The sequence below is a fragment of the Rheinheimera marina genome (genome assembly GCF_042654345.1).
GTDB classification, from domain to species: Bacteria; Pseudomonadota; Gammaproteobacteria; order Enterobacterales; family Alteromonadaceae; genus Pararheinheimera; species Pararheinheimera marina.
In genome coordinates, this window is the sequence record NZ_JBHSGB010000001.1 from 285,705 (window position 1) to 341,763 (window position 56,059).

A 56,059-nucleotide genomic window follows, 5' to 3' on the forward strand; every position below is an offset into this window, starting at 1 on the left:
TGTTTGTCCACGACAGGGCCATTTAAGCCTGACCAGTTCAGCACGGCACCTGAGTCACGCATGGCGCGGGTTAACGCTACCGTCTCTTCGGTCTGCATGCCATTTAAATAAATCGCCATCGCCAGCGAGGCAATCTGGCCTTCGCTGAAACTCTGATCGGTTAAGCCAGCAACAAACTGGCGGATGGCGTCGTCGCTGAGTACGCCGCCATTGCGTTTTTGTTTAATGATTTCCTGAGGTAAGTACACAGAGAACTCCGGTTAAATTTTGCTGCTGTTGGCCAGATAGGTTGGCGTAAAGGCGGATGGCAACAGTTCATCCAGGCGCCATTCCTGCTGCTGTTCCAAATGATTGCAGCTGCGGACCGGACTGTCCGGCGCATAAAATTCAGCAATCACCTGACGACAGATGCCACAGGGTGGGGTCAGCTGGGTTTGCGGAGTGTACACCATCAGGGCCAAAAACTGGCGCTCTCCGGCGACCACTGCCGCGGCAATGGCATTGCGCTCGGCACAGGTCGTGCCACCGTACGAGGCGTTTTCTACGTTGCATCCGGTGTAGATCCGGCCGGAGCTGGCCAGTACGGCAACTCCAACCGGAAACTTACTATAAGGGGCATAGGCTTGCTCTGCAGCCTGGCGGGCCTGCCGGGCCAATTCGGCCCAGGAAATGTCATGACTCATGGTCCAAAGTCTCAGTCAGTAGACGGACTGAGTTTATCGCGCTAAATGCACGGCAAATCAAGAGCAAAACGGCGATCCAGCCGTTAAATGCAGCAAAAAAGTTAATGCGCCGCCCGCTCTGCCTGCTTTTTATGCAACAAATAACTGAAATAGGCCAAAGTGCAGAACAGCCACAGTGCCAGCATCGGAATTAACCAATAGGCCAGTGCAATACCAACCTGTTCCGCCACCAGGCCAGTGCCTAATGCTGCCGCCTGATAGCCAATGGAGCCGCCCATATTCGCCAAACCAGACAACACAGGGCCATTGTCGCTGTCCAAATCCATCGCCGCGGTCAGCATCAGCGGGAAGATAGCCCCTAAACCCAAGCCTAAGGCAAAGTTACCCAGTTTCAGCAGTAGCGGTAAATCGGCCAGCTTCACCAGCAAGGCACCACATAAGGCACAGGTGCCCAGTATCACCAGCAACTGAGCACTGCTGAACCAACGCAAAAACAGGTAAAACCCTAACCGGCTGAGCACCATACCGCCGGTAAAAAAGGCGATGGTCAAGCGGGCGTCTTCGGTGCTATAACCCAACCCAGCGCTGGCATAAGTTACAAACCAGTTGCCATGGCCCCATTCGACAGCCCCATAGCCAAACATCATCAGCGCCAGCGCAAAAAATACCGGCTGCTTCAGTACCTGACGGTAAGACAAGCTGCCTTTGCTGTGCGCCATATGCGGTGGGCTTTCGTGGGTGCGCCCCAGGTACCAGGCAAAGCAGGCAGTGAAAAACAGACAAAGTGCCAGAATACGCAGCGGCCAGCGCCAGTCTTCTTGCATCCAGTACAGCACCACCACGTAGAGCGGTGCCAGCAAGGTGCCCAGGCTGAACATAAAATCCATTAAGCCCATCATTTTGGCGCGTTTGGTGACATAAAGCCGGGCTATCAGGGTATGGCCTATGGTGAACAGGCCGGAACAGGCCAACGCCAGAAAATAGACAAAACCCAACAACACCGGCCAGTAGGTCTGCACTGAGGCCAGTCCCAGCAACAGCACCAGCACCATCATCAACACGGCAAACAAGGGCACAAAATCAAACTTCTGAATGTACTTGCCACCCAAAAAGGCACCGCTAATAGAGCCCAGCGACAACACAGCAAAAAACAATCCACTGGCTGCCGCCGACATTTGCAGCTGCTGCATCATGTCCGGTAACAAGATGCCCCATAAAATACCCATTAGCCCCAACAGCATAAAGCTGAGGTACACCAGCACAGTCACCTGGTTCCGGTACTTGTTATCCATCAAAAACCCCATTAAGACTAAATGCATCTGCGTCCAGATATGCCGGAAACTTCTGCTGAAACTGCTGTTGTACGCTCAAATCAAAAGTGGCCTGCAGCACGCCATCCCGGCCGTCCGCCCCATCCGCCTGTAATACACCCAGATGATCCACCAGCAGCGAATCACCGCTGTACTCCAGACCATTGTCGTCAGTGCCAACACGGTTGCAGCCAATCACCACCACCTGATTCTCCAGCGCTCTGGCTTGCAATAAAGTGCGCCAAACCTGACGCCTTGGCGCTGGCCAGTTAGCGACATAAATCAATGCATCGTAGTCCTGGCGGTTACGGGCAAACACCGGGAAACGCAGGTCATAACAAACCTGTAAACAGAAACGCCAACCAAGGTGTTCCACCACCACCCGCTGTGTACCAGCCTGATAATGTTGGTGTTCATTGCCCATGCGGAATAAATGCCGCTTGTCGTAATACTGTAGCTGGCCATCTGGCGTCGCGAACAGCAGTCGGTTCACCACACCTGACTCCAGCCGGATAGCAGCCGAGCCACAAATAGCTGCGCCTCGTGCTTTGCTTTGCGAGCGCAGCCAGTTAACCGTTGGTCCATCCATAGCTTCGGCAATCTGCAGCGCGTTCATACTAAAGCCGCTGTTAAACATTTCCGGCAACACGTAAAGATCAGCCCCGGTGGCACTGTCCATCCGTTCAGCCAGCAGCTGATAATTGGCCGAGGGCTGCTGCCAGATCAGCGGGCTTTGCACCACGGCTATCTTGATACGCGACATAATTTCTCCGCGGCCTGTTGCAGCGTTAGCGGCTGTTTCGCAAAACAAAACCGGATCACTTGCTGTTGCGGCGGCTGGCGGTAAAACACCGACAACGGAATAGCCGCTACTTTGTGCTCGACCGTCAGTTGCCGGCAAAAACTGACATCATCCAGCGCACTGAGCGCACTGTAGTCGGCCAGCTGAAAATAAGTACCCTGACAAGGCAATAGCGCAAATCCGGAGGACTGCAACAAGGAACGGAAAGAATCGCGCTTTTGCTGATAAAAATCGGCCAGGTTGGTCACCAGCTCTGGCTTTTGCTGCATCAATTCCGCAATGGCCTGCTGTGCCGGTGTGAAACTGGAAAAGGTGACGTATTGGTGAATTTTGCGAAATTCTGTGGTCAGCTCGACCGGCGCCACCGCATAACCCAGCTTCCAGCCGGTGACATGGAAGGTTTTGCCAAAAGACGACACCACCACAGTACGCTCGGCCAGCTGAGTTAACTGATTGGCACTGTGGCGCGGCAAGCTGTCAAACACCATGTGCTCATAGACTTCGTCGCTGATACAAAACAAACGGTGTTTCAACACCAGTTGCTCCAGTGCCAGCCAGTCTTCCCGGCTGAACACCATGCCGGTCGGGTTGTGTGGGCTGTTCACCATAATCAGCCGGGTTTTGCTGCTGATTTGTCGCTCCACCGCCTGCCAGTCCACCCGGTACTCAGGCGGCTGCAATGGAATATGCACAGTGCGGCCACCAGCTAACTCGACCGCCGGTAGGTAGCTGTCATACGCCGGGTCAAACACTATGACTTCATCGCCGCTGCGAACCAATGCCTGAATGGCAACAAACAAGGCCTCAGTAGCACCGCTGGTGACGGTGATTTGCCGATCCGGGCAAACAGCGCGGCCATAACAACGCTGAGTTAACGCGGCAATCTGTTCACGCAGCACTAACAGGCCCGGCATCGGCGCGTATTGGTTCAGCCCTTGTTGGCTAGCCTGAAACACCAGTTCAGGCAACAACGGGTCACAGGGGAAATCCGGAAAACCTTGCGACAGGTTGATCGCCTGCTGTTCAGCGGCCAGTTGTGACATTTGGCTGAAAATGGTGGTTCCGACGGAAGGGAGTTTGCTCTGTAACTTCATTTAAATTCAGTGGTTGCGGCAAGTGGCGATATTGTGCGCCGCCTGTAGGGCCAAAGGCAAAGTTTTTGCGGCTGCTGGCGCTGGCCTGAGCTCATTAGCAATGCTATCATTTGGGCATTCTCACGTTTAGACGTCTATACATCAAGAGGCAAAGATGAATAACTTAGCCCAGGTCCACCAGTTAAACCCTTATGCTATTCAGCTATGTGCCACTGGCCGCTGGATAGCGCAGCGCCATTGGGTGCCTGCCACCGGAGGAAATTTCTCCATCCGAAGTTCAGCCCAAAGCTGCCTGGTCACCGCCTCTGGCAAAGACAAAGGCGAACTGAGCCCGGCCGATTTACTGCAGGTTGATTTTGATGAGATCAGCTTCAGCTGCCAGGGCAAACCTTCAGCAGAAACAGCGTTGCACTGCGCTTTGTACCGGCATTACCCGGACGCCAAAGCAGTGTTGCATACCCATTCGGTGCAGGCGACCGTATTTTCCCGTCTGATTAGTCAACCGCAGTACTGTTTTGATGGCTATGAAATGCAAAAAGCCATTCAGGGCATTCAGAGCCACCAACAGGCATTGCTGCTGCCGGTATTGGATAACACGCAGGACATGGCAGCGCTGGCCGCTAAAGTGACCCAGCTTGCTGGCACACAAACCCTGCCTTATGCCTTTTTGGTACGCGGCCATGGTCTCTATGTCTGGGGTGACAGCCTGGAGCAATGCAAACGTCACCTGGAAGCCTGGGAATTTCTGATTGCCTGTGAGCTGGAGCGGATTAAAATCTGCGGTTTAGTCTGACGGAGTTCGCATGCCTATCCATGCCATAGTGACCGATATTGAAGGCACCACCACCGACATTCAGTTTGTCAGCCAGGTCCTGTTTCCTTACGCAGCCGCTGCTTTACCGGACTTTATCCGTCAGCAGCAGCACAGGCCCGATGTCGCTGAACAACTGCAACAAATCCGCAATCTGCTCCAGCAACCGGACGCTGAACTAGAACTGGTGATCAGCAGTTTGCTGCACTGGATCCACACCGATCAGAAAATCACGCCGCTCAAAGAGCTGCAAGGTATGGTCTGGGAGGCTGGCTACCAAAGTGGACAACTCAAAGGCCAGCTCTACGATGACGTAGTACCGGCGTTAACGCAGTGGCAGCAACAAGGCAAAGCATTGTATGTGTACAGTTCCGGCTCTGTTGCCGCGCAGCGTTTGTTGTTTGGCTACAGTGTGGCAGGTGATTTAACCGGGTTATTTCAGGGCTACTTTGATACCCATATCGGCGGTAAAAAAGACAGCGCTTCTTACCAGCGCATCGCCGCTGAAGTAGGCTTACCTGCCGCCGAAATTCTGTTTTTATCTGATCATCCGGATGAAATTCTGGCAGCTCAGGCTGCTGGCTGGCATTGCATTCAACTGCTACGGGATGGGCAGAGCAGCCCGCTGCAGCCGCAAGCAAACAATTTTTCTCAGGTCACTCAACAGCTGGAGGCACTATGAGCCAACTGACCCTGTATTCAGCACAGAATGCCACAGAGCCCCAGTGGCAGTCTGAAGACCCAAGCGCCATTGCGGCCAAACTGGCTGACTTTGGCCTGAGTTTCCGCCAATGGCCGGTGGCCACACTGTCAGAGCAGGCCAGCGCAGAGCAAATACTTACTCACTATCAAAGCGAAATCCGTCAGCTGCAAGCCGAGGCTGGTTACCAGACCGCCGACGTGGTCAGCCTGAATGCCGAGCATCCGGACAAAGCGGCATTACGGCAAAAGTTTCTGGCCGAACATACCCATGCCGAAGACGAAGTGCGGTTTTTTGTCCGTGGTCGCGGCTTGTTTTGTTTTCATCTGCAGAACCAGGTGCTGCAACTGCTGTGCACCCAAGGCGATTTAATCAATGTACCTGCCGGTACCCTGCATTGGTTTGATATGGGTTCAGCCCCTGCATTTACGGCAATCAGGCTCTTTACCGACCCCAGCGGCTGGGTTGCGCAGTTCAGCGGCAGCCCTATTGCAGGGCAATTTCCTTTATTGGACTAAGCCTTGCACCATCAGGGTGCAAGGCTGCCACACTGCGGCTCATATCAACTAAAATTCATAAATATTTCGTAATTAAATCATAATCTTAAATTATGGTTTCTTTTTTGCTAACCTGTATGCAGATTAGTTTCGAGTTTCTGACATGGCCATTCATAGTTCATTACGTGGTTTACGCTGTTTTTGTGTTGCCGCCGACTGTTTAAGTTTTAAAGAAACAGCCCGTCAGTTGTACCTGACACCGTCTGCGGTCAGCCACCAAATTAAGCAACTGGAAACAGAGCTGGGCTTTGAGCTGTTTATCCGCCAGACACGGGCCATTGAGCTGTCCAATCAGGGCAAGGCCTTTTACCAGTCGTTGTTGCCTATCATGCGTGATCTGGAGCAGACCTTACGCCATTTTGCTTCGCAGAAACCACCGACAGAACTCAGTATTTCTATGCCTGAATTTTTTGCCAGTGAGTTTTTTGTGCCCAAGCTGGTTGGCTGGTCCGAGCAACATCCGGACATTAACCTGACAGTTGAAACCATTAAATCGCGGCAGGATTCCCCCAAATACACAGATTTGCAGATCCTGTTGGCCAGCGCCAAGCCGGCCGATCATGTCAGTCATGAGTTATTTCCTATCAGCTATATCCCGGCCTGCAACCCAAGCCTGTACCAACAGCTGCTGCCACTGGGCTTTGACGCCCTGCAAAAAGCGCCATTGCTGGTGCACCAGGCACGGCCCTGGGCCTGGCACCACTGGGCCGATCAGGTGGGTATTGAACAGTTTTCACCTAAGCAGGTGATCCAGCTGGACAGTATGTTCAGCGTGGCCCGTGCCAGCCAGCAGGGTCTCGGTATCGCACTGATCCCCTGGCCTATCAGCCACAGCTGGTTTGCCAGCGGTAGCCTGAAACGGCTGTTCAGTGAAGAGCTGCAAAGCCGGGATAAGTACTACCTGGTGCAGCATGAATCGGAAGCCAACAAACCGGAGATCCAACAGCTGGTGGAGTGGATCCTCAGCAGCTTTCGCTTACACAGCTGAATTTTGCTAATCCATTAACGTGATTTATATCCTTTGTCAGTTCTGAGTCAAAACTCTAAAGTACAAATGCAGCGGGTGCTGCAGAAACTTACAGTGGAGAACTCAGATGAAAGCGACAACCTTCAACTTTGGCAAATTGGTAGCCCTGGGGCTGTTGGCCGGAAGTACCTTCGTCGCCAACGCAGCCACTGGTCCATTCAAAATGGCATTACCTGAAAACGGACCGGCTGCAGATGCGATGAAAGCAGGCCAGTACCAGCAGGCCGTTACCGAACTGAACAGCAGCGCGACTGACCTGTTTAGCAAACAAATCAGCTTGTGCGTAGCGCACACTCAGTTATCTCAGTTTGAGCTGGCTGAAAAAGCATGTAGCCAAGCCATCGTCACTGCACGTCGCCTGGAAGGCGAAACGGCCAGCAGCAAGCGTGAAATGCGTGCTCTGGCGTTAAGTAACCGCGGTGTTACCCGTTTACTGCAGCAAGACCCTGTGGCCGCGCTGGCTGACTTTGAACAAGCTCAGTCGTTAAGCAACACGGATTATGGTCAGTACAACCTGGCTCTGTTGCAACAAAAACTGAAAGCCGCTGTTTCACCGGTGCTGACTGCAGCCCGCTAAAACAGCCTGTCACAATGATGTGACCTGATCGACCGGCCGCGGGGGCGGCCGGACTTTTAAAGGAGCAGACTTATGCATGTTGAACAGAATACTCAAACTGGCAGTGCCTGGCTGAGCTGGTTACTGCAGCACTGGTCCTTTTACCAGCAAATTAACGTCAGCCAATGGGATTTGGATGACGAAGAGTTTTTGGGCTGAAGGCCAAGCCTTACTAGTCCCACAATGCGGGTGCGCCTGTCCCTGTTGGGGTTCACCCGCTTTTTTCTTTCTGTAACCCCACCATTTCCTGTCATAATAAGCCCCATTGTCAGCTGAACGAGATGAATCGAATGCGCGTATGCGGTGTGGAAATTAAAAGCAATGAAGCCATTTTGTGCCTGATGGCCAGCAACCAGGGTCTGTTTGAACTGCCGGATTGCCGCAGCAACAGACTGCAGCTGGTCAATGATCAGGACCCGGAACAAATCCGCAAGTTTCAGTTTTCATTGGCCAAACTGGCTGAAGACTACCGTATCAGCCACTTTGTCATTCGGGAACGGCCACAAAAAGGTAAGTTCGCCGGCAGCGCTATTGGTTTTAAAATCGAAGCCGCACTGCAGCTGATCCCAAGTGTGGAAACTGTGATTCTGTCATCCGCTGACATTAAAGAAAGCCTGAGCCGCACCCCGGTGCCGATCGACTTTAAAGAAACTGGCCTGAAAGGCTTTCAGGAACCAGCCTTTATCAGCGCTTACGCCTTTCTGGCCAAATAAACCGCACTGAAATCACCATAAAAAAGGGCTGCGATGGCAGCCCTTTTTGTTATTTTTTCAGGTTCTGCCAATAGGCCGCCAAATCTGCTTTGACTTCCGGCAACAGTAAATACAACGCCAGAATATTTGGCACTGCCATCAGAAAAATCATTGAGTCGATAAAATCGAACACTGCCAGCATATTCGGCACTGCGCCTATGGCTACCACACAGCAGAACAACACTTTAAAACTGCGTTGGGTCAACGGGCTATAGCCAAATAAATAGGTCCAGGATTTCAGGCCATAGTAGCCCCAGCTGATCACTGTTGAATAGCCAAACAACAGCAGCGCCACCATCAGCACCAGCGGAAACCAGTCAAACACCTGAGCAAAAGCGGCGGACGTCATCTGCACTCCGTCAAGGCCAGGCTGGACGTAAACGCCGCTGACAATAATCACTAACGCTGAAATAGTACAAATCACCACAGTGTCGATAAAAGGCTCCAGCAAACCGACAAAACCTTCCGACACCGGCTGGCTGGTGCGGGCGGCCGAATGCGCGATTGGCGATGAGCCAATACCAGCTTCGTTGGAATAGGCAGCACGGCGGAAGCCCTGAATAATGACCCCTATGGCCCCGCCGTAAGCAGCTTCAGGTGCAAAAGCCCCATGCAGAATAGTCCAGACTGCCGCCGGTATAGCGTCCGCATTCAGCACCAGGATCACCAGCGCGGCGCCAAGATAAATAGCGCACATGGCCGGCACCAGCTTGCTGGTAACCCGGGCTATGCTTTGAATGCCGCCCACCACCACCAAGCCCACCAATGTGGCGTAAATCAAACCAAACAACCAGGCATTGTCAAACCCTGTCACCAGTTTTACCTGCGAAAACCCCTGATTCACGTGAACAAAACCGGCCGAACCAAAGACACAGGCGACGGCGAAAAATGCCGCCAGCACTGTACCCAGCCGCGGCAGACCATATTTATCCAGCGCCGCTTTGATGTAATACATAGGGCCACCACTGGTGCTGCCATCGGCATGATAAACCCGGTATTTCACCGCCAGCGTGCACTCAACAAATTTGGTGGTCATGCCCAAAAAGCCAGCCACAATCATCCAGAAGGTAGCACCAGGGCCACCCAAGGCAATGGCGACCGCAACACCAGCAATATTGCCGGTGCCGACAGTACCGGACAGCGCAGCAGACAAGGCCTGAAAGGGGCTGATATCGCCTTTATCGGTAGGCGTGCTGTGCTTACCGCGCACCACCTGGATCGCATGGCGAAAACCACGAATATTGATAAAACCCAGGTAGCAGGTAAACACCACGGCCCCCGCCACCAACCAAAGTACGGTGACCGGCAGTTGCACACCAGCCAATGGAATGCTGTAAAACACAACGGCAGCCAGGCTTGAACTCAACCATTCAAAGGCCTGCTGAAAACTAAAATCTGTCATGGACCACTCTTGTTGTTTTCTGTTAGCGTCGGAATATAAACATCCAGACGGCTAATGTTATAGATGGCTATATTCCGGGGTTCTGCCCCACAGTGCAAGTGCTTTTATCCATGGCACGGCCGCTGTCACCGAATTGCCATTAAGCACACATTTTTATGTCATCTAAAACCACCATGCTGGGCACCTCTGATGAACCCGGAGTATCCTTATGCGCTATTGGTTTTTGTGTGCGCTGTTGTGTTGCAGCACCATGACACTGGCAGGCAACAAAGTGGTGCTGGTCAGTCTGGATGGGGTGCGCTGGCAGGAGGTGTTCGGCGGCTCCGATCCTCAGCTTATCGTGTCGCCTGCCTATGTAAAACAGCCTCAGCTTATTCATACCTATAGCCCCGGCCACGCAGAACAGCTGATGCCGTTTTTACATCAAACCGTCGCCAAGCACGGGGTGCTGGCCGGTGACAGAAACAAGAATTCCAGCGTCAGTGTGACCAACCCGGCGCAAGTCTCCTACCCTGGCTATCAGGAACTGCTGGCCGGATTTGCCGACCCGAAGCTGCTGTCCAATGCCGATATTCCCAACCCAAATCCGACCGTACTGGAATGGCTGGCCACAGAGCAAGCCAGGCAAGTGGCCGTGTTTGGCTCCTGGCAGCTGCTGCCGCAGATCCTGAATACAGCGCGTAGCGGCTTGCTAGTCAATGCCGGTTTTATGCCACTGCAGCAGTTGCACACCGAAAGGGTGCAGTATTTAAACGAATTGCAGCAGAAAACCCCGGCCAGTTTTGCCACTGTGCGACCAGACATTTTTACTCAGGAATTTGCTTTGGAGTACTTACGGCAGAAACAACCGGATGTGCTTTATATTGCCCTTGGCGAAGCGGATGACTTTGCGCACCAGCAGCAGTACGACCGCTACCTGCAGGCCATCCACCATCACGACGCCTTTCTTGCCGAGTTATGGCGCACCTTGCAAAACTTGCCGGCCTACCGCAATCAAACCACCTTATTGATTTCGACCGACCATGGCCGCGGCCTGGCTGAGCAATGGCATCGCCACGGTCAAACCGCAGCACTGCCAGGCTATCCTGCACCTGAAGGCGTGCCGGGTTCAGAGCAAATCTGGTATGCCGCTCTGGGGCCAGGCGTACCGGCGGCAGGCTTAGTGCAAGGGGAGTTTCAGCAGGGACAGCTGGCAGCCACACTAGCCGCCAGTCTGGGGCTGGATTACCGTGCCGCTCAGCCGAAAGCGGCGGCAGCGCTGGAATTTAACAGTCAGTTTCAGCTGGCGTCTGATACAGCTCCAGCGGCTGACCATCAGGGTCCGTAAAAAAGGTGAACAATCGTTGGGTGTAAGGGTCGGTGCGAACAGGCTCAACCTCCACACCAGCAGCAGTCAGATGCGCCACTGCTGCCGCCATATCGGCCACTTTAAACGCCAGATGGCGCAAACCACAGGCTTCAGGCCGCGATGGCCGTGCCGGTGGCGACGGAAAAGAAAACAGTTCCAACTGGCTGCCATCAGGCAACGCCAGATCCAACTTCCAGGATTGGCGCTCAGCCCGGAAATGTTCGGCCAGCACAGTCAAACCTAACACTTGGGTGTAAAAGTGTTTCGAACCTTGGTAGTCGCTGCAAATCAGCGCTACATGATGAATACCTAGCAGCATCAGAACCCCTGCTGTTTTTCCTGCAGTTTCACCAAATCCCAAAGCGCATCCATTTGTTGCAGGTTGCTCTTCTCCGGGGTTAATTGCTGCTCGGCCAGTTTCTGCTCCACTGCACGAAAACGCCGTTCAAATTTCAGGTTAGCATTGCGCAGCACAGTTTCCGGGTTGAAGCCCTGTTTACGCACTACATTCACCAGCGCAAACATTAAATCACCCAGTTCTTCTTCCAGATGCGCATCGCCGCTGTCCAATTCAACCACTTCCTGCACTTCTTCCTGCACTTTGTCCCAGGCGCCTTGCACATCAGGCCAGTCAAAACCAACCTGAGCACAACGTTTCTGCAGCTTGTAGGCACGGCTCAGCGCAGGCAAGGCCTGCGGCACATTGTCCAGCACACTGGTTTTGCCCTGTTGCTGGCGCTCACCGGCTTTGATCGCTTCCCAGTTTTGCAGCACCACGGCGCTGCTGTCAGCCTGCTCATCGCCAAACACATGCGGATGGCGGCGCACCAGTTTTTCACAGATCGCGTTGACGCAGTCGTCAAAGCCAAAACGCTGCTCTTCTTTGGCAATCTGGGCGTAAAACACCACCTGAAACAGTAAGTCGCCCAGCTCATCTTTCAGCTCAACAAAGTCTTCACGGGCAATGGCGTCGGCCACTTCATAGGCCTCTTCCAGGGTGTAAGGCACTATGCTCTGGTAACTTTGTTCTTTATCCCAGGGGCAACCCAGCTGTGGGTCGCGTAAACGGGCCATAATGGCCAGTAAACGATCAATAGCTGCAGACAATGCAGTGGTCCTTTCGGTTAATGAAAGCGTTTCGCCTCGATCACATCATCAATCAGGCTGACTTTGGTCAGCAACTTGTTCAGGGAATCCAGGTTGTACAATTCCAGCGTCATAATAATGGTGGCGGTTTGCTGCGCTATGTCGGAATTACTGCTCATCCGCAGCACATTGGCTTTTTCATTGGCCAGAATACTGGTGATATCGCGCAATAAGCCATTGCGGTCATGTGCCACAATCCGGATGGTTACTTCATACCCTGAGGCGTACTTATCGCCCCAAGTCGCTTCCACCACCCGTTCCGGATGGCCTTCCTGCAGCAATTTGAACTGGTCACAGTCGTCACGATGCACCGCAATACCGCGGCCCTGAGTGATATAACCGACGATAGCGTCACCAGGCAGCGGCTGACAACAACCGGCCATATGGGTCAGCAGGTTACCAACCCCCAGCACCACCACATGGCTTTTCGGCTGGGTGTTCAGTGGTTTGCTAATCAACCGCGGGTCAATTTCCGGCTGCAGCAATTTACCGGACTGGCTTTGAATGTAATGCACCACCTGGGTGACTTTAATTTCACCGCCGCCTATACCAGCCAGCAGTTCGTCCATGCTGTTGACATTAAAGCGCTGCAGCACTTTGCTCGGATTGTCCATCGCCAGATTCAGCCGGGCCAGTTCGGTGTCCAGCAGCTCTTTGCCCGCCAGCACATTTTTGTCTCTGTCCTGCAAGCGGAACCAGTACTGCACTTTGGAACGCGCCCGGCTGGATTTTAAATAACCCAGGTTCGGATTCAGCCAGTCACGGCTTGGGTTGGGCTCACGACCTGTCAGTATTTCCACCTGGTCACCGGTTTTTAACTGGTAGGTAAAAGGCACAATACGGCCAGAAATTTTGGCGCCGATGCAGCGGTGCCCGACATTGGAATGCACGTAATAAGCAAAATCCAGCGGTGTAGAGCCTTGCGGCAAATCGACAATGTCGCCTTTGGGTGTAAACACATAGACGCGGTCTTCTGTGACCTGATTTTTCAGCTCTTCAGCTAAATCGGAGCCATCGGCCAGCTCTTCCTGCCAGGCCAGCAGTTTACGCAACCAGCCAATTTTTTCATCCAGCTGGCCTTCTTTAGCGCTGGCCCCTTCTTTGTAACGCCAGTGCGCGGCCACACCCAGCTCGGCATCGTCGTGCATCTGACGGGTGCGAATTTGAATTTCCACCGGACGACCAACAGGCCCCAGCACCACCGTATGAATAGACTGGTAGCCATTTTGTTTCGGCGTGGCGATGTAATCATCGAATTCTTTTGGCAAATGCCGCCAGGACGTATGCACTATGCCAAGAGCGGCATAACAATCCTGCACCCGCTCTGTGACCAGCCGTACTGCACGGATATCGTACAGCTGGTCAAAGGCCAGGTGTTTTTTCTGCATCTTTTTCCAGATGCTGTAGATATGTTTAGGCCGGCCATAGACTTCCGCCTGAATACCAGCCTGCGTCATTTTGTCCTGCACGGCGGCGACAAAATCCTGCATGTAATGTTCGCGGTCCAGCCGTTTTTCTTCCAACAGGCTGGCAATCTGTTTGTAGGTTTGCGGGTGCAGGTAACGGAAAGCTAAATCTTCCAGCTCCCATTTGATTTGACCAATCCCCAGCCGGTTCGCCAGTGGCCCAAAGATGGCATTGGTTTCTTTGGCAGCCAGTACCCGGGTTTCTTCGTCGGCATTTTTAACCTGACGTAAATAGCAGATTTGCGCTGCCAGTTTAATCACCACGGCACGCACGTCTTCGACCATCGCCAACAGCATTTTCCGCAGGTTGTCGGCCTGCTGCGGGTTGGCACTTTGGTTAGGTCCTACCGGAATAGAACGGATGGCTTCCATTTGCTGCACCGCCGCCAGCATAGCTGCGACCGCAGGGCAAAATTGCTGCTGAATTTGTTCCAGGCTAATCAGCCCGGCTTCCAGCAGCGGAAACAATAAAGAAGCCAACAAAGCATCTTTGTCCATTCGCAGGTCGGCCAGAATTTCCACCATTTCCCAACCGGTCTGAATTTGCTGCAACTGATCGGTACAATCCTGCTGTTGCAACCAGAGTTCAGACTCCAGCAAATACTCAATTTTCGCATCTGGCAACCCCAAAGAGGCCAGCCATGCGGCGGTGCCACCCGGGTGATAGTCAGAGCTGTGAGATTGCCGGACAGTGACCATAACTTACTTTCTCCTTCGAAACAGGGCCATCAGTTCCAGATGGCTGGTCTGAGGAAACATATCCATCGCGGCCAGTTTAACCAACTGGTACCCGGCTGCCAAAAACAGCTTGGCATCCGCCGCAAAACTGACAGGGTTGCAGGACACGTACAATATCCGTGCCGGACCTAAAGCAGCAATCTGCTCAGCGGCGCCAACTGCACCAGCCCGGGCAGGGTCCAGTAGTACTGCGTCGTACACAGGTTGGTTCCAATCCGCCTTAGGCCAGGGCAAATGCAAATCGGCCTGGGCAGCCGTCAGATTACTGATCTTATTCAGCTGCGCATTCTGCTCGATGCGCCGCACCATAGTGGCCACCCCTTCCAGCGCATGCACAGCTTTGGTGCGTTGCGCCAATGCCAGACTAAAGTTTCCGATGCCAGAATACAATTCCAGAATGTTCTGAGTTAGATCCGGCTCCAGCCAATCCAGCGCCTGCTGCACCATCTGCCGGTTCACCTCTGGGTTGACCTGAATAAAGTCGTCAGGTTCAAACTGCAACCGCAGTTTTTGTTCAGCTAACTGGTACTCTGGCGGGCGATAATCAGCTTGCCATGCGGTGAATTCGCCAGGTTGTGCTTCGCCCAGCCAAAAAGCATCAGGCCAGGCCTGAAGTAACAACTGCTGATCGGACTCTGGTAAGGCCCGGATATGGCGCACAATCAGGTAAGCCTGACCATCGGCATCCAGCACTTCGACATGGGTGATGGCACTGCCCTGTTTCAGCTGAGGCAGCACTTGATTCAGCACCGAAAACACCGGCGCCAGCACAGGGCTCAGCACCAGACAATGCGCCACCGCACTGATGGTTTTGTCATTGGCCTGACGGAAGCCAACGGTAAAGCGCTGTTGCTGTTTATCAAACCAGACACCAATCCGGGCACGGCGCCGGTAGCCGGCGCCAGCACTGCGAATAGCCGGTTGCCAGGGTAAATCCTTCAGTCCGGTCTGGTGACAAATCATCTGATCCACTGCCTGCTGCTTCAGCTCCAGCTGCGCTTCAGCAGACAAATACTGCAGCTGACAACCGCCACAATTGGCAAAGTGCGGGCAAGCGGCTTGTTGTCGCAGCGGGGAAGCGTCCAGCACACGGCGTACCTTGCCTTTGGCCACTTTGCTTTTAGTGTCGGTCAGCTGCAGGTCGACGGTTTCGCCCGGCAAGGCGCCACTGGCAAACACAATTTTCCCCTGCCAGTAGCCGATGCCCTGCCCCTGGTGGTCCAGACGGTCAATCTTTAATTGAATGGCTTGATTGGCAGGGCTTTTTTTCGCTTTACCTGCCTGATAAATTTTGACCATCTGGTCCTCGTGGTAGGCTTTCAGCCTGCCTTATGTCATGATACTGAAGACTATTCTATCAAGCCCTGCAACAGATGACGAAACTTGCTTTGCGACATTGGGTGCTGCTGACCACCCTGGTGCCGACTCTGGTAGTCAGTTTGGGACTGGCCAGCTATTTCAGCCTGGTCCGCCATCAGGATCTGGCCGCCGATTTATCGCAGCAAGCTGAAAATATTGCCGCCCCACTGGCCATCGCCAGTGAACATGCACTGTTGCAAAACAGCCGTCAGGATTTAAAACGGCTGCTTGATGCCAGCCACAGAAAAAACCCGGCTCTGGTTAAAAGTATTGCTATTTTTAATGCCGACCACGAACTGCTGGTCACCACCAATTACCACAAAGATTTTAACCTGCTGAAGTTTCCGCATTTCGCTGCCATTCCGGCTCAGCCTCAACTGGAACTGACCGACGATTATCTGGTGATGCGCTATCCAATTATTCCTGAATCCGTCGCTGCAGTGGCCGAACCTTTGCCACTGGGTTATGTGGCAGTGCAATTGTCGCGGGATAAAAACCGGTTGCGTCAGCAAAGCGCCTTGCTCGGCACCTTATTGCTGGTGGTGCTGGCCTTAGGTTTTGCTGTGTATGCCAGTCTGAAGCTGGTCAAACGGATCAGCACCCCTGTGCGGCAAATGAATGACGTGATCCGCCAACTGAGCCAGGGCCATTACCGCCAGCAACTGCCCGACAATTATCTTGGTGAGCTGGAGCTGCTACGTCGTAACATTAACAGCCTTGCTTCAGCACTGAAGCAACACGACGATGAAGTACAGCAAAGCATTGAGCAGGCCACCTCTGATTTGCAGCAAAGCCTGGAACAGCTGGAAATGCAAAACATTGAGCTGGACCTAGCCCGCAAACGGGCGTTGGAAGACAACCGCAGCAAGTCTGACTTCCTCGCCAAAATGAGCCACGAGCTGCGCACACCTCTTAACGCGGTGATTGGTTTCACCCGACAATTGTTGAAGACCAATCTGACCTCCAATCAACAAGACTACCTGGCTACTATTCAAAAGTCCGCCAACAGCCTGCTGTCGCTGGTCAATGACGTACTGGATTACGCCAAGCTGGAAGAAGGCCGGATGCCGATCAACCCCGAGCCGTTTTCATTACGTGATTTACTGAATGACGCCACCGAGCTGCTGGCCGCTAATGCCTTTGATAAACAACTGGAACTAGTACTGTTCGTTGAAAATAACTGCCCGGACGATTTAGTGGCCGACCCGGTGCGGATTAACCAGATCCTGACCAATCTGGCTGGTAACGCCATTAAGTTCACCGAACAGGGCAGTGTGCTGATCCGGGTCAGTGGCCGGGCGCTGGCGGATGATCAATGGCAGCTGAAGTTTGCTATTCATGACACCGGCATCGGCATCAGCGAAGAGCAGCAGAAGCAGCTGTTTGACGGCTTTAGCCAGGGTGACCAGCACATTGGCAAACGTTATGGCGGCACCGGGCTTGGCTTGGTAATTTCCCAACGCCTGGTGCAGGCGATGGGTGGCCGGATTGGCTTTGACAGCCGGCCAGGAGAAGGTTCAGTGTTCTGGTTTACCCTGCAATGCAAACGTCATCCGCTGTCTATTGCGGAACCCTTGCCGCTGACCGAGCTGAAACAAAAGAATCTGCTGTATTTTGAACCACAGCAAAACTCACGTGAAGCTATGCTGGCCCAGCTGGAACACTGGGGTTTGCAGGTCACCAGCTGCAGCAATATGACCCAGCTCAGCCAGACTCTATCTTTGCAGCCACATTTTGATCTGATCCTGCTTGGCCGCGCCATTTCATTAACACAGGTAAATCAGGTCATTGAGTTGCTACAGCAGTTACGCCAGCACAGTGAGCATATCTATATGCTGGTCAATACCCTGTCACCCAACCTGCGCGAAGTGCTGCAGGCGTCCGGCGCCAGTGCCGTGTTAGCCAAACCTTCCCATTACCGTAAGCTGGCGTCCACTCTGGCCCAGCCTTATTTACAGCAGAATGAACACAGCCCGGCGTCGGAGAAACCCAAAGCACGGCTGCGGGTGCTGTCGGTGGACGACAATGAAGCCAACCTGAAACTGATCAATGCGCTGCTCAGTGAAATGGTCGAGCAGGTGGACTCAGCCACCAATGGAGCGGAAGCCTGGCAAAAGGCCTCTCAAATGCATTACGACGTGATTTTCATGGACATCAATATGCCGGTGATGGACGGCATACAGGCATGCCAGCGTATTCAGCAAAGTTCGTTAAATGAAGCCACCCCTATTATTGCGGTTACAGCCCATGCCCTGGACGGTGAACGCGAACGTCTGCTGGACCTGGGTTTCTGTGAGTTCCTGACCAAACCACTGGATGAAAAACTGCTGCTGTATACACTGCGCGAATGCTGTCCGGAATTCCAGAGCAGTCAAGTTGTGGAATCCGAGCATCAACTGCCCAACAGCAAACAACTGGATTGGACGCTGGCGCTGCAGCGGGCTGGCGGCAAACTGGATTTGGCCAAAGAAATGCTGTGGATGCTGGTGAAGTCCTTGCCTGACGCGCAAAAATCCATCGGTCAGGCGATGGAAGCCAATAACAACCAGGCCTTGTTGCAGCATATTCACAAGCTGCATGGTGCCAGTTGCTATACCGGCTTACCTGTGATGAAACAACTGACTGAATTGCTGGAAACCCAGCTGAAAAAAGGCGCCAGTATTGCGGAGCTGGAACCTGAACTCTTTGAGTTGCAGGACCGCATCAGTGCCTTATTGCAGGATGCCGCTCAGTGGCCTGAGCTGGTTTGAAGATCCGGGCTGAACAGCGCCAGTTGTTGCCCGGAGTTGCGTGCATGTTGCATCGCCTGCTCAGCGTCTTCCACCAGACAGGTCAGATGATAACCAGACCAGCGCGACAGACTGACACCAGCACTAATCAGTGCCTGTTGCCCGGGCAACAGCGGGCTCAGAATAGGCACCACGGCATCCCGGCAAATCTCGGCCAGCATCATGGCTTTATCCGGATCTGTGCCCGGCAGCATCAAGGCAAATTCGAACTGACCGACCCGACCGACTAAATCCTGATTCCGCAGAAAATTTCGGCAGGCCTGCACGGCCTGCGCCAGCAGCTGATCGGCAGCCCCTTCACCTTGCTGTTGGTTAATCTGCTGTAAGGCGGTCAGCTCCAGCCGGATCAGCGCCAGTTCCTGCTGTTTCTCCTCCGCTTTTTGCAGCATGGCGCGGGCTTGTTGTGAAAAATGACGCTTATTGCTGACGCCAGTGGCGAGGTCACGTTCGGCATGTTGTTTTAATACCGAGCGGATCTGGTACAAGCGGTATAACCAAAAGCTTAAACCCAACACAAAAAATGACAGCAGAATGATCAAAATCTGGTCATACGCTGCCTGACTCTGCATCGACGACTGCTCAGCTTTGAGCAGCTGATTGTCTTTATCCAGCATGGCTATCTGGCGTAACTTGGCTCCAACATTCAGGTGTGCGTTGTAATAGGCCTGTTGCTGTATTTGCTTGTGCTGCGTCAGGCTTTCAAAGGCCTGCAGATAAGCTTCATGGTACTGCAGTGCCTGCTGATATTGGCCTTGCTGGCGTGCCAGACGGTACAATACCAGCCAGGCCGACGCTTTGCTTTGGTCGGTGTCCGCCAGCCGGCTGATTTGCAAAACCCGCTGCGCTGCCTGCCCAGCCAGCTCAGGCTGGTCCAGGCCAAAATAAGCCTCCGCCAGCGCCAGGTCAAAGTCAGCCAGCAAACGTGGGTACGCCAGCTCCCTGACTTTGGACTGATAATTCAGCAGCAGGCTCAATGCCTGCTGATAGCTGCCTTGCTCCAGGAAATAATTAGCCTGACTGTTTTTCAGCAACCCGGTGAACAACCACTCCTGATGTTTCTGGCAAAACTTAACAGCCGCCTCCACATAACTGCGCTGCGCCGCAAACTGGCCAGTCTGTAGATAGGCTTCCGCTTTTTGCTGTTTGGCTTTACACAAACTGGTCGCAGACACAGGTTCAGCTTCCAGCTGACTGGCGAATTCTATGGTTAACTCAGGCTGGCCGGCACTCAGATACGCCAAGGCAATCATCAGCAAGCCCTGCTCCCGGGCAGCGGTCTGAGTCACCATAGGTAATTGCTGCAACAAGAGTTCCAGCTCAGTAAAGGCGTCCAGGTACTGTTGCGACATCAGATAGCTGTTGACCATCAGCGCTCTGGCACGAAATGCCAGGGCAGACTCCGGCTGCTGACGACTGAGCGGTACCAGGCGCTGCAAGGCAGCGTCCGGGTCGCCCAGATAGAGTTCGGCATAAGCGAGCAGAAAGTTCAGATAGGCCAGATCAGCCTGAGACATATTGGCTTTGCGCTGCTCAAAACTATGCAGGCGTTGCTGAAACTCAGCGAAATCCACAGATTTGATCCGATCAGTACTTTGTAACTGTTCCTGCCAACTGCCGGATTCAGACCAGGCCAGCCAAGGGCAGAACAACAACAGACACAACCACAGACGACCTGACACCTGCACAACTCCTTTTGTGTTTCGTTTCATGCATTCACGATTCAGGGTAAAGGGTGGAGATAAAAACAACAAGGGGCCAGCAGCCTGTTAACCTTCCAATATAAAAATTTACTTTTCCAGAATCACTGTGGCGCAGGCATAAGCTTGTTCATCACTGATCGACAACCAGACGGAAGTGACCGCCAGACGGTCAGCCAGTTCACGTGCCGGCCCAGTCAGTGTGAGCTCAGGCCGGCCCAGACTGTCATTACTGACGATAAAATGCTGAAACGAAATACCACGTCCTATGCCGGTGCCTAGCGCTTTTGCCGCTGCTTCTTTGGCGGCAAAACGTTTGGCAAAATAACGGGCAGGCTGGCCATGACCAGCCATAATCTGCTGCTCCGTTTCGGTCAGCACCCGCTGCACCAGACGTGGAGAGCGGGCCAGGCTTTGTTCAATCCGACTGATTTCGACAATATCAGTGCCCAGCCCCACAATAGCCATTAACGGCGCGCCTCCACCATCAGGCGCTTCATTTCAGCAACGGCAGCACCCAAACCAGAGAAAATGGCGCGTGCCACAATGGCGTGACCAATATTCAGCTCATGCATCTGAGGAATGGCTGCGATGGGCTGCACATTGTGGTAATGCAGGCCATGACCGGCGTTGACAATTAGCCCTTGGCTTTGTGCAAAAGCCGCTGCCTGACGGATACGTTCCAGCTCTGCTTGCTGCACTTTCGGGTCTTCTGCTTCTGCATACTGGCCGGTGTGAATTTCAATATAAGGCGCACCAGTGCGGGCCGCCGCTTCAATCTGGCGCTCGTCGGCATCAATAAACAACGACACTAAAATGTCTTTTTGTTGCAAGCGCTGCACTGCGTCCTGAATTTTGCTGAACTGGCCAGCCACTTCCAGCCCGCCTTCAGTGGTCAGCTCCTGACGTTTTTCCGGCACCAGACAGCAGAAATGCGGATCCAACTGTTCTGCAATACCTAACATTTCTTCGGTGACCGCCATTTCGAAATTCAGCCGGGTGCTCATGGTCTGGCGCAATACGAATAAATCGCGGTCCTGGATATGACGGCGATCTTCACGTAAATGCACGGTAATACCGTCGGCGCCAAATTGTTCAGCCAGCAAAGCGGCATGCACAGGTTCTGGATAATGAGTGCCGCGGGCCTGCCGTAACGTGGCCACGTGATCAATGTTGACGCCAAGATAGATAGGGTTCATCCGTTGTCCTTCAGCTGTTGGAATAATGTGCGGCTGGTTAAAGGTTTAGTGCCCAGCAAAGGCGCCAGCAACGCTCTGCTTAAGCTTTTGGCAGCTTTTAAGCTTTGTGGTTGCCAATCAGCCTGGCCTATCGCCAGCAAATCAGCACCCAGCCAACCTGAACTGGCCTGTTGCCAGCCAAGCTCAGGCCACCATTGATAATAGAAGCCAGGCTTCAGCTCTGCCCCTGCCGCGTCCTGCACCCAGTCCAGCGGCGCATCCAGTTCAGCCAGTAAGGCAAACTCAAATTGGCGCAGGCAAGGCTCGAGCGGCTGTTCAGGCAACAATTGTAAGGTGTGATGATAAAGCTGAAACAGCTGGTCTGAATGGGTCTGGCTGGGCCATAAGCGGCAAATCAGCTCATTCAGATAGAGCCCGGCAAACAACAATTCGCCCTGCAGCGCCTGTGCAGGTGCCGCTTCTTCAGCAAAACTCACTGTTTTCAGCTCACTGCGGCCTGTCAGTTGCAGTTGCAGCAGCTGGAAAGGCTGCCAGCTCAGCCGGCTTTTGCTTTTACCGCTGCTTTTACGCACCACGGCACTGACCCGGCCCAGTTCAGGCAACAGCAACTGTAACAACAATTGCTGCTCCTTGTACGCATGGCTGTGTAACACATACCCAGGCCAGACGTCGCCTTGCATTTAGTCTTCGCCGTAACCTAAGCTGCGCAGCGCCCGTTCGTCATCTGCCCAGCCGGATTTCACTTTCACCCAAATTTGCAGAAACACTTGTTGCTCAAACAAGGCTTCCATATCTTTACGGGCTTCAGAGCCAATGGTTTTCAGGCGCTCGCCTTTATTGCCAATCACCATACGTTTTTGACTGTCACGTTCCACCAGCACCAAAGCGGCAATGTGGTAGTGTTTTTCTTCCCACTTAAAGCGTTCTATCTCAACGGTGACCGAATAAGGCAGCTCGTCACCCAAAAAGCGCATCAGCTTTTCACGGACAATTTCAGAGGCCATAAAACGGCTGGAACGGTCGGTGATGTAATCTTCCGGAAAGAAAAACTCACAAGGTGGCAGGCTGCGTTGTACCAAAGCACGCAGGCGGTCCACATTGGTGCCTTTTTGCGCCGACACCGGAATAATTTCTTTAAAAGACAACTGAGTACCCAGCCACTGCAAATGCGGCAACAGCTCTTCTTTGTCTTTGAACTGATCGACTTTATTGACCGCCAGGATCACCGGTTTTTGCGCCGCAATTAAGCGGTTCAGCACCATCTGGTCGTCATCCGTCCATTTGCTGCCATCGACTACAAAAATCACCAGTTCCACATCCAGAATAGAGCTGGCGGCTGCTTTGTTCATCAGCCGGTTAATTGCGCGCTTTTCTTCACTGTGCAGACCAGGGGTGTCCACGTACACAGTCTGATAATTTTCTTTGGTATCAATACCAATAATGCGGTGTCTGGTGGTTTGTGGCTTTTTCGAGGTAATACTTACTTTTTGCCCGACCAGCTGATTCAGCAGGGTCGACTTACCAACATTAGGACGGCCAACAATGGCCACCAAACCCGCGTAAGTTTCAGCGCTCATGGTTAATTTGTTCCAGTAAAATATGGGCACAGTCCTGCTCAGCTTTACGCCGCGAACTGCCGGTCGCAATCACAGGTTCCCGGCCAGCCACTGTGCAGCGCACTGTGAAGGTCTGGTCATGGGCATCGCCTTTAGTTTCAATCACTTCATACAGCGGCAATGCCAGACGCCGGCCTTGCAGGTATTCCTGCAGCTGTGTCTTGCTGTCTTTTTGTACTCCTGGCTGGATCACCGTCAGACGGCTGCCATACCAGGTCAGAATTCGCTCTCTGCACACCTCAATGCCGGCATCCAGATAAATAGCGCCTAAAATGGCTTCCACTGCGTCGGCCTGAATGGATTCACGGCGCAGACCGCCGCTTTTCATCTCACCAGGCCCTAAACGCAAATACTCGGCAATGCCTAATTCTTTGGCAATTTCCGCCAACGTCACCCCTTTGACCAAGGACGAACGCATCCGGGTCAAGTCGCCTTCACGGGCTTTGGGAAAATGCTGAAACAGTGCTTCGGCAATCACCAGACTTAAGATGGCGTCACCTAAAAATTCAAGGCGCTCATTATGGGCGCCTTTGCAACTACGATGGGTCAGGGCTTGTTCCAGCAGGCTGGCCTGCTGAAACTGGTACCCCAGCTTTTTCATCAGGCCAGTGACAGGTAAAGTAATCACTGAATTTTTCCTAAGCGCTCAAAGCGCACGCCCACCGGAACCCAGGACGGCAGACTGCTGTCCGGATCATTGCTGAATTCAAAACTCATCCAGATAAATACCGCTCTACCTACTAAGTTGTCTTCCGGCACAAAACCCCAGAAACGGCTGTCACGGCTGTTGTCGCGGTTATCACCCATCACAAAATAATGGCCTTCAGGCACCACAAATTCTTCAATACCAGTGCCAGGCTGTTTGTAGTAGTGCATCAGCTGCTCAGGTTTGAACGGGTGCTGCAGAATGTCGTGTTTATGTTCACCCAGCTGCTCTGTAAAACGTTTGGTTGGCAGTTCGCCATCCATAAACTCACCTTCGGCCTGCAGCGTCAGCGCCACAGGTTCTAAACCTGGGCATTGGCTTTGATCGGCATTGTCACAAGCTTTTTGGATAAACAACTGTTTGTTTTTATAAACAATACGATCGCCTGGTAAACCAATAGCCCGTTTAATGAAATCCACTGTCGGCTGTTCCGGGTATTTGAACACCACCACATCGCCACGCTCTGGTTTGCCATTGCTGTACAGGGTTTTGCGCCATACCGGGTCTTTCACGTCGTAAGAGAATTTCTCCACCAGAATAAAGTCACCGACCAGCAAGGTTGGCATCATGGAACCGGACGGAATTTGAAACGGCTCGTAGACAAAAGAGCGGATCAAGGTAATAGCCAGGATCAGCGGGAAAATTTCTACTGCAGTTTCAGCAATATAAGAGCGGGATTGAATAAGCCCTGCCGCTTCTGGCGGTAAAGTGCCACCGGCAGCAGCTTCAGCCTGCCCCAGTTTCAGTTTACGTTTCGGTGCCAGCACCATAGCGTCATACAACCAGATCAAACCACTGGCGACTGTCAGTACCACTAAAAAGATTGCGAAATAACCCGCCATACAGATCCTTTGGTTTTATTTACCGACTTTCAGAATAGCAAGGAAGGCTTCTTGTGGAACTTCCACATTACCAACCTGCTTCATACGTTTTTTACCTTCTTTCTGTTTCTGCAACAGCTTTTTCTTCCGGCTGACGTCACCGCCATAACACTTAGCCAGTACGTTCTTACGCAACTGTTTCACTGTGGTACGGGCAATCACGTGCGCACCAATAGCGGCCTGAATAGCAATATCGAACATCTGGCGTGGGATCAGCTCTTTCAGCGCTTCAGCCAGCTCACGGCCACGGCTTTGCGCAAAATCACGGTGGCTGATAATCGCCAGTGCATCCACGCGTTCACCGTTGATCAGAATATCAACCCGTGACATATCCGACACCTGGAAGCGTTTGAAGCTGTAATCCAGTGAAGCATAACCACGGCTGGTGGATTTCAGACGGTCGAAGAAGTCCATCACCACTTCGGCCATTGGCAGTTCATACACTACAGCCACCTGACGGCCGTGGTAGGTCATATTCATCTGCACGCCACGTTTTTCAATACAGAGATTGATCACGTTACCCAGATATTCTTGGGGTACCAGAATATGGGCTTCGACAATTGGCTCGCGAATTTCATCGATGTTGCCAACTGGCGGTAAATCGGACGGGTTATCAACCATCACAATTTCACCGTTTTTCTGCAGCACTTCGTACACTACGGTCGGTGCAGTGGTAATCAGATCCAGGTCGTATTCACGCTCCAGACGCTCCTGAATAATTTCCATATGCAGCATACCGAGGAAGCCGATACGGAAACCAAAACCCAGCGCTGTGGAGTTTTCTGGTTCATAGAACAAGGACGAGTCATTCAGGCTCAACTTTTCCAGCGCATCGCGGAAATCTTCATAGTCGTCCGTCGACACCGGGAATACGCCTGCGTAGACCTGCGGTTTAATGCGTTTAAAGCCTGGTAAAGCTTCTGTCGCTGAGTTACGTGCCAGCGTCAGGGTATCGCCAACCGGAGCCCCTTTAATTTCTTTAATGCCGGCGATGACAAAACCTACTTCACCTGCGCTCAGAATGCCGGTGTTGTTGGCTTTCGGAGTGAAGATACCCACCTTATCGACTTCATAGGTCTGGCCGGTCGACATCACTTTGATTTTGTCTTTGGCACGAATGGCACCATGCTTCACACGCACCAGAGACACAACGCCCTGGTAAGGGTCGAACCAGGAGTCGATAATCAGCGCCTGAGTAGGAGCATCGATATCGCCTTCCGGGCATGGAATACCGGCAACAATGTTTTCCAGTACATCTTCAATACCTATACCTGTTTTGGCTGAACACTGCACAGCGCCAATGGCTTCAATACCGATAATGTCTTCAATTTCCTGCGACACCCGATCAGGGTCGGCCTGAGGCAAGTCAATTTTGTTCAGAATTGGCAGTACTTCCAGGTTCAGCTCCAAGGCCGTGTAGCAGTTAGCTACCGTCTGAGCTTCCACACCCTGGCCAGCGTCCACCACCAGCAGCGCACCTTCACAGGCCGCCAGTGAACGCGACACTTCATAGGTGAAGTCAACGTGACCTGGCGTATCAATAAAGTTCAGCTGGTAAGTTTCACCATCTTTGGCTTTGTAATGCAGAGTGACCGACTGCGCTTTAATGGTGATGCCACGCTCACGCTCCAGGTCCATCGAATCCAGAACCTGTTGTTGCATTTCACGGTCGCTCAAGCCGCCACAGTGTTGGATCAACCGGTCTGACAGGGTCGATTTACCATGGTCGATGTGGGCAATGATCGAGAAGTTACGAATATGAGTTAATTTTGGCATTTTTTCCGCTAAAGCTACTAAGGCGGTCCGGCGTAACGCCTGAAACCCAGCCTGATGGTTAATTCAGAACAATTTGGCGCGGATTGTACTCGATCTCAGCTTTGGTTGCTACGTATGCAGTTGTAACAAGAATGATGGTTTCAGCGATGCTGCAAACTGATCTGCGGCAGTACCTTTAAGATCTGGACTGGCTCAGGTCCGGACTGCTGCCGGCGCAGGCGGATCAGGGCAAACGCCAGTCCCATGGCGGTTAATGCGCCTAAGGTGACAGTGCTGTCCGGTAACTGCAGATGCTGTAATAACAACGCAGACAGGATCAGACAGGCCAGAGGCCAAAGGTACACCAAAGCGGCAGCACTGAGCAGCTGCTGTTCAGTGACAGCTATTTGCACAGTTTGCCCGGCCAGTAAGTTGGTATGGCCGGCGACGAAAAACACATTCTCCCGCGGGGTCAGGGCTTTGGCCACCACACCTGTGCCACAGTTGTCGTTAGCCTGACAGGCATTGCAGCTGGTTTTCGCCTGAGTTTTCAGCCAGACACCTTCGGCATCTGTTTTCACCACTACGGCAATTTCTTCCAGCATTTACTGCACCGACTCGGCAATTTGCCGCGCAATTTCAATGGATACAGGGCCAATCACCGTGACATCAAACTGACTTTTGGGCAGCACAAATATGGTGGTGGCGCCGTCTCTGTATGCCTGAGCAGGCAACTGAGCAGTAGGCTGCACAAACACCGATACCTGATGCAGACCATCGGAAAGTAACCACTGCTCCATCACCTGATTTGGCTGAGCAACTGACGCCACCGGCAAAGCGCTGTAGCCCGCTGGCAGCCATTGCAGTTCCAATGGACTTTGCGGCACTTCTTTATCAGGCAGCGGCGGAATATTTTGCGGCAATTGTGCTGTCAGCGCCGGCTGTAATGAGGCAGGAAATTGATCCATAGGTTGAATATGGGTGACTACCCAACGTTCCAGCGGGTCCTTTTCCTGGCCCAACGTATCAATTTTCAGCGGAAAACCAGTATCGACATCCAGCCATAACCAATAGCCCGGCCTGTCGTTGTCAAACGCAGTTAACCGCAGCAACTGAGCATTACGTCCGGACAATTGCGTCACGCCACCGGCCACAGCATCATACAACTGCTGAATGCGGGCTAAATCCTGATACAACAGCGCCGGCAGCTCTTTAATGCTGTGATTATTGGTTGCCATGGCGGAGCGTTCAGGTGCGAAATAATACACCTTGTCGTTACGACGGAGAATTTCCAGTCCGGCCTGCTCCAATGGCATCAGTTGTTCCAGTTCATCGTCCCCCTGTACGCCATGCAGCCAGCGATAGCTGTCGACCTGGTTGGGTTTGATCACCACAAAAGAAGCTTCGAAATTGTATTGCCGGACGGCCTGCTGACAACGCTGAAACCAATTCCAGCCTGAATCATCTGCCTGACTCAGACCGGAAAAGGTCAGAAGAATGAAGGCACAACAAACGCCTTGCCAATTCATGATTAGTTCTCTTGTTTTTCAGCCTCAACCGGCGCTTTTGGCGCCTGATGCTGCGCGGTTTCCATCACGCGGATTTGCTGGTGGTGCGCCTGTAACAGTTGTTGCAAACGCTTTTGCTGTTCCAGCATGGCCTGGCGTTGTTCCTGCTCAAAGCGTGAATCAACTGAGGTCTGACTTAAGCTGACCGGCGTGGCAAAACCAGCCACCGGCTGAGTCTGCAATACAGGCAGCGGTGTATTTAAATCTGCATCCGAACCTGCCGCCTGGAATTGCTGCACTCCGACCACAGCCATCAGCGCAACAGCTGCAGCCACCGCACCTTGCATGCCCATCCGGGCCCAGCTGTTATTAGCCGCGTCAGCCAGTTTTTGCCACAGGCTGGTGTTGACCACTGTAGGCGCCACAGGCGTGAACTGGTAGGTGGGTTCCTGCTCCAGTACAGCCGCAAATCGGTCAGCGAAGTCCAAATCGATCTGAGCCGGTAACTCATTACGAATGGCTGCACCAATCAGGTGGTAACGCGCAAAGCTCTGTTGCAACTCAGTGTCTTGCAGCAATGAATCCAATTGCTCCGGACCAATCGCCTGATTATCACTCGCCGCCGAGAGCCAATCTGATTTTTCTAACGACATACTGATTCCTGTTCACTTGTTGATCAGCTAATGAGCGGTTTCAATTGTGCATCAATAGCTTCACGCGCACGGAAGATTCGACTTCTGACGGTGCCGATAGGGCAGCCCATCACTTCCGCAATTTCTTCATAGCTCAGACCATCCAGTTCACGCAAGGTAATTGCGGTGCGCAGTTCGTCCGGCAATTTTTCAATGGTCGTAAACACAACTTCACGGATCTCTTCGGACAACAACAGCTTTTCCGGCGAGTCCTGTTCTTTTAATGCGTCAGAGCCTTCAAAGAATTCGGCATCTTCGGCATCCACATCTGTTGACGGCGGTTTACGGCCAGTCGCCACCAGGTAATTCTTAGCGCTGTTCACAGCGATACGATACAACCAGGTATAAAATGCGCTTTCACCACGAAAGCCGGGGATCGCACGATAGGCTTTAATAAAAGCTTCCTGAGCCACATCGGCTACGTCGCCATGGTTCGACACATAACGTGACACCAGGTTGGCGATGCGATGCTGATATTTGCGCACCAGCAGATTAAAGGCTGCTTTATCCCCTTGTTGTACCCGCTGGACAATTTGCCAGTCCAATTCCTGCTCGCTCATCCGAGCTTTTCCCCTAAAGCTAACTACTACTTCTTTTTGCACTGGCACTCATCAGGCGTACCCTTGAGACGCGCCTTCCGGTAAATAGTTCTGTAACTCTGCAAAAAAAAGTTACAATTGCGACAATTCACCCGGCGTGCCGGCGTTGAGAAGTGTATAAAGACCCAAGTTTCTGACAGTTCACTGCGTTTTCCGGAGTTAGTGTATCTGATGCCTGAACAAAAAAAACATCTTTGTGACGTGTTAATCATTGGCAGTGGTGCCGCTGGTTTGTCACTGGCATTGCAGCTGGCTGATTCAGCTCAGGTAATAGTCCTCAGTAAAGGCGCATTGCGTGAAGGGTCAACCTTGTACGCCCAAGGCGGAATCGCCGCTGTTTTTGATGAAAACGACAGCATTGCTTCTCATGTCGACGACACTCTGGTAGCCGGTGCAGGACTTTGCGAAAAAGCCGCGGTGCAGTTCACTGCAGAAAATGCCAAAACAGCGATGCAATGGCTGATTGATCAAGGCGTGCCCTTTGACCAGTACCGCGATGAAGATGGGGTGCTGAAGTACCACCTGACCCGTGAAGGCGGCCATAGCCACCGCCGCATTTTGCACGCCGCCGACGCCACTGGCCGCGCTGTGCAGATCACCTTGGTCGATCAGGTGAAAAACCACCCGAATATCCGGCTGCTGGAAAACTACAACGCGGTCGACCTGATCACCGCCCGTAAGCTGGGTGGTCACACCGAAAAATGCCACGGAGCTTATGTCTGGAACCTGCAATCTGAACAGGTGGAAGTGATAGGCGCTAAATTTATTGCACTGGCCACTGGCGGCGCCAGCAAAGTGTACCTGTACACCTCCAATCCGGATGTGGCCAGTGGCGATGGTATTGCCATGGCCTGGCGTGCCGGTTGCCGGGTGGCCAATATGGAATTTAATCAGTTCCACCCCACCAGCCTGTACCACCCGGATGCACAAAACTTTCTGATCACCGAAGCCATGCGCGGTGAAGGCGCTTATTTAAAACGGCCGGATGGCAGCCGCTTTATGCCGGATTTTGATGAACGCGCTGAGCTGGCTCCCCGGGATATCGTAGCCCGAGCCATCGACTTTGAAATGAAAAAGCTGGGAGCTCATTGTGTCTACCTGGATATCAGCCACAAGCCGAAAGACTTTATTATTGAGCATTTCCCGACCATTTACGCCAAATGCCTGAGTGTTGGCATCGATATCACCAAGCAACCTATTCCTGTGGTGCCTGCCGCCCATTACACCTGCGGTGGTGTGATGACCAATCTTAAAGGCCAGACCGATATTCCTAACCTGTTTGCGATTGGTGAAGTGGCATATACCGGCTTGCACGGCGCTAACCGGATGGCCAGTAATTCGCTGCTCGAATGCGTGGTATTTGCGCAGGCCGCTGCCCGGGAAATTAAAGCTGAATTGGCCGGTGCCAGCGAGCCACCCGAGTTACCGGTGTGGGATGACAGCCGGGTGACTGATTCAGATGAAGAAATAGTAATCACCCATAACTGGCATGAACTGCGGATGTTTATGTGGGACTACGTTGGCATAGTGCGCACCGACAAAAGGCTGGAGCGAGCTTTGCACCGGGTGGAACTGCTGCAACAGGAAATTCAGGATTACTACCGCAATTTCCGTGTCAGCCACAACTTGCTGGAACTGCGTAATCTGACGATGGTCGCGGAGCTGATTATCCGCAGTGCTATGGCCCGCAAAGAAAGTCGTGGCCTGCATTACAACCTGGACCATCCAGCATTGCTGGACGCGCCAGAACCCACAGTACTAAAGCCTTGGCTCTGAACCCCGCTGTTGCCACTGCACCGTCTGGCAAACACGGCACAAGGCTCGAAAGTCAGCGTCACTGAAATTATCTGCATAAAACCAAAGCAGGTGCGTCTGTTGCTGCTGGTTTTGCCAACGCAGCAAGACGCCAAACTGGCTGATTAAACTGCTTGGCAGAATTTGCCCGGCAGGCAGCACGTCATCGGCAAAACGCAGTTCGCCCGCTGCGCTAAGCCAGCATTGGTCAGCCACCACCGGCTGGCGCCAATGCTGTAGCAGCTGATAAAAACTGAAAAACAACGCAGGCCACAGCAGTAACCACCACCAGCCATACACAGGGTGTACGGCAAACAGCAGTAACACCAGCGCCAACTGACCGCAGCACAGCCAGCGCCGGTAGCCCGAAGGCTTGATGGCTAAGTTATACTCGAACTCGCTGTACAATCAGGTCCACCAGCGCCTGCAATTCAGGCCGGTTGGATTTGGCGTGTCCCATAAACCAGGCAAACAGGTCAGGGTCATCACAGGCCAGTAGCTGCTCAAACTCCGCCTTTTGCTGCTCTGACAAACCGTCATAGCCCTGTTCAACAAAAGGGGCCAACAGCACGTCCAGCTCCAGCATGCCGCGACGACAAGCCCAGCGTAATCGGGCCTTACTCATTAACTCTGCCATTTCATCATCCGATTCACCTGAAAACTGGCGGATTCTAACAAAAAACCCCTTCAGGGGTTGAGCTTTTGCCGATTTCGCCCAATGATCGCCAAAGAATCATTGAACTGAAGTGACCCCAATGCAAGCAAGCTGGATCAGCGCCGAACAACTGGCGGCCTTGTCGACCCAAAATTCAGGAGCCAGCCTGAGCCCTTTACCTGCCTTTGAAACACTGCGGATCAGTGGCCCTGACCAGCAAAAGTTTCTGCAAGGGCAAACCACCTGTGATCTGAATCAGTTGACCGCCGACAACTTTCTGCGCGGCGCCCATTGCGACGCCAAAGGCAAAATGTGGGCTGTGTTTCATCTAAGCCAACAGGGCGAAGAGCTGTGGTACACCGCCTTTCGGGATGAACTGCAGGCCTCGATGCTGCAGCTGAAAAAGTTTGGTGTGTTTTCCAAAATCAGTTTTGAGCTGGCGCATGACAGCCTGGCGACCCTTGGGGTCAGCGGTGCTGGTGCAGCTGAATTATTAAACCAGCTGGGCGCACCAACGCCCACCCTGGGCCAAAGCACAAGCTGGCAAGGCGGTAAAGTTCTGGCGCTGGCAGCGGAGCATTATTTAATAGTGTTACCGGTGGCGGCAGCTCAGGCACTGGCGACGCGCAACGATGTCACCTGGACAGCACCGACGGTCTGGCTGGCCCGGCATATTCAGGCGGGTTTGCCTTACCTGGAGCAGGCGGTGATCAGCGAATACGTACCACAAATGCTGAATTTACAAAGCCTGGATGCGATCAGCTTTACCAAAGGCTGCTACATAGGCCAGGAAACTGTGGCCCGGATGAAGTATCTGGGCAAAAACAAAAGAGCAGCTTTTATCCTGTCGGGCCCGAGTTCAGAAACTCCGGCCAGCGGCACCGATATTGAAGTACAATGGTCTGACAACTGGCGGCGGGTAGGCCAGGTAATTAATGCGGTGAATATTCAGGGGCAACTTTGGGTGTTGGCGGTGTTACCAAACGATCTCGACCCTGCTGATCCGCTGCGATTAGCGACTCCGGATGCATCGGCACTGCAGACAGTGCCTTTGCCCTATTCACTGACTTAACGAGGTTTTTATGAGCATTGCAGCGCACAAAGTAGTTGCTATTCATTACACAGTGGCCGACAAAAATGGCACTGAGCTGGACAGTTCAGCCGGCGGCGAACCACTGGTATTTATTCACGGCACAGGTTCTCTGATTCAAGGCCTGGAAAACGCCTTATTGGGCAAACAGGTTGGCGACAAATTCCATGTTGAAGTGCCAGCCGCTGAAGCCTACGGCGAACGCCACGACGAGCTGACTCAAGCCGTGCCTCGTGAAATGTTTAACGGCATGGATGTACAGGTTGGTATGCGTTTTCGTGCAGCAGGCCCGGACGGTCGTGAGCAATCTGTGATTGTGCTGGATGTGACTGACGACGAAGTGGTGGTTGACGGCAATCACCCATTGTCAGGCATGGATTTAACCTTCGCGGTTGAAATTGTGTTGGTTCGTGATGCCACACCAGATGAATTGGCCCATGGCCATGCCCATGGTATGGACGGCCACTCTGGCCACTAAGACAAAAAACGGAGCCGCTGGCTCCGTTTTGCTTTTTAAGGAGGAAAACATGGGACGAGTGATTGCAGTAGCTACCTTGGCACTGCTGGCGAGCGCCTGCTCCAGGCAGGAAGTGGGTGACGTCAGCCTCGGGCTTTTTACCACCAAGGATATTAAGGTCCAGAGTTTTACTGACCCTAAAATCAGTGGCGTCACCTGCCATATCAGCCATGTGGAAGCCAACCTGGACCTGGCAGACCCGTCTGATATGTCGATCGCCTGCCGTCAGACCGGGCCTATCACGGCGCCAATGATCAGTGGCATTGACCGCTCCAAAAACGGCGAGGTGATTTTCAGCACATCCAAAAGCATTCTGTTTAAGCACCTGAAAATTCGACGTATTTTTGATGCCAACAACCAGACCCTGATGTATCTGTCGTACAGCACCAAAGAAAGTACCGGCAGTTACAAACACGCGCTCAGTACAGTGCCGCTCTGGGGCACCGACGCCTGGCAGGCGCCAGTGAAAGCCCCCTAGGTTTTCACCTGAAACTCTTGTGCGCTCAGCACCCTGACTTTGTCGCCTGAGGTCAGGGTGTCACCACCCCGAATCACCACCTGCTCACCAGCTTTGATGGCTGCATCCACCGCAATCAATTTGCCAACGCCCTGACCCAGTTGCACCTGTTCTTGCCGTGCCGTTTGATCGGCGCCTACCACAAATACAAACTGGCCTTCACTTTTCACCACCAGCGCATCACGGGGCACCAGCAGCTGCTGCCGCGCCAATGCTGTGGGCACAGCAACAGACACCAGTTGCCCGACCTGAAAATGATCCAGCAACTCCGCTGGTACTTTCAACCGGGCTTCGAAGGTCTGAGAACGGCTGTCGGACACCGGGATCACAGTACGGACTTCCAGCTGCGCCTGGCCAGCACTATGAAACACCTGCAGCTGCTGCTGGCTTTGCATAAAGCCGGCATATTTCAGTGGCGCAAACACCACCACTTCGAGGTCACGCACATTGACCAGCCGCACCAGGGCGTCCGTCCGGCTGATGTCTTCGCCATATTGATGAAAACGCTGCGCCACCACACCGGCAAAAGGCGCTTTCACTGTACTGCGGTCAATTTGGTCCTGTAACTGCGCCATCTGCGCCTGCAATAACCTGAGCTCGGCCGCAGCACTGTCGCGTTCGGCGGCCACCTGGTCCAGCTGCGTCAGCGCCACACTGTTGTTTTTACTCAGCGCCAGTAATCGCTGTGCGTCTTTTTGCAACCGTTGCCACTGAATTTCCGCGCGGCTGATGCGGGCCTGCATTTCATCACCACGCAATTGCAAAGGCGTGCTGTCCAGCCGGGCTATCACTTCATCCTGTTTTACCACAGTGCCGGGTTCGGCCAGCCACAACAAGCGTCCCTCAACGCCGCTGGTGACATCGGCCTGGTAGCGGCTTTGCACCTGTGCTGACACCGTGGTCTGCGGCACCACCACCTGCTGCTCCACCAATGCCACACTGACCACTTTTTCCGGCCCTTGCTGCGCCCAAAGCGTTGGGCTGCCTAGAGTCGCCCCCCACAATCCCAGCACTACCGCTAACTTAACCCGCATGAGAAACCTCCTGTTTTGCAGCCGACCACCCTGTCAGCTGCAGGCCACTGGTGAGCCTGAGCAGTGCCGGGATCAGCACCAGACTAAAACACATACTAAACACCATGCCACCGACAATCACAGCTGCCAGTCCACGATAAATTTCAGACCCTACCCCAGGCACCAGCACTAAAGGCAGCATGCCGAAAATACTGGTCAGGGTGCTCATAAAAATAGGCCGGGCCCGGGTCAATACCGCCTGATACAAAGCCTCATCAATGCTGGCACCGCCCTGCTCTGATTGACGGCATTGGTCGACCAGCAAGATGGCATTGTTCACCACCAGCCCCAATAAAATCACAAAACCAATCATGGTCAGTAAATCCAGCGACTGGAAGCTGACCAGGTTCAGCAGGCGCAGCGCCAGCACACCACCAGCCACCGCCATCGGCATCGTCAGCACCACCAAGGCGCTGTCTTTGGCGCTACGGAACAGTGCTGCCATTAATAAGAACAGAATAAAAATCGCTACGATAAAGTTGGTGCCCATCTCCTGCATAGCACCAGCTAACCGGTCGGAGTTACCGCGAAACTGAACGGACACTCCAGCCGGTAATTCTGCCCGCAGCGGGTTTAATAGTTCTTGCTGTAGCAACTGCATGGCCTCATCCAATGGCATGGTAGCCGGGGGGGTAATTTGCAGGCTGATTGACCGCAAGCCATTGATACGCTGCAAGGACGTTGGACCTGTGGTGTAACTCAACTGACTGAGCTGACTTAAAGTCTGGCTGCCGGCAGCAGGCGTGTACAAAGGCGTCGCCGACAGTTGCTCTGGCGTATCCCAGCCTTGGCCTTTGAGGATAATGTCCATCCGCTCATTGCCGTCAAAATATTCGCCAATGTAGATACCGTCCGTCACAGCCCGCACCATATTGGCGACGGTAAACCGGTCAATGCCACTTTGCGCTATACGGTCTTCATCAGGTGATAACCTCAGCTCTGGCTGCGCCAGCGCCAGGTCCGGTACAGGTCGCACTGTGGCGCCTTGCAGCAAGGCTTCCACTTTCGGCATCACTGCGGCCGCCTGCTCCATCAGCACTGGCACATCCGGCCCCTGGAAATCCAGGTTCAGTTCACGGCCACTGCCAAAACCAAAGTTAAATAACGACCCCTGCACACTGAAGGCTCTGGTATCCGGCAAACCAACCAGAATTTCTTCCCGCAGCAGTTTGATCATGTCGTCAATGCTGTCCGGGTCGTCTACATAGACAAAGAGCACATTAAAACCGCGGTTAATCGACAGGTTATAGCCTTTAATCGACGGGTATTTTTTGTCCTGATAATAAGGCCGTAACCGCTCCACCAGCAGGTCGCCCACTTCTTGCTCCAGCACCTGCATATTGGCGCCGGGCGGCAACGAGAAACCGGAAAACACAGTATCAATAGACGCTTGTGGTAAAAAGTCAGCTTTGGGTAACAACAGCGCCACCAGCAAAGCAGCGCCGGGCACCAGCGCCAGACTCCAGGCCAAAGCTTTGCGTCGATTGCCGGTCAGCTGCATCAGCCGTTTTGCTAATACTTGCCAGAACTGAAGCTGCTCAGCTGCCGCCGCTTTTGGCTTTAACCAGTATAAAGACGCCACCGGCAACACAGTTAAAGCAACAAATAACGAGGCCGTCACCGCAACGGCCAAGGTCAACGCCAGGTCGTAAAACAGCTGGCCGGCCACCCCTTGCATAAAGAGCACTGGCAGAAAAATGGCCACTGTGGTGGCCGTCGACGCCCATAACGCGGCACTGACTTCACGACAGCCTTTTTTCACTGCCTGCAACAACGGCAGCCCCTGCTGCGACAAACGAACTATGGTTTCCTGCACAATAATGGCGGCGTCCAGCACCATACCGACCGCAAACGCCAGACCGGCCAGCGACACCACGTTCAGGGTGCGGCCACACAGTTCAAGAATCACGATGGAGGTCATCAGGGACACAGGAATAGTCAGGCCAATAAGCAGCGTCGCCTGCCAGCCGCGTAAGAACAGGTACAAAATAGCCAACGACATCGCAATACCCAGCAGCAAATTGCCATTGACCAGTTCGATGGCGCGTTTGATATGCACTGAGGCGTCAAAGCTGAGCACAATTTCAATACCCGCCGCCTGCAGTTCATGCTGGTTCAGCGAGGCGATCACTTTGTTCAGTTCATCCAGCACAGCCACCGTATTGGAGTCGGCACTGCGCTGCAGCGTGACATAAAAAGCCGGAAAGCCATTACGTTTGGTAAAGCCGCCCTGTTCGGCGTAATCCACGCTGACTTCGGCCACTTCGTGCAAATAAACAGGCCGGTCGTTTTGGTAAGTCACCACCATTTGCTGGTATTGCGACGGGTCGTACTGGCCGACAAAACGCACTGTGTATTCCCGCCGCCCCACTTCAGCAAAACCACCCGACACATTGCTGGCTCTGCTGATCCGGCTGCTTAGCTGGTCAACCGTCAGACCCAGTGCCGCCAGCCGGTAGGGGTCGAACACAATGTGCAGTTCTTTGGCTCGACGGCTGGCCAGGTCCACCTGCGACACCCCGGAAATGGCTTTGAGCCTGGGGTAAATCACATCATCAATCAGTGGCTGCAGCGCGGTAAAGTCACCATCGGCCTGCTCATCCAGTTTGCGGATCAGCAGGCTGGCGACCGGTCCAGCGCCGCTGTTAATAGTCACCACAGGCTCGGCCGCTTCACGTGGCCGTGGTGGCGCCTGATTCAGCGCGTTAATTACATTCAGCATGGCCTGCTGCATGTCCTGCCCAACGTCAAAGGTCAGAGTAATAAAGCCAAAACCGGCGCCAATAAAGCTGCTGCTTTCAATCACGCCTGGTACGCTGCGCAGTGCCGATTCCTGCGGCTCAATAATGGTGGATTCCATTTCCTCTGGTGCGGCAGCGCGCCAGCCGTTCTGGATAAAAATTTGTGGCTGTTCAATAGAAGGCAACAACTGAATGGGCAGCTTCAGCACGGCAAGCGCGCCAAACACCAACATGATCAGGCTGACCACAACGACTGCAGCCGGGCTTTTCACACTGAGCCGGGTCAAATCCATAAAAAACGCTCCAATTTCAATCTGCAAGTCAGTCTAACGGCTACACTGGTCTGTGCCATTCGGCTGGGATTAGCGGGTGTGAATACAGGGCCAGACCGGCGAAAATTTTTGGTTCAGGTAAGGTACAGCCAGGCCGCTTAGAGTAGAAAAGGACGCCATCAACATAAGGAGATGAGCCATGAAATTTCAGTTAAGCCTTGTGATTGCATTCATGCTGACCCTGACGGCCTGTGACCAGGCAACCAGTTCAGGTCAAACGGCTGGCGCAGCCCCGCCCGCCTTAGCCACAGGCGACAACAGTGAGAATGCGCTGGATTGGGCCGGCAGTTACCTGGGCGTACTGCCCTGTGCCGATTGTGAAGGTATTCGCACCACACTGGAGCTGCACCCCGACCAGACCTATCAACTGAGCCGGGTTTATCTGGGTAAAAGTGACGAACTGTTTCAAAGCACAGGTCAGTTTGAATGGGACCATCAAGGCCACAACATCCGCCTGCTCGCCGAACAGGACGGACCCAGTCAGTATCAGGTACGGGAAAACCAATTGCTGCAATTGGATATGACAGGTAAACCCATCACAGGCGACCTGGCAGGTCACTACCTGCTCAGCAAACAAAGTGCAGAATTGCAGATGCTCGCCAGCAGCTCGGATGATTCAGCTCCCAGTCTGACCGGCGTGCGCTGGCAATTGCAGGAGATGCTGGGTAACCCGCTGGATACTGAGCCGTCAAAGGCACCTTACATCGAATTTGGTACCGACGGCCGCATTAGTGGTTTTGCGGGTTGTAACCAGTTTACCGGTGGTTATGAAACTGAAGGTTTGCACCTGAGCTTCAAACCTATGGCCACCACCGAAAAAGCCTGCCTGACCGCGGAACAAGAAAGCCAGTTCCTGCAGCTGTTACAAGGCGTTGATAATTTTACGGTGAAAGATAACGAACTGGCGTTTTACAAAGCCCGCACTGCGGCATTGCTGAAGTTTACGGCGCTGGATTCATCCACCTGAATCCAGCCTAAGCCCGGCGTTAGCCGGGCTGACGTTGTAAGGCTCCAGCAGCAATCTGCTGCTGATTGAACACACCGGTATCCAGCACCCATCCCGTCACCAGCTTAGCCGGCGTCACATCAAAGGCTGGGTTGTAGACCTCAGCCGCCTCTGGTGCCCAACTGACCTGGCCAAAAGCACCAGATACACCTTTTACCTCTGACGCGTTGCGTTGTTCAATAGGAATGGCCGCACCATCCGGGCAGTTCAAATCCACCGTGGTATAAGGCGCCACCACATAAAAAGGCACCTGATGGTAATGAGCCAGCACCGCCAGACTGTAGGTGCCAATTTTGTTAGCAAAATCGCCATTGGCGGCGATGCGGTCTGAACCAACAAAAATTTTATCCACCAGCCCCTGCGCCATCAGCATGGCCGCCATATTGTCGCAAATCAGCTGGTAGGGGATTTGTTGTTGGCCCAGCTCCCAGGCCGTTAAGCGGCCGCCCTGCAGCAAAGGCCGAGTTTCGTCCACCCAGACCTGAATCGCTTTGCCCTGCCGATGCGCCTGATGAATTACACCAAAGGCAGTGCCCAGACCTACGGTGGCCAGGCCGCCGGTATTGCAATGGGTTAAAATGCGGTCGCCGCTTTGCACCAGCTCAGCGCCCAGTTCCGCCATGCGTTGGCACAAGGCAACGTCTTCGGCAAAAAGTTGGCTTGCGGCGGCAATGCAGGCACTTTGGTAATCCGGCTGTGCCAATGCGGTCAGCATCACGTCAATATTGTTCATCAGATTGACGGCGGTTGGCCGGGCCGCCCGCAGCGTGATGGCCGCCTGCTGCAGTTGCTGCTGTGCAGCGCCTGCTTCAGCCAGCACGGCCAGTAACAGACAAGCTCCAATTCCGATGGCCGGAGCGCCACGTAGCTGCAACTGTTGGATCATGCTGACCATCTGTGGCACCGACTGACAATGAACCCAGATCTCCTGTTGCGGCAGCGCCGTCTGATCCAACACATATAACTGATTTTGAATAACTTTCAGACTGGTCGCCTGCAGATCTAACATAGAACAACTCCTGCTGAGAAAGGCATTGCACTGAAAATGAGGGTTTGCGATTATGCGACCCTCTTTTGCTGAACACAAGAAACGGAGCCCTGATGTCGGACTACAAGCCCTTCAGCCCAAAGCAGGCAGCGCGTTTTGCTGATCTGCACAGTGATTTATTTGGTGATCACAGCCAACTGAAAGCCGAGGAGTTTGGTGACGGCAATCTGAACCTGGTCTTTCGGGTGAAAAACAACCGAAGCTCCAGCCTGATCGTCAAGCAGGCGCTGCCTTATGCCCGTTGTGTCGGCGAGTCCTGGCCATTGACACTGGACCGTGCCCGCATTGAAGCTCAGGTGCTGCAACAGCATGGCAAAATCTGCCCTGATCACGTGGTCGAGGTTTATCATTTTGATCAGGACCTTGCTGCAATTCTGATGGAAGATTTACATCAGTACGAAATTGCCCGCACTGCATTAATTCAGGGTAAAAGTTTTCCATTACTGGCGCAGCATATTGCCCATTACCTGGCGCAAGTGTTGTTTCATACCAGTGATTTTGTGATGACTGGGCCGGTAAAAAAGGCCCGCCAGCAGCAGTTTAGCAATCCCGAGCTTTGTCTGATCACCGAAGACTTGTTCTTCACCGACCCGTACAGCAACCACGAACGCAATAACATAAACCCGACCATTTTGCCTGAAGCACAAAAGCTCTGGCTCGACACCGAATTACAGGCTGAAGTGGCGCAGCTGAAAGCCGACTTTCTTAGCAAACCTCAGGCATTACTGCATGGCGATATGCACAGCGGCAGTATTTTCGTCAACGCCGACAGCACCAAAGTCATCGATGCCGAATTCGGCTTTTTTGGTCCTATAGGCTTTGACTGTGGCAGTTTTATCGGCAACCTGCTGCTCTGCACGCTGGCGCAAACCGGCCTGACTAAAGACCCTGCCACAGCACAAAGTCGCCAGACTTATTTGAAAGATCAAATTCAGCAGTTCTGGCAAGGCTTTGCCGCGGAATTCAGCCAACTGATGCAACAGGAAACTGCCGACACGAGTTTTCAAAACAGCCTGTACCAGCAGCGTTTTTTACAGCAAGTCTGGCAAGACAGCCTGGGTTATGCAGGTTGCGAGCTGATCCGCCGTACTGTTGGCCTGGCCCATGTGGCGGACCTGGAAAAAATTGCCGACCCGGCGCAAAAAGCCAACGCCGAAACTGCGGCGCTAACGCTGGGACGTCAGCTTATTCTGCAGCGCACCAGCCTCGGCCTGGAACAACTGCTCGACCTGATTTAACTCACCCGGACCAGCCAATTTTTGGCTGGTCTTTCTATCTTCAACTCGCCGCAAAACCGTCCAATCCTTCGATAAGTTTCACACCACAAAATCTTTCATTTGTCGGCTGTTCATTCTTTCTTTAAGGTCGGATCCATTGTCACATTCCGGTAAAACAGCGGCGAAAACAGCAATTTGAGCGACAAAATGCTATAGTAGCGCCGTGAAACGACAAAACCTGTGGTCACTCCAGGTTTTGTTTGGGTGGGCCTTTTTCACACAAAAATGCAGGACGCGTCATAACAGCTATTAAAGCCTCAACACTAAGGTATAACTTAATGAAAACATGCAAAAAGTCGGTTCTGGCTCTGGGTATTCAAGCCAGCCTGTTTGCTGCTGCCATGGGTCTTTCTCCCGCGCTGATCGCGCAGGAAAGTGACAAAGACCAGGCACAAGAAGAAGCGAAACTGGAACGTATTATGGTGACGGCGCAACGCCGGGTGCAAAGCACTCAGGAAGTGCCTATTTCTATTGCAACCTTAAGTGGCGAAAAATTCGACGCCTTGTTTTCCGGTGGCGAAGACATTCAGGCGCTGGCGAATAAGATCCCTGGTTTGTATGCCGAATCGTCCAATGGCCGTGCCGCGCCACGTTTTTACATTCGTGGTTTAGGTAATACCGACTTTGATCTGGCCGCTTCTCAGCCGGTTTCCGTCATTATGGATGACGTAGTGATGGAAAACGTGATCCTGAAAAGCTTCCCGTTGTTTGACATCGCTCAGGCTGAAGTGATCCGTGGCCCACAAGGCACACTGTTTGGCCGTAACACTACGGCTGGCATGGTGAAATTCACCACCGCCCGTCCTACTCAGGATTTCGAAGCTTATACCAAACTGGGCGTAGGCAACCTGGGCACGCTGAATTTCGAAGGCGCAGCCAGTGGCGGTTTAACCGACGAAATCTCAGCACGTTTATCTGTGATGAGCCAGAACCGTGACGACTACATCGACAACGGTTTTACCGGCGAAAAAGACTTCACCGGTGGTCATGAAGAAAAAGCCGCCCGTCTGCAACTGCAGTACGAATCTGGTGATTTCAAGGCCTTGTTAAACGTGCATGGCCGCGACCTGAACGGTACTTCATCTATTTTCCGCCGTAACGTGCTGACCAAAGGCAGCAATGAGCTGAATGAAAACTATGACCGCGATACTGTGTATTACGATGGTGGTGAAGGCAACTACCAGAAGTATGAGAACAATGGTGGTTCTTTAACGCTGGAATACGCCTTTAACGGCATGACATTAACCTCAGTAACCGCACAGGAAAATGCGGATGGCGGCGGTATCGGTGATATCGATGGCGGCAATACCGCAGGCCCAGGCCAAAGCGTGGTGGACCCCGCCGTGACAGAAGACCAGTTAAATGACCTGAAACAATTTACTCAGGAAATTCGCTTAGCCAGCGACACCGACGGCCCAATGAACTGGCAGGTCGGGGCGTTTTACTTTGACTCCAGCTTTGGCGTCACCAGTATTGACGGCTTTTTCGGTGCCACTTCTGTGTACCATGAAAACAAAAGCTGGGCTGTGTTTGGCCAAACCACTTATGACCTGAACGATCGCTGGGATGTCACCGCAGGTATCCGTTACACCTACGATGAAAAAGATTTCTGGGTGGGTCAGCAGAACGTTGACGGCTTTGCCTTAGTAATTGGCGCTGCCTCTATCCAGGATTATGATCCAATCAATGTAGATGACGATCAGGTCAGCTGGGAATTAGCGACCAACTACCGTCTGACGGATACAACCAGTGTCTATGCACGTATCGCCGAAGGTTTCCGCGCCCAGTCAATTCAGGGCCGTGACGTGGCCTTTGAAAAACCGGCTTCGGTTGCCGACTCAGAAACCATTACCTCATTTGAAGTGGGTGCCAAGTCCGACTTACTGGACGACTCATTACGTCTGAACGGAGCCTTGTTCTATTACACCATTGACGATATTCAGTTATCTGCCATTGGTGGTGAAACTCAGGGTAATCAGCTGATCAACGCCGACAAAGGCGTGGGTTACGGTTTTGAACTGGACGCGGAATGGCGTGTCACCAAGAACCTGGTGCTTGGTGGTGGCTTCAGCTACAACAAGACTGAACTGAAAGATGCCGACCTGCTGGTAGCACCTTGTGGCTCAGACATGTGTACGCCAACAGATCCAGCCTCTGATGACTTAGTGCTGATTGACGGTAATCCTTTCCCGCAAGCACCAGAAACCATTGCAACAGTGAACGCCCGTTATGATATTCCGGTACCAAGCGGTGAAATCTACGTCTACACCGATGTGGCTTATCAGGGCAAAACCAATCTGTTCCTGTATGAATCCGAAGAGTTCTACACAGATGGTAACTACGAAGCAGGCCTGCGCATTGGTTACCTCAATACCAATTTCGACTACGAAGTGGCACTGTTTGGTCGCAACATTACCAACCAGGACAACCTGAAAGGTGCAATCGACTTCGCGAACCTGACTGGTTTCGTCAATGAACCACGCATTTACGGTATTGAGTTTAAGAAAAGCTTTTATTAATGAGTAACGGCTAAACAAAAGGGGCCTGTCTGTGACAGGCCCCTTTTTTATTCTAAGTTCAGTGGCTAACCTGAATTGCGCATACCGGCCGCAATACCGGCAATAGTCACCATCAGGGCCCGTTTAATACTGTCGTTGACGGTTTCAGGTGCATGCCGCACCCTGTCCAGCAGTTCTACCTGCAAAATATGCAACGGGTCGACATAGGTATTACGCAGCATAATGGATTCACGTATCCAGGCTTCGTTTGCCATCAACGTGTCGCTGTGGATCAACTGTAGCAGCAGGTTTTTGTCGGCTTCCAGCTGCGAGCGCAATTGCAGGCCTAAGGGCAACAAGGCTTCAGGCACCAGTTTCTCATCGTAATAGGCGGCAATTTCCGGGTCCGCTTTTAAATAGACCATTTCCAGCATCGACAAGCGGGTGGCGAAAAACGGCCATTGCGCCCGCATCTGCTGCAGCACCTCGGTTTTCCCGGCGTCGACCACCGCGGCCAGTGCACTGCCAGCACCCAGCCAGGCTGGCAACATCAGACGGTTCTGCGACCAGGCAAAGATCCAGGGAATAGCCCGTAAGCTCTCTACGCCCCCATTCGGGTTACGCTTCGGTGGGCGACTGCCCAGCGGTAACTGGCCTAATTCCAGCTCTGGAGTAGCAGCACGGAAATAAGGCACGAAATCAGGGTGTTGCCGTACAATGGCACGGTAAGCCTGGCAGGAAATATCCGACAGCTGCTGCATCAGCTCGCGCCAGCTTTGCTGCGGTACCGGCGGAGGTAACAATAGCCCTTCCAGCACGGCGCTGGCGTAAAGCGCCAGACTGCGCTGAGCCAGACCGCTTAAACCGAACTTAAAGCGGATCATCTCCCCTTGCTCTGTGACCCGCAGGCCACCCACCAAAGAACCTGGCGGCTGCGACAAAATGGCCGCATGAGCCGGGCCGCCGCCGCGGCCGATCGTACCGCCACGGCCATGGAACAGGGTCAGCTGTACCTGAGCTTCCTGGCAAATCTGTACCAGAGCTTCCTGCGCGCTGTACTGCGCCCAGGCGGCGGCAAAAGCGCCAGCGTCTTTAGCCGAATCGGAATAGCCGATCATCACTTCCTGTTTGCCCTGAATGTAACCACGGTACCAGTCTATGGCCAGCAGCTTACGGATACAGTCCGGTGCGTTGGTCAGGTCAGCCAGAGTTTCAAACAACGGAGCCACCCGCATCGGGAAGCTGATGCCGGCTTCTTTCAGTAGTAGCTGCACTGCCAGCACATCGGACGGCTTACCAGCCATCGAAATCACATAAGTAGACAGTGCTTCTGGGCCATGCCGGGCCACGATATCGCAGGTATCCAGCACCTCTTTAACTTCCGGGCTCGGCTGCCAGTTGCGCGGGAATAACGGGCGTTTGCTGGCCAGCTCATTGAGCAGAAACGCCTGACGGCTGCTTTCATCCCAATCGGCGTAATCGCCAATGCCAAGATAACGGGTAAATTCGCTGAACACCTGGGTATGGCGGCCCGATTCCTGCCGCACATCCAGTTTTAACAAGGTCAGGCCAAAGGCATAAGCGCGACGTATGGTGTCACGCAGCAAGCCATTGGCAATCACCTGCATTTTGCAGTCAAGCAAGGACTGATAACACAGCAGCAGCGGATCCAGCAGTTGCTGGTTGTCCCAGATTAAGTCATCCGGACGCTGCAGCCGGTCGTGTTTCAGCGCTTCGCTGAGCCAGTCGCGGGTATGGATCAGTTGTTGCCGCACATCTTTAAGCAAGCGGCGGTACGGCTCAGAGTCGTCACCTACCTGGGCGCGCAAAGCCGCATTGGCCTGGCTCATCGACAACTCATTGGCGAGGATGTCCAAATCGCGGCTGAATAAATCTGCGGCTTTCCAACGGCTGAGTAATAACACTTGTCGGGTCACTTTCGCCGTGACAAAAGGGTTACCGTCGCGGTCACCGCCCATCCAGGATGAAAAACGCACAGGCGCCGCATCCAGCGGCAAACCATGGCCGAGCACAGGTTGCAGCTCCTGCTCCAGTTCGCGGATAAAAGCCGGTACCGCTTGCCATAACGAGGTTTCGATTACGGCAAAACCGGACTTGGCTTCGTCCACCGGCGTCGGGCGTTGCTCGCGGATTTCGTTGGTATGCCAGGCCTGGGTAATAAGTTCCGACAAACGGGTTTCCACTGCCTGACGTTCAGCAGGCAATAAATCCTGCTCCAGTTGCGCCAGCGCCCCAGCAATTTCGGTCAGTTTATGGATCAGGGTACGACGGGTCACTTCGGTCGGGTGCGCAGTCAGCACCAGCTCAATCGACAGGTCTTTCACTGCCGCTTCGATTTTGGCTTTGTCGACTTGCTGCTGTTGCAACAAGCCAAGCAGTTCCTGAATAGGCTGCGGCTTTTCGATGGTCAACCGGCCAGCTCTGCTGATGGTGTGGTGTTGTTCAGCCAGGTTCGCCAGATTAAGAAACTGAGCAAAAGCCCGGGCCACCGGCAGAATTTCTTCATCGGTCAGATTCGCCAGTATTTGTTTCAGCTGCTGATCCTGCAACTGAGTGCCCTGGCGGGCCTGTTTCGCTAACGCTCTAATTTGCTCGATTCGCTCCAGAACCGAATCACCCAGCTGATTGCGGATGGTGTCACCCAGCTGGGTGCCCAACAAACCGACATTTGCCCTCAAGGCAGCATATTCCGACATATCCCACTCTCCTCGTTCCACTGCCTGTCGTGATTTTTTGTGCTTTTCTGCGTTGTTATCTCAACCCTAACTGGGAAAATAAAAGTACTCAACACTGATAGATTACAAAATCGCCAACAAAATGGAAGTTTAGAAGTCTGGAAATCCGAAAATAATTTTACGGCAGTGCGGTTAGTTGCATGCTGCCCAGCTGCTGATAGTCAATCTGCACTGGGGTTGCCGCCGGAACAGACCAGACACCGGCATAAGAACCGGTGATCACCGCCTGGCCTTGAAACAAGCCAATTCCAAGCTGCGACAACTGATTGACCAGCCAGTACAGCGGGGCTTTGGCATCTGCATTTGGGTGTTTGCCAACAAACTGCTGTGGCGCCTGGCCTTCAACTCTGAGGGTCAACACCACTTCGGCCGGTGAGGCTGTCACTTCCGGGCCTAAATACAGCCCTTGGTTAAACAAGCCTGCGGCCAGGTTATCCAGAAACTCCGCGCCAGCATCACTGGCATAAGGCCGGATAATCAGCTCCAGTGCCAGCTGCACTTTGCCAATAGCGGCATCAATCTCTTGTTCGCTGTAAGGCTCATCCCGCGCTGGCAAATCCTGCCCCAGCACAAAGGCAAATTCAGGTTCAATGCTGTAATCGCTGGCTGGCCATTCAAAGCTGCACTTCGGCCCTTTTTGCAAACGGCCAATAGGTGCCATCACCCAGCCTTTTTCGGACGGTAAACCCGCCTTCCAGCCCCAGACCGGCTGCTTAAGTTGTTGCAGCAACTCCTGTTGAATCAACACAGCGTCCAATGACGTGCCGGGCCGTAAGTCGTCGGTTAGCAGTGGGGCTTGTTGCTGGTTTTTACGGTAATTGGCCAGAACGGCAGCGGCCTGCTGCGTTAAGGTTGGGTGTGGCTGCGACATAGCTAGGTACTCACTCACTGCGGGATGGTCTGAAATTAAACGGTAATTTGTCGGAAAAGTCACTCTCGTTTCGTCGGCAAGCTTGTGGTCACCAAATGACTATCGCCATGATTGACAATATCAGGCCAGCCCATTATTTTGGCTGCCATTGCGGGTGTCGTATAATGGTAATACCCCAGCTTCCCAAGCTGGTGCCGTGGGTTCGATTCCCATCACCCGCTCCAGTTTTGTGTCTCACAGGCGCCAGGCCTGGACCCAGACAGAAAAAAAGCGCCTGAAGGCGCTTTTTTGCATCTTACATCTGCGATTGCAGGTAGTTGGGTAAGCCAATCAGCTTAACCAGTCGCAGTTGCTGCTCCAGCCAATGGGCATGGTCGTTTTCGGTATCGTCCAACAAGGTCATCAGCATATCGCGGGTGACATAATCCTGCTGCTGCTCACACAGGGCTATAGTCTTTTTCAGCAACGCACCTACTGTGTATTCGACGTTTAAATCATTTTGCAGCATGCCAGGTACATCCTGACCAACCTGCAACGGGTCTCGTTTGGTCAGGTCTGGCGTGCCTTCTAAAAACAGAATGCGTTCAATCAAGGCGGACGCATGGGCTTTTTCGTCCGTCACTTCGTGATCAATGCGCTCAAACAGCTTATTCAGGCCCCAGTCGTGGTACATACGGGAATGAATAAAGTACTGGTCCATCGCAGTCAGTTCGTTGGCTAACAGCTCGTTTAACGCAGCGATGATTTGTGGTTGGCCTTTCATCTTAATCTCCTGACCCAATTTGAGTTTGCAGGTAGTTTTCCAGGCCTACCAGTTGAATTTGTTGCTGCTGGGTGTCAATCCAGTCGACGTGTTCTTCTTCATACTCCAGAATTTCCTGCAGCAGTTCACGGCTGACATAATCCTGCTGTTGCTCACACAGCTTGATGGCGTCACGCAGTAAAGGCAACTGGTCGTTCTGAAACGCCAGGTCACACTGCAACATTTCTTCGGTGTCTTCACCAATACGCAACTTGCCAAGCGCCTGCAGGTTGGGTAGGCCTTCCAGGAACAGGATACGTTCGATCAGTTCGTCGGCCTGCTTCATGTCTTTGATCGACTTCTTGTAACAGACGTTGTTTAACTGAGCCAAACCCCAGTTTTTATAGATACGGGCATGCAAAAAGTACTGGTTAATGGACGTCAGTTCACTGGTCAGTACTTCGTTCAGTTTGGCAAGCACCAAAGGTTGGCCTTTCATCACAGGATCCTGAGTTTCAATTAATTGCAGCAATTTTAGCCTGAATCAAAATTAAATCAACCAAAACAAATGAAAAAAATTAATAAAATCAACAACATGCAATTGATAACGCTTCGCTTTAAGACCAGAATTCTTGCTAAGCTTTTGCCGGGCAGCCATCTGCGGCCTTTGTGTGGTTTGGCTGCAGGGCAAAACTGGGTATACTCGGCGGCATCTAACTTGCGGAGCTGTTGTGTATGTCTGCCTCTACCCCGAAGAAATCACCGGGTTTTCTGCTGAATTTAGTCTTTAACATCATCATTCCGACACTGGTCCTGAGCAAACTCAGTGAAGAGCATCTGCTGGGGCCCGTGTGGGCTTTAGTGGCGGCTTTGGCCTTCCCAGTCTGTTTTGGTTTGTATGAGCTGAAGCAAAGCCAGAAAGTGAATCTGTTATCGGTGTTGGGTATTGTCAGTGTGTTGCTGACCGGCGGTATCAGCTTACTGCAGCTGGACCCCGCTTATATCGCCATTAAAGAAGCTGCAGTCCCCGGGTTAATTGCGCTGGCGGTGTTTTTCAGCCAGTTCACTAAGTACCCGCTGGTGAAGAAAATCCTGCTCAATGATGAACTGCTGGACCTGAGCAAATTACAACAGAGCCTGCAGCAGAAAAATGCAGTTGCTTTGTTTGAGCAAAAACTACGGCACTGCGCTTATCTGGTCAGCGCCACTTTTGTGTTGTCGTCCGTGCTGAATTACGGCCTGGCCAAATACCTGCTGGTCAGCCAGCCAGGCACACCAGCCTTTAACGAAGAGCTGGCACAAATGACCGCGCTGAGTTACCCGGTTATTGCTTTGCCTTCAATGCTGATGTTGATGGTGGCGATTTTTTACCTGTTTTACCAAATTGGCAAAGTGACAGGCGAATCGGTAGAAAACTTTTTACGCCAGTAGCAGCGGCTGCATACGCTGATAAGCGGCGGCTAAATCGGCAATTAAATCATCCGGATCTTCCAGGCCAATATGCAGCCGCAGCAGCGGGCCTGCGTAAGGCCAGTGGCTTGCGGTACGCAGTTTTTGAATACTTAGGTTTGGAATAATCAGGCTTTCAAAGCCGCCCCACGAAAAACCCATTTTGAAGTGCGCCATGCCTTCGATAAAGGCCTGCACCGCTTTCGCGTCGCCTTGTTTCAGCACAAAAGAGAACAGACCATTGCTGCCGGTAAAGTCACGCTTGAATATGTCGTGACCTGGGTTGCCCGGCAACGCCGGGTGGCGCACCGTTTCCACCCAATCCTGATGCGCTAACCAGTTGGCCACCTTCAGCGCATTGGCCTGATGTTGCTCCAGCCTGATTTTTAACGTGCGCAGACCACGGCTCGCCAGATAGGCATCGTCGGCCGAAGCACAGTAGCCCATCAGGTAACTCTGCTCACGCAATTGTGGCCAGTACTGAGAATTGGCGGTGGCAATACCCAGCATGGCATCCGAATGGCCCACAATGTATTTGGTCGCGGACTGAATACAGATATCTATCCCGAGGGCATAGGCATCCAGTAACAAAGGCGTGCCCCAGGTGTTGTCCAGCAGCAGGCAAATGCCCTGCGCTTTGGCCACCGCCGCTATGGCCGGAATATCCTGCACTTCCATGGTCAGTGAGCCAGGTGACTCCAGAAAAATTGCTTTGGTGTTGGGCCGGATCAGATCCGCGATGGCGGCGCCCAACAAAGGGTCATAGTAGGTGGTTTCAATGCCAAGGCCAGCCAGCAGCTTGTCGCAAATAGCCCGGGTCGGTTCGTAAGCAGTATCCACCATCAGCAAGTGGTCGCCTTGCTTCAGCACGGTCAGCAGAGCCGCGTTAATAGCTGCAGCTCCGCAAGGGTATAACGCACAGCCTGCCGAGCCTTCCAGCTCACAAATGGCTTCTTGCAGTGCAAAGTGAGTAGCGGTGCCGCGACGACCATAATACGGCACGCGGTCGCCCCGCTTGGCGGTGGCATGTTTCAGCTCGTCCATGGTGTCAAACACAATAGTAGAAGCCCGGACTACCGGGGGGTTGACCGCAGACCCGGTCCATTCTTTGCCACGGCCGGCGTGGATCAGTTGCGTTGCTTTTCTCATGGAAAACCTCAGACATCCAGATGTCTGATTAAGTTACCTGATTTCGTTAATCAGGACCAGACGGCGATTTGATCTTTTTGGATCAATTGTTCCAAGGCGGGCCTGGCAAAGTAGTAGCCCTGGAACCATTGAATACCCTGAGCCCAGAGGTAATCCAACTCCGCTTGGGATTCAATGCCTTCGGCCAGCACCTTGGTATTAAGCTGCTGACACACCGTCAGTATGCCTTTGAGTACCGCCTGCTTAAGCGGGTCCTGATCAATATCACGAATCAGCCCCATATCCAGTTTCAGCACGGCAGGAGTCAATGCAGTCAACCAAGCCAGGCTGGCGTAGCCAGCACCAAAATCGTCAATCGCTGTAATAAAGCCGCGCTTAGCGTAGCTTTCGAATATGCGTTTCAGCTTGGCCTGATCGGTAATTTGCTCACCTTCAGTCACTTCAAACATAATTTGCCGGATATCAAATCCAAACAGATCGGCCGCTTCAATAGTGGCCCGGATACAGGTTTCCGGGTTATACACCGCATTGGGCAGGAAATTAATACTGAGCAGTTTGCGCAGACCCAGCCTGGAAGCCGTTTCAATGGCTTTGACCCGACAGGCCTGATCAAAATAATATTTGTTATGGTCGTTGATGTGATCAAACACCCAGCCGGCCCCCTGGCCCTCAGGTCCTCGCACCAAGGCTTCATACCCAACTATGTCCTGCGCTGCCCAGTCGATGATCGGCTGGAAGGCCATTTTTATGTCAAATCCTAATGACTTGCCGCTGAGGCAATCCATGCAGCTTTGTTGTTTAATTTGCGCGGGGAATTCCATAACGCCTGGCTCAGAAAATTCGACTGAAATTACCTTAAGTTAGGCGCTGCTCCCAGTGCAAGGGCTTTTGCATACTGCTGACACAACAGGCTGACAGCTTCAGTAAAACTACGGCCATAACTGACCACGCCGTCTTCGTGACCCAACATAGTAAACAGCGCTGGCGCATCACCTTGCTGACAAACTAGCTGCTGCACGGCCAATGCCATTTCCACAGTGCCATAAGGAATATCAGCGCTGGTATGTGGCAGTTGCAGTGCAGCCGTCTGTTGCCAAATCGCCGGGCAATGCGCATGCACCACGACCTGCACCCTGGCGTCCGCCTGATAAATGGCGGCATGCGTCATCGACTCGGACGAAGGTGCAGTGTCACCACAAGCCCACAGCTGGTTGCAGCCAATGTCGACCTTCGTCACCAGCGCATAATCCGCGGCCTGCAATTGCAAGGGGCCGCCGGTCTGGGTACCGCTGATCATAAATTCGTTCTGGCCAGAGCGTTGGCTCAGGTTGCCAAAGCCATAATTGTCATAACGCTTTGGGTGCTGGCCCAGCATACCCAACTGATGTAACAGGGTGCGCCAGGCGTTGATTTCGCTGATTTGCCCTGCTGTTAGCACAGCAGCGGGCTGAAAATTCAGCTGAAATTTAATCACCCCTTCCTGTTCATGCATACCTGCGCCTCAGATGTTTTTACTGGCGCCATTATAAAATTCCTCCTTTGCTACACCAGCCGCCTGGAAGCCTGCACTGGTCCGGACTGGACAGGTATGTATAATGGCAGCAATCTTCTGCGGGCCTGGTTTTATGAAATACAACGATCTGCGTGACTTTATCGACCAGCTGGAACAGCGTGGTTTACTCAAACGCATCCGGATGGAAGTCGACCCTTACCTGGAAATGACCGAAATAGCCGACCGTACGCTGCGAGCTGAGGGCCCGGCCTTACTGTTTGAAAACCCTAAAGGTTTTGACATTCCTGTGCTGGTGAATTTATTCGGCACGCCGGAGCGGGTCGCTTTGGGCATGGGCCAGACCGATGTGTCGGCGCTGCGTGAAGTCGGTAAGTTATTGGCCTTTTTAAAAGAGCCGGACCCACCAAAAGGCTTTAAAGACGCCTGGGACAAACTGCCAGTGTTTAAGCAGGTGCTGAACATGCCTGCCAAACAGGTGCGCAAAGCGCCTTGTCAGCACGTGGTACTGACCGGCGACCAGGTGGATTTAACCAAACTGCCGGTGATGACCTGCTGGCCTGGCGACGTGGCGCCTTTGATCACCTGGGGTTTAACGGTAACCCGCGGCCCACATAAAGAACGGCAGAATCTGGGTATTTACCGCCAGCAGGTGCTTGGCAAAAACAAAGTCATCATGCGCTGGTTATCACACCGCGGCGGCGCTTTGGATTTCTTTGAATGGCAAAAAGCCCACCCAGGCGAGCCTTTCCCTGTGTCTGTCGCCTTAGGTGCCGACCCGGCCACTATTCTGGGCGCAGTGACGCCGGTGCCGGATACCCTGTCTGAATACGCTTTTGCCGGATTATTGCGGGGTGACAACACCGAGGTGGTGAAATGCCTCAGCAACGACTTGCAGGTACCAGCCAGCGCCGAGTTTGTGCTGGAAGGGTACATTATGCCAGGTGAAATGGCGCCTGAAGGCCCCTACGGAGACCATACCGGCTATTACAACGAAGTGGACCAGTTCCCGGTCTTTACTGTGACCCATCTGACCCATAGAGAAAAACCAATTTACCACAGCACCTACACGGGCCGGCCACCGGATGAACCCGCCATTTTGGGCGTGGCGTTAAATGAAGTCTTTGTGCCGATACTGCAAAAGCAGTTTCCGGAGATTGTCGATTTCTACCTGCCGCCGGAAGGCTGCTCCTACCGCATGGCGGTAGTCACCATGAAAAAGCAGTACCCAGGCCATGCCAAGCGAGTGATGATGGGTGTCTGGTCTTTCCTGCGCCAGTTTATGTACACCAAATTTGTGATTGTTTGCGACGACGACGTCAACGCCCGTGACTGGAAAGACGTGATGTGGGCTATTACCACCCGGATGGACCCGGCGCGCGACACCACGCTGATTGAAAACACCCCCATCGATTACCTGGATTTCGCCTCGCCAGTGTCCGGTTTGGGCTCCAAAATGGGCATGGACGCAACCAATAAATGGCCAGGTGAGACCAGCCGCGAATGGGGTGAGCCGATAGTGATGACGCCGGAAGTGAAACAAAAAGTCGACGCCATCTGGGCTGAACTGAATATTCTGCCGGAGTAAAAATGAGCCAGCAGGCGGATTTTCAGGTCACCATTGAGCCAAGCGGTCTGACGTTCAGCGTCGGGCCTACGGAAACAGTGCTGCAGGCGGCACTGCGTCAGGGCATTGATTTCCCGCACCGCTGCCAGCAGGGTGTGTGCACCGCCTGCGTCTGCCGCCTGCGCTCCGGCACTGTGACCTACCTGCCGCCTGAGCCACTCAGCGCACAAGACAAATCCATGAACTTTACCTATTGTTGTCTGGCCTTTGCCAGCAGCGATTTGGTGTTACATCATCCTTTTATTCGTGGTTAAGCCACAGGGTTATTCATGAGCAAAATTCGTTGTACCGTTGCACAGTTATCGCCGTTAACCTCTGGGGTCACCCGGGTTGTGCTGACACCAGAAAGCCAGGTGCCTTACCGGCCGGGCCAGTACCTGCAAATCTGGCTGAGTGACGAGGACAAGCGGCCTTTTTCGATTGCGTCCATAGCCGCGCAAGGCCAACTGGAGCTGCATATTGGTGGCGCTGTCACCGACCAGTACGCCAGCCAGGCGTTAGCGCATTTGCAGCAACACAGCGAAATAACCGCAGAAGTCGGCCTGGGTCAGGCCTTCTGGCGTGAACACAGTCAGAACCCTATTATTTTGCTGGCCGGCGGCACCGGCTTTTCCTATGTGTACAGCATTGCGCAGGCAATAGCTGCTGCTGGGGTAAAACGACCGGTGTTTCTGTACTGGGGGGTGCGGGATGAAAGCGCGCTGTACCATCAGACCGAACTGGCTGCCTGGGCCGCAACAGACGAGCATTATCGCTTTATTCCGGTGGTGCAGAACCCAACTGAACAGTGGCAAGGCCGGACAGGCTTGGTGCACGAAGCCATACTGCAGGATTTTGTTTCGCTGGAAGCCTACGACATCTATCTGGCCGGGCCTTTTGCCATGGCCGGTGTGGTGCGGGCGGCGTTTTTAGAGCAAGGCGGCAAACGCGAACAAATGTTTGCCGATGCCTTTGCCTATATCTAGAACCTGTATCGCTTAACCGGGAGCGTTAAAACGCTCCCCTACATAAAACATTAACCCAGCGTCAGCTGAATTTTTGCGATCACGTCCAGCGCCTTTTGCTTAGCGTGATCCGTGCTGTCACCCAAGGCCAGCGCCACGCCCATCCGGCGTTCCCCCTGCACTTCAGGTTTGCCAAAAATCCGCAGGTCGGTGTCCGGCTGCATTAACGCTTGCGCCAGATTGCCATAACCAATTTCCCGTGATTGTCCGGCTACCAGCAACACCGCAGAGGCGGCCGGTCCGTATTGGCGGATCAACGGAATAGGCAACCCCAGAATAGCGCGGGCATGCAAGGCAAACTGGGTGTAGTTTTGCGAAATCAGCGTCACCATACCGGTGTCATGTGGCCGTGGCGACACTTCACTGAACCAGACCTGGTCGCCTTTGACAAACAGCTCGACTCCAAATAAACCCCGACCGCCCAAAGCTTCAGTCACTTTGGCAGCATACTGCTGAGCCAGCTCCAACGCTTTGGGCGACATCGCCTGCGGCTGCCAGGATTCACGATAATCGCCTTTTTCCTGGCGGTGGCCGACAGGTTCACAGAACTGAGTGCCAGACACTGAACGGACAGTCAGCAGGGTAATCTCGTAGTCAAAGTCGATAAAGCCTTCAACAATCACCCGACCTTTACCGGCCCGGCCACCTTCTTGCGCATAAGCCCAGGCGGCTTCCAGATCCGCAGCTGATTTCAGCACCGACTGACCTTTGCCGGATGACGACATAATAGGCTTCACCACACAGGGGTAACCCACAGCAGCGACCGCAGCCAGGTAGCTGGCCTTGTCGTCGGCAAACTGGTAGTTGGAGGTCGGCAAGCCCAGCTGTTCGGCGGCCAGACGACGAATGCCCTCACGGTTCATCGTCAGGTTGGCCGCTTTGGCGGTCGGCACCACAGTAAAACCTTGCTGCTCCAGCTCAACCAGCGTGCTGGTGGCCACAGCTTCTAACTCAGGCACAATCAGCGCCGGTTTTTCTTTGATCACAATCTGCCGCAGTGCAGAAGGGTCCAGCATCGAAATCACATAGTGACGGTCAGCCACTTGCATCGCCGGTGCATTGGCGTAGCGGTCTACCGCGATCACTTCGCAGCCTAAACGTTTTAATTCGATACAGACTTCTTTACCCAGCTCGCCACTGCCCAGTAACA

General features: G+C 53.2%; 55 protein-coding genes and 1 tRNA gene (2 of these 56 only partly in view). 21 read left to right on the top strand and 35 right to left on the bottom strand.

Annotated elements, in window-relative coordinates; all coding sequences use genetic code 11:
* The 5 genes from deoA to ACFO3I_RS01380 form a co-directional block, all read right to left on the bottom strand.
* Positions 1-248: the 5' portion of a thymidine phosphorylase gene (gene deoA / locus ACFO3I_RS01360; RefSeq protein ID WP_377331115.1), read on the bottom strand. Its footprint begins 1,066 nt before the window's first position; 248 of the gene's 1,314 nt are visible here — the first part of the coding sequence; its start codon is at positions 246-248; its stop codon lies beyond the left edge, outside the window.
* Between the two features lie 12 nt (positions 249-260).
* A complete protein-coding gene (locus ACFO3I_RS01365; RefSeq protein WP_377331117.1) occupies positions 261-683 on the bottom strand; it encodes a cytidine deaminase in 423 nt (140 codons plus the stop codon).
* A 101-nt stretch (positions 684-784) separates the two neighbouring features.
* Positions 785-1,975 carry an MFS transporter gene (locus tag ACFO3I_RS01370; RefSeq protein ID WP_377331119.1) on the bottom strand — a complete coding sequence of 397 codons (1,191 nt, stop codon included), beginning with the start codon at positions 1,973-1,975 and terminating at the stop codon, positions 785-787.
* A complete protein-coding gene (locus ACFO3I_RS01375; RefSeq protein ID WP_377331121.1) occupies positions 1,968-2,756 on the bottom strand; it encodes an amidohydrolase in 789 nt (262 codons plus the stop codon). Before ACFO3I_RS01375 ends, ACFO3I_RS01370 begins: the two co-directional genes overlap by 8 nt.
* Entirely contained in the window at positions 2,738-3,889 is a 1,152-nt protein-coding gene (locus ACFO3I_RS01380) for a methionine aminotransferase (RefSeq protein ID WP_377331122.1), read from the bottom strand. Before ACFO3I_RS01380 ends, ACFO3I_RS01375 begins: the two co-directional genes overlap by 19 nt.
* 154 nt (positions 3,890-4,043) lie before the next feature.
* Here ACFO3I_RS01380 and ACFO3I_RS01385 point away from each other — a divergent pair, with 154 nt between their 5' ends.
* The 7 genes from ACFO3I_RS01385 (at position 4,044) to ACFO3I_RS01415 (ending at position 8,313) form a co-directional block, all read left to right on the top strand.
* Entirely contained in the window at positions 4,044-4,682 is a 639-nt protein-coding gene (locus ACFO3I_RS01385) for a methylthioribulose 1-phosphate dehydratase (RefSeq protein WP_377331124.1), read from the top strand.
* A 10-nt stretch (positions 4,683-4,692) separates the two neighbouring features.
* Entirely contained in the window at positions 4,693-5,382 is a 690-nt protein-coding gene (mtnC, locus tag ACFO3I_RS01390; RefSeq protein ID WP_377331126.1) for an acireductone synthase, read from the top strand.
* Entirely contained in the window at positions 5,379-5,918 is a 540-nt protein-coding gene (locus tag ACFO3I_RS01395) for a 1,2-dihydroxy-3-keto-5-methylthiopentene dioxygenase (RefSeq protein WP_377331128.1), read from the top strand. The genes mtnC and ACFO3I_RS01395 overlap by 4 nt, the downstream gene beginning before the upstream one ends.
* 142 nt (positions 5,919-6,060) lie before the next feature.
* Positions 6,061-6,945, top strand: coding sequence for a LysR substrate-binding domain-containing protein (locus ACFO3I_RS01400; RefSeq protein ID WP_377331130.1), 885 nt, complete (start codon positions 6,061-6,063; stop codon positions 6,943-6,945).
* Positions 6,946-7,051: 106 nt separating this feature from the next.
* Positions 7,052-7,561, top strand: a complete 510-nt coding sequence (locus tag ACFO3I_RS01405; RefSeq protein ID WP_377331132.1) for a hypothetical protein — start codon at positions 7,052-7,054, stop codon at positions 7,559-7,561.
* 72 nt (positions 7,562-7,633) lie between these two features.
* The gene (locus ACFO3I_RS01410) at positions 7,634-7,759 is read left to right on the top strand and encodes a hypothetical protein (RefSeq protein ID WP_337841762.1); all 126 of its coding nucleotides are present in this window, start codon (positions 7,634-7,636) and stop codon (positions 7,757-7,759) included.
* A gap of 122 nt (positions 7,760-7,881) precedes the next feature.
* Positions 7,882-8,313, top strand: a complete 432-nt coding sequence (locus ACFO3I_RS01415; protein ID WP_377331134.1) for a DUF3010 family protein — start codon at positions 7,882-7,884, stop codon at positions 8,311-8,313.
* 49 nt (positions 8,314-8,362) lie between these two features.
* Here ACFO3I_RS01415 and ACFO3I_RS01420 read toward each other — a convergent pair whose 3' ends face one another.
* Complete coding sequence (locus ACFO3I_RS01420) at positions 8,363-9,754, bottom strand: alanine/glycine:cation symporter family protein (RefSeq protein ID WP_377331136.1); 1,392 nt, start codon at positions 9,752-9,754, stop codon at positions 8,363-8,365.
* Positions 9,755-9,962: 208 nt separating this feature from the next.
* Here ACFO3I_RS01420 and ACFO3I_RS01425 point away from each other — a divergent pair, with 208 nt between their 5' ends.
* A complete protein-coding gene (locus ACFO3I_RS01425; RefSeq protein ID WP_377331138.1) occupies positions 9,963-11,081 on the top strand; it encodes an alkaline phosphatase family protein in 1,119 nt (372 codons plus the stop codon).
* On the opposite strand, the gene gloA2 is transcribed toward ACFO3I_RS01425, so the two are convergent.
* The 4 genes from gloA2 to rlmD are packed head-to-tail and all read right to left on the bottom strand — an operon-like array spanning position 11,020 to position 15,751.
* Positions 11,020-11,421: an SMU1112c/YaeR family gloxylase I-like metalloprotein gene (gene gloA2 / locus ACFO3I_RS01430; RefSeq protein ID WP_377331140.1), complete on the bottom strand. Its 402-nt coding sequence runs from the start codon at positions 11,419-11,421 to the stop codon at positions 11,020-11,022. The genes ACFO3I_RS01425 and gloA2 overlap by 62 nt on opposite strands.
* Positions 11,421-12,209 carry a nucleoside triphosphate pyrophosphohydrolase gene (gene mazG, locus ACFO3I_RS01435; RefSeq protein WP_377331142.1) on the bottom strand — a complete coding sequence of 263 codons (789 nt, stop codon included), beginning with the start codon at positions 12,207-12,209 and terminating at the stop codon, positions 11,421-11,423. The genes gloA2 and mazG overlap by 1 nt, the downstream gene beginning before the upstream one ends.
* A gap of 17 nt (positions 12,210-12,226) precedes the next feature.
* Positions 12,227-14,413: a GTP diphosphokinase gene (gene relA / locus ACFO3I_RS01440; protein ID WP_377331144.1), complete on the bottom strand. Its 2,187-nt coding sequence runs from the start codon at positions 14,411-14,413 to the stop codon at positions 12,227-12,229.
* 3 nt (positions 14,414-14,416) lie between these two features.
* Positions 14,417-15,751, bottom strand: a complete 1,335-nt coding sequence (gene rlmD / locus ACFO3I_RS01445; protein WP_377331146.1) for a 23S rRNA (uracil(1939)-C(5))-methyltransferase RlmD — start codon at positions 15,749-15,751, stop codon at positions 14,417-14,419.
* A gap of 74 nt (positions 15,752-15,825) precedes the next feature.
* On the opposite strand from rlmD, the gene barA reads away from it, so the two are divergent.
* Positions 15,826-18,561 carry a two-component sensor histidine kinase BarA gene (gene barA / locus ACFO3I_RS01450; RefSeq protein ID WP_377331149.1) on the top strand — a complete coding sequence of 912 codons (2,736 nt, stop codon included), beginning with the start codon at positions 15,826-15,828 and terminating at the stop codon, positions 18,559-18,561.
* On the opposite strand, the gene ACFO3I_RS01455 is transcribed toward barA, so the two are convergent.
* The 12 genes from ACFO3I_RS01455 to rpoE form a co-directional block, all read right to left on the bottom strand.
* Positions 18,540-20,279, bottom strand: coding sequence for a tetratricopeptide repeat-containing diguanylate cyclase (locus ACFO3I_RS01455; protein WP_377331151.1), 1,740 nt, complete (start codon positions 20,277-20,279; stop codon positions 18,540-18,542). The genes barA and ACFO3I_RS01455 overlap by 22 nt on opposite strands.
* 108 nt (positions 20,280-20,387) lie before the next feature.
* Positions 20,388-20,765, bottom strand: a complete 378-nt coding sequence (acpS, locus tag ACFO3I_RS01460) for a holo-ACP synthase (protein WP_377331153.1) — start codon at positions 20,763-20,765, stop codon at positions 20,388-20,390.
* Positions 20,765-21,496, bottom strand: a complete 732-nt coding sequence (gene pdxJ, locus ACFO3I_RS01465; protein WP_377331155.1) for a pyridoxine 5'-phosphate synthase — start codon at positions 21,494-21,496, stop codon at positions 20,765-20,767. The genes acpS and pdxJ overlap by 1 nt, the downstream gene beginning before the upstream one ends.
* The gene (gene recO / locus ACFO3I_RS01470) at positions 21,493-22,176 is read right to left on the bottom strand and encodes a DNA repair protein RecO (RefSeq protein WP_377331157.1); all 684 of its coding nucleotides are present in this window, start codon (positions 22,174-22,176) and stop codon (positions 21,493-21,495) included. The genes pdxJ and recO overlap by 4 nt, the downstream gene beginning before the upstream one ends.
* Positions 22,177-23,073, bottom strand: coding sequence for a GTPase Era (era, locus tag ACFO3I_RS01475; RefSeq protein WP_377331159.1), 897 nt, complete (start codon positions 23,071-23,073; stop codon positions 22,177-22,179). It abuts the gene before it with no gap.
* The gene (gene rnc / locus ACFO3I_RS01480) at positions 23,063-23,713 is read right to left on the bottom strand and encodes a ribonuclease III (protein WP_377331331.1); all 651 of its coding nucleotides are present in this window, start codon (positions 23,711-23,713) and stop codon (positions 23,063-23,065) included. The genes era and rnc overlap by 11 nt, the downstream gene beginning before the upstream one ends.
* A gap of 23 nt (positions 23,714-23,736) precedes the next feature.
* On the bottom strand, positions 23,737-24,660 hold the full coding sequence (gene lepB, locus ACFO3I_RS01485; protein WP_377331161.1) for a signal peptidase I: 924 nt from the start codon (positions 24,658-24,660) through the stop codon (positions 23,737-23,739).
* Positions 24,661-24,675: 15 nt separating this feature from the next.
* Positions 24,676-26,475 (bottom strand): translation elongation factor 4, encoded by a 1,800-nt coding sequence (lepA, locus tag ACFO3I_RS01490; protein ID WP_377331163.1) that lies wholly within the window; start codon positions 26,473-26,475, stop codon positions 24,676-24,678.
* Positions 26,476-26,615: 140 nt separating this feature from the next.
* Entirely contained in the window at positions 26,616-27,059 is a 444-nt protein-coding gene (locus tag ACFO3I_RS01495; protein WP_377331166.1) for a SoxR reducing system RseC family protein, read from the bottom strand.
* Positions 27,060-27,983 (bottom strand): MucB/RseB C-terminal domain-containing protein, encoded by a 924-nt coding sequence (locus tag ACFO3I_RS01500; protein ID WP_377331168.1) that lies wholly within the window; start codon positions 27,981-27,983, stop codon positions 27,060-27,062.
* Positions 27,984-27,985: 2 nt separating this feature from the next.
* Positions 27,986-28,615: a sigma-E factor negative regulatory protein gene (locus tag ACFO3I_RS01505; RefSeq protein WP_377331169.1), complete on the bottom strand. Its 630-nt coding sequence runs from the start codon at positions 28,613-28,615 to the stop codon at positions 27,986-27,988.
* Positions 28,616-28,638: 23 nt separating this feature from the next.
* Entirely contained in the window at positions 28,639-29,214 is a 576-nt protein-coding gene (rpoE, locus tag ACFO3I_RS01510) for an RNA polymerase sigma factor RpoE (protein WP_377331171.1), read from the bottom strand.
* A 210-nt stretch (positions 29,215-29,424) separates the two neighbouring features.
* Between rpoE and nadB the strand changes: the two genes are divergently transcribed.
* Complete coding sequence (gene nadB / locus ACFO3I_RS01515) at positions 29,425-31,029, top strand: L-aspartate oxidase (RefSeq protein ID WP_377331173.1); 1,605 nt, start codon at positions 29,425-29,427, stop codon at positions 31,027-31,029.
* Here nadB and ACFO3I_RS01520 read toward each other — a convergent pair.
* Both ACFO3I_RS01520 and ACFO3I_RS01525 read right to left on the bottom strand, forming a co-directional pair.
* Positions 31,012-31,455, bottom strand: a complete 444-nt coding sequence (locus ACFO3I_RS01520) for a protein YgfX (protein ID WP_377331175.1) — start codon at positions 31,453-31,455, stop codon at positions 31,012-31,014. The genes nadB and ACFO3I_RS01520 overlap by 18 nt on opposite strands.
* Positions 31,433-31,672, bottom strand: a complete 240-nt coding sequence (locus tag ACFO3I_RS01525; protein ID WP_377331177.1) for an FAD assembly factor SdhE — start codon at positions 31,670-31,672, stop codon at positions 31,433-31,435. Before ACFO3I_RS01525 ends, ACFO3I_RS01520 begins: the two co-directional genes overlap by 23 nt.
* Positions 31,673-31,802: 130 nt before the next feature.
* Here ACFO3I_RS01525 and ygfZ point away from each other — a divergent pair, with 130 nt between their 5' ends.
* Genes ygfZ through ACFO3I_RS01540 form a run of 3 tightly spaced genes read left to right on the top strand, consistent with a single transcriptional unit; the run spans position 31,803 to position 33,787 of the window.
* The gene (gene ygfZ, locus ACFO3I_RS01530; protein WP_377331179.1) at positions 31,803-32,774 is read left to right on the top strand and encodes a tRNA-modifying protein YgfZ; all 972 of its coding nucleotides are present in this window, start codon (positions 31,803-31,805) and stop codon (positions 32,772-32,774) included.
* A 10-nt stretch (positions 32,775-32,784) separates the two neighbouring features.
* The gene (locus ACFO3I_RS01535) at positions 32,785-33,270 is read left to right on the top strand and encodes an FKBP-type peptidyl-prolyl cis-trans isomerase (protein ID WP_377331180.1); all 486 of its coding nucleotides are present in this window, start codon (positions 32,785-32,787) and stop codon (positions 33,268-33,270) included.
* Between the two features lie 49 nt (positions 33,271-33,319).
* On the top strand, positions 33,320-33,787 hold the full coding sequence (locus tag ACFO3I_RS01540; protein WP_377331182.1) for a CreA family protein: 468 nt from the start codon (positions 33,320-33,322) through the stop codon (positions 33,785-33,787).
* On the opposite strand, the gene ACFO3I_RS01545 is transcribed toward ACFO3I_RS01540, so the two are convergent.
* Both ACFO3I_RS01545 and ACFO3I_RS01550 read right to left on the bottom strand, forming a co-directional pair.
* Positions 33,784-34,860, bottom strand: a complete 1,077-nt coding sequence (locus ACFO3I_RS01545) for an efflux RND transporter periplasmic adaptor subunit (RefSeq protein WP_377331184.1) — start codon at positions 34,858-34,860, stop codon at positions 33,784-33,786. The genes ACFO3I_RS01540 and ACFO3I_RS01545 overlap by 4 nt on opposite strands.
* On the bottom strand, positions 34,850-37,933 hold the full coding sequence (locus ACFO3I_RS01550) for an efflux RND transporter permease subunit (protein ID WP_377331186.1): 3,084 nt from the start codon (positions 37,931-37,933) through the stop codon (positions 34,850-34,852). The genes ACFO3I_RS01545 and ACFO3I_RS01550 overlap by 11 nt, the downstream gene beginning before the upstream one ends.
* A 178-nt stretch (positions 37,934-38,111) precedes the next feature.
* Between ACFO3I_RS01550 and ACFO3I_RS01555 the strand changes: the two genes are divergently transcribed.
* The gene (locus ACFO3I_RS01555) at positions 38,112-38,939 is read left to right on the top strand and encodes a copper resistance protein NlpE N-terminal domain-containing protein (RefSeq protein ID WP_377331187.1); all 828 of its coding nucleotides are present in this window, start codon (positions 38,112-38,114) and stop codon (positions 38,937-38,939) included.
* A gap of 19 nt (positions 38,940-38,958) precedes the next feature.
* Here the strand turns inward: ACFO3I_RS01555 and mtnA are convergent, their stop codons facing one another.
* Entirely contained in the window at positions 38,959-39,987 is a 1,029-nt protein-coding gene (gene mtnA / locus ACFO3I_RS01560; protein WP_377331189.1) for an S-methyl-5-thioribose-1-phosphate isomerase, read from the bottom strand.
* Positions 39,988-40,079: 92 nt separating this feature from the next.
* On the opposite strand from mtnA, the gene mtnK reads away from it, so the two are divergent.
* Entirely contained in the window at positions 40,080-41,264 is a 1,185-nt protein-coding gene (gene mtnK / locus ACFO3I_RS01565) for an S-methyl-5-thioribose kinase (RefSeq protein ID WP_377331191.1), read from the top strand.
* A 317-nt stretch (positions 41,265-41,581) separates the two neighbouring features.
* A complete protein-coding gene (locus tag ACFO3I_RS01570; RefSeq protein ID WP_377331193.1) occupies positions 41,582-43,822 on the top strand; it encodes a TonB-dependent receptor in 2,241 nt (746 codons plus the stop codon).
* A 65-nt stretch (positions 43,823-43,887) separates the two neighbouring features.
* Here the strand turns inward: ACFO3I_RS01570 and ppc are convergent, their stop codons facing one another.
* Complete coding sequence (ppc, locus tag ACFO3I_RS01575; RefSeq protein ID WP_377331194.1) at positions 43,888-46,518, bottom strand: phosphoenolpyruvate carboxylase; 2,631 nt, start codon at positions 46,516-46,518, stop codon at positions 43,888-43,890.
* Positions 46,519-46,675: 157 nt separating this feature from the next.
* On the bottom strand, positions 46,676-47,428 hold the full coding sequence (locus tag ACFO3I_RS01580; RefSeq protein WP_377331196.1) for a fumarylacetoacetate hydrolase family protein: 753 nt from the start codon (positions 47,426-47,428) through the stop codon (positions 46,676-46,678).
* Positions 47,429-47,578: 150 nt separating this feature from the next.
* Between ACFO3I_RS01580 and ACFO3I_RS01585 the strand changes: the two genes are divergently transcribed.
* Positions 47,579-47,652: transfer RNA gene (locus tag ACFO3I_RS01585), tRNA-Gly, on the top strand.
* A 71-nt stretch (positions 47,653-47,723) separates the two neighbouring features.
* Here ACFO3I_RS01585 and bfr (ACFO3I_RS01590) read toward each other — a convergent pair.
* Positions 47,724-48,191 (bottom strand): bacterioferritin, encoded by a 468-nt coding sequence (bfr, locus tag ACFO3I_RS01590; RefSeq protein ID WP_377331197.1) that lies wholly within the window; start codon positions 48,189-48,191, stop codon positions 47,724-47,726.
* 1 nt (position 48,192) lies between these two features.
* Positions 48,193-48,669 carry a bacterioferritin gene (gene bfr, locus ACFO3I_RS01595; protein ID WP_377331199.1) on the bottom strand — a complete coding sequence of 159 codons (477 nt, stop codon included), beginning with the start codon at positions 48,667-48,669 and terminating at the stop codon, positions 48,193-48,195.
* A 236-nt stretch (positions 48,670-48,905) separates the two neighbouring features.
* Here bfr (ACFO3I_RS01595) and ACFO3I_RS01600 point away from each other — a divergent pair, with 236 nt between their 5' ends.
* Complete coding sequence (locus tag ACFO3I_RS01600) at positions 48,906-49,601, top strand: VC0807 family protein (protein WP_377331201.1); 696 nt, start codon at positions 48,906-48,908, stop codon at positions 49,599-49,601.
* Here ACFO3I_RS01600 and metC read toward each other — a convergent pair.
* Genes metC through ACFO3I_RS01615 form a run of 3 tightly spaced genes read right to left on the bottom strand, consistent with a single transcriptional unit; the run spans position 49,590 to position 52,260 of the window.
* Positions 49,590-50,768 carry a cystathionine beta-lyase gene (gene metC, locus ACFO3I_RS01605; protein ID WP_377331202.1) on the bottom strand — a complete coding sequence of 393 codons (1,179 nt, stop codon included), beginning with the start codon at positions 50,766-50,768 and terminating at the stop codon, positions 49,590-49,592. The two genes, ACFO3I_RS01600 and metC, sit on opposite strands and share 12 nt — an antisense overlap.
* 50 nt (positions 50,769-50,818) lie before the next feature.
* Positions 50,819-51,589 (bottom strand): EAL domain-containing protein, encoded by a 771-nt coding sequence (locus tag ACFO3I_RS01610; protein WP_377331204.1) that lies wholly within the window; start codon positions 51,587-51,589, stop codon positions 50,819-50,821.
* 29 nt (positions 51,590-51,618) lie between these two features.
* Positions 51,619-52,260, bottom strand: a complete 642-nt coding sequence (locus tag ACFO3I_RS01615; protein ID WP_377331206.1) for a class II aldolase/adducin family protein — start codon at positions 52,258-52,260, stop codon at positions 51,619-51,621.
* Positions 52,261-52,393: 133 nt separating this feature from the next.
* Between ACFO3I_RS01615 and ubiD the strand changes: the two genes are divergently transcribed.
* The 3 genes from ubiD to fre are packed head-to-tail and all read left to right on the top strand — an operon-like array spanning position 52,394 to position 54,870.
* Positions 52,394-53,866 (top strand): 4-hydroxy-3-polyprenylbenzoate decarboxylase, encoded by a 1,473-nt coding sequence (ubiD, locus tag ACFO3I_RS01620; protein ID WP_377331333.1) that lies wholly within the window; start codon positions 52,394-52,396, stop codon positions 53,864-53,866.
* A gap of 2 nt (positions 53,867-53,868) precedes the next feature.
* Positions 53,869-54,159, top strand: coding sequence for a 2Fe-2S iron-sulfur cluster-binding protein (locus tag ACFO3I_RS01625; RefSeq protein WP_377331207.1), 291 nt, complete (start codon positions 53,869-53,871; stop codon positions 54,157-54,159).
* A 15-nt stretch (positions 54,160-54,174) separates the two neighbouring features.
* Positions 54,175-54,870 carry an NAD(P)H-flavin reductase gene (gene fre / locus ACFO3I_RS01630; protein WP_377331209.1) on the top strand — a complete coding sequence of 232 codons (696 nt, stop codon included), beginning with the start codon at positions 54,175-54,177 and terminating at the stop codon, positions 54,868-54,870.
* A 50-nt stretch (positions 54,871-54,920) separates the two neighbouring features.
* On the opposite strand, the gene purT is transcribed toward fre, so the two are convergent.
* Positions 54,921-56,059, bottom strand: the 3' portion of a protein-coding gene (gene purT / locus ACFO3I_RS01635; RefSeq protein ID WP_377331211.1) for a formate-dependent phosphoribosylglycinamide formyltransferase. 46 nt of this gene lie beyond the right edge of the window; only the last 1,139 of its 1,185 coding nucleotides appear in the window; its start codon lies off the right edge, out of view — the gene reads right to left on this strand; it ends in the stop codon at positions 54,921-54,923.

Coding starts and splice junctions, on each gene's coding strand:
- ACFO3I_RS01365 (WP_377331117.1), bottom strand. CDS start 683: ATGAGTCATGACATTTCCTGGGCCGAATTGGCCCGGCAGGCCCGCCAG.
- ACFO3I_RS01370 (WP_377331119.1), bottom strand. CDS start 1,975: ATGGATAACAAGTACCGGAACCAGGTGACTGTGCTGGTGTACCTCAGC.
- ACFO3I_RS01375 (WP_377331121.1), bottom strand. CDS start 2,756: ATGTCGCGTATCAAGATAGCCGTGGTGCAAAGCCCGCTGATCTGGCAG.
- ACFO3I_RS01380 (WP_377331122.1), bottom strand. CDS start 3,889: ATGAAGTTACAGAGCAAACTCCCTTCCGTCGGAACCACCATTTTCAGC.
- ACFO3I_RS01385 (WP_377331124.1), top strand. CDS start 4,044: ATGAATAACTTAGCCCAGGTCCACCAGTTAAACCCTTATGCTATTCAG.
- mtnC (WP_377331126.1), top strand. CDS start 4,693: ATGCCTATCCATGCCATAGTGACCGATATTGAAGGCACCACCACCGAC.
- ACFO3I_RS01395 (WP_377331128.1), top strand. CDS start 5,379: ATGAGCCAACTGACCCTGTATTCAGCACAGAATGCCACAGAGCCCCAG.
- ACFO3I_RS01400 (WP_377331130.1), top strand. CDS start 6,061: ATGGCCATTCATAGTTCATTACGTGGTTTACGCTGTTTTTGTGTTGCC.
- ACFO3I_RS01405 (WP_377331132.1), top strand. CDS start 7,052: ATGAAAGCGACAACCTTCAACTTTGGCAAATTGGTAGCCCTGGGGCTG.
- ACFO3I_RS01410 (WP_337841762.1), top strand. CDS start 7,634: ATGCATGTTGAACAGAATACTCAAACTGGCAGTGCCTGGCTGAGCTGG.
- ACFO3I_RS01415 (WP_377331134.1), top strand. CDS start 7,882: ATGAATCGAATGCGCGTATGCGGTGTGGAAATTAAAAGCAATGAAGCC.
- ACFO3I_RS01420 (WP_377331136.1), bottom strand. CDS start 9,754: ATGACAGATTTTAGTTTTCAGCAGGCCTTTGAATGGTTGAGTTCAAGC.
- ACFO3I_RS01425 (WP_377331138.1), top strand. CDS start 9,963: ATGCGCTATTGGTTTTTGTGTGCGCTGTTGTGTTGCAGCACCATGACA.
- gloA2 (WP_377331140.1), bottom strand. CDS start 11,421: ATGCTGCTAGGTATTCATCATGTAGCGCTGATTTGCAGCGACTACCAA.
- relA (WP_377331144.1), bottom strand. CDS start 14,413: ATGGTCACTGTCCGGCAATCTCACAGCTCTGACTATCACCCGGGTGGC.
- rlmD (WP_377331146.1), bottom strand. CDS start 15,751: ATGGTCAAAATTTATCAGGCAGGTAAAGCGAAAAAAAGCCCTGCCAAT.
- barA (WP_377331149.1), top strand. CDS start 15,826: ATGACGAAACTTGCTTTGCGACATTGGGTGCTGCTGACCACCCTGGTG.
- acpS (WP_377331153.1), bottom strand. CDS start 20,765: ATGGCTATTGTGGGGCTGGGCACTGATATTGTCGAAATCAGTCGGATT.
- pdxJ (WP_377331155.1), bottom strand. CDS start 21,496: ATGAACCCTATCTATCTTGGCGTCAACATTGATCACGTGGCCACGTTA.
- recO (WP_377331157.1), bottom strand. CDS start 22,176: ATGCAAGGCGACGTCTGGCCTGGGTATGTGTTACACAGCCATGCGTAC.
- era (WP_377331159.1), bottom strand. CDS start 23,073: ATGAGCGCTGAAACTTACGCGGGTTTGGTGGCCATTGTTGGCCGTCCT.
- rnc (WP_377331331.1), bottom strand. CDS start 23,713: ATGAAAAAGCTGGGGTACCAGTTTCAGCAGGCCAGCCTGCTGGAACAA.
- lepB (WP_377331161.1), bottom strand. CDS start 24,660: ATGGCGGGTTATTTCGCAATCTTTTTAGTGGTACTGACAGTCGCCAGT.
- lepA (WP_377331163.1), bottom strand. CDS start 26,475: ATGCCAAAATTAACTCATATTCGTAACTTCTCGATCATTGCCCACATC.
- ACFO3I_RS01495 (WP_377331166.1), bottom strand. CDS start 27,059: ATGCTGGAAGAAATTGCCGTAGTGGTGAAAACAGATGCCGAAGGTGTC.
- ACFO3I_RS01500 (WP_377331168.1), bottom strand. CDS start 27,983: ATGAATTGGCAAGGCGTTTGTTGTGCCTTCATTCTTCTGACCTTTTCC.
- ACFO3I_RS01505 (WP_377331169.1), bottom strand. CDS start 28,615: ATGTCGTTAGAAAAATCAGATTGGCTCTCGGCGGCGAGTGATAATCAG.
- rpoE (WP_377331171.1), bottom strand. CDS start 29,214: ATGAGCGAGCAGGAATTGGACTGGCAAATTGTCCAGCGGGTACAACAA.
- nadB (WP_377331173.1), top strand. CDS start 29,425: ATGCCTGAACAAAAAAAACATCTTTGTGACGTGTTAATCATTGGCAGT.
- ACFO3I_RS01525 (WP_377331177.1), bottom strand. CDS start 31,672: ATGAGTAAGGCCCGATTACGCTGGGCTTGTCGTCGCGGCATGCTGGAG.
- ygfZ (WP_377331179.1), top strand. CDS start 31,803: ATGCAAGCAAGCTGGATCAGCGCCGAACAACTGGCGGCCTTGTCGACC.
- ACFO3I_RS01535 (WP_377331180.1), top strand. CDS start 32,785: ATGAGCATTGCAGCGCACAAAGTAGTTGCTATTCATTACACAGTGGCC.
- ACFO3I_RS01540 (WP_377331182.1), top strand. CDS start 33,320: ATGGGACGAGTGATTGCAGTAGCTACCTTGGCACTGCTGGCGAGCGCC.
- ACFO3I_RS01545 (WP_377331184.1), bottom strand. CDS start 34,860: ATGCGGGTTAAGTTAGCGGTAGTGCTGGGATTGTGGGGGGCGACTCTA.
- ACFO3I_RS01550 (WP_377331186.1), bottom strand. CDS start 37,933: ATGGATTTGACCCGGCTCAGTGTGAAAAGCCCGGCTGCAGTCGTTGTG.
- ACFO3I_RS01555 (WP_377331187.1), top strand. CDS start 38,112: ATGAAATTTCAGTTAAGCCTTGTGATTGCATTCATGCTGACCCTGACG.
- mtnA (WP_377331189.1), bottom strand. CDS start 39,987: ATGTTAGATCTGCAGGCGACCAGTCTGAAAGTTATTCAAAATCAGTTA.
- mtnK (WP_377331191.1), top strand. CDS start 40,080: ATGTCGGACTACAAGCCCTTCAGCCCAAAGCAGGCAGCGCGTTTTGCT.
- ACFO3I_RS01570 (WP_377331193.1), top strand. CDS start 41,582: ATGAAAACATGCAAAAAGTCGGTTCTGGCTCTGGGTATTCAAGCCAGC.
- ppc (WP_377331194.1), bottom strand. CDS start 46,518: ATGTCGGAATATGCTGCCTTGAGGGCAAATGTCGGTTTGTTGGGCACC.
- ACFO3I_RS01580 (WP_377331196.1), bottom strand. CDS start 47,428: ATGTCGCAGCCACACCCAACCTTAACGCAGCAGGCCGCTGCCGTTCTG.
- bfr (WP_377331197.1), bottom strand. CDS start 48,191: ATGAAAGGCCAACCACAAATCATCGCTGCGTTAAACGAGCTGTTAGCC.
- bfr (WP_377331199.1), bottom strand. CDS start 48,669: ATGAAAGGCCAACCTTTGGTGCTTGCCAAACTGAACGAAGTACTGACC.
- ACFO3I_RS01600 (WP_377331201.1), top strand. CDS start 48,906: ATGTCTGCCTCTACCCCGAAGAAATCACCGGGTTTTCTGCTGAATTTA.
- metC (WP_377331202.1), bottom strand. CDS start 50,768: ATGAGAAAAGCAACGCAACTGATCCACGCCGGCCGTGGCAAAGAATGG.
- ACFO3I_RS01610 (WP_377331204.1), bottom strand. CDS start 51,589: ATGGAATTCCCCGCGCAAATTAAACAACAAAGCTGCATGGATTGCCTC.
- ACFO3I_RS01615 (WP_377331206.1), bottom strand. CDS start 52,260: ATGCATGAACAGGAAGGGGTGATTAAATTTCAGCTGAATTTTCAGCCC.
- ubiD (WP_377331333.1), top strand. CDS start 52,394: ATGAAATACAACGATCTGCGTGACTTTATCGACCAGCTGGAACAGCGT.
- ACFO3I_RS01625 (WP_377331207.1), top strand. CDS start 53,869: ATGAGCCAGCAGGCGGATTTTCAGGTCACCATTGAGCCAAGCGGTCTG.
- fre (WP_377331209.1), top strand. CDS start 54,175: ATGAGCAAAATTCGTTGTACCGTTGCACAGTTATCGCCGTTAACCTCT.